This is a genomic window from Ensifer sp. YR511 (assembly GCF_900103045.1).
In the GTDB taxonomy this organism is placed as follows: Bacteria; Pseudomonadota; Alphaproteobacteria; order Rhizobiales; family Rhizobiaceae; genus Ensifer; species Ensifer adhaerens.
The window spans coordinates 169068-225716 of the sequence record NZ_FNGR01000008.1; the positions used below are offsets into that span (position 1 = coordinate 169068).

The 56649-nt window shown below is 63.1% G+C and carries 54 protein-coding genes and 1 pseudogene (2 of these 55 running past the window's edge); 34 read left to right on the forward strand and 21 right to left on the reverse strand.

The window, feature by feature from the left end:
* The 6 genes in view from BLU15_RS16775 to BLU15_RS16800 are tightly spaced (at most 10 nt apart) and all read left to right on the forward strand, a layout consistent with a single transcriptional unit that may run on beyond the window.
* Positions 1-3, forward strand: the final stretch of a protein-coding gene (locus BLU15_RS16775) for an IclR family transcriptional regulator (protein WP_089042919.1). Its footprint begins 780 nt before the window's first position; 3 of the gene's 783 nt are visible here — the last part of the coding sequence; the start codon falls outside the window, past its left edge; the stop codon is at positions 1-3.
* The gene (locus BLU15_RS16780) at positions 3-1256 is read left to right on the forward strand and encodes a Tm-1-like ATP-binding domain-containing protein (RefSeq protein ID WP_090296562.1); all 1254 of its coding nucleotides are present in this window, start codon (positions 3-5) and stop codon (positions 1254-1256) included. The genes BLU15_RS16775 and BLU15_RS16780 overlap by 1 nt, the downstream gene beginning before the upstream one ends.
* Positions 1253-1927: an HAD family hydrolase gene (locus BLU15_RS16785; protein WP_371589957.1), complete on the forward strand. Its 675-nt coding sequence runs from the start codon at positions 1253-1255 to the stop codon at positions 1925-1927. The genes BLU15_RS16780 and BLU15_RS16785 overlap by 4 nt, the downstream gene beginning before the upstream one ends.
* Before the next feature lie 2 nt (positions 1928-1929).
* Complete coding sequence (locus tag BLU15_RS16790) at positions 1930-3285, forward strand: aspartate aminotransferase family protein (RefSeq protein WP_090296565.1); 1356 nt, start codon at positions 1930-1932, stop codon at positions 3283-3285.
* A gap of 3 nt (positions 3286-3288) precedes the next feature.
* A complete protein-coding gene (locus tag BLU15_RS16795) occupies positions 3289-4572 on the forward strand; it encodes an aspartate aminotransferase family protein (RefSeq protein WP_090296567.1) in 1284 nt (427 codons plus the stop codon).
* A 10-nt stretch (positions 4573-4582) separates the two neighbouring features.
* On the forward strand, positions 4583-5590 hold the full coding sequence (locus tag BLU15_RS16800) for a phosphotransferase enzyme family protein (protein ID WP_090296678.1): 1008 nt from the start codon (positions 4583-4585) through the stop codon (positions 5588-5590).
* Between the two features lie 20 nt (positions 5591-5610).
* On the opposite strand, the gene hpaR is transcribed toward BLU15_RS16800, so the two are convergent.
* A complete protein-coding gene (gene hpaR, locus BLU15_RS16805) occupies positions 5611-6099 on the reverse strand; it encodes a homoprotocatechuate degradation operon regulator HpaR (protein WP_034787802.1) in 489 nt (162 codons plus the stop codon).
* 108 nt (positions 6100-6207) lie between these two features.
* On the opposite strand from hpaR, the gene BLU15_RS16810 reads away from it, so the two are divergent.
* The 14 genes from BLU15_RS16810 (at position 6208) to BLU15_RS16875 (ending at position 21010) form a co-directional block, all read left to right on the forward strand.
* Positions 6208-6600, forward strand: a complete 393-nt coding sequence (locus BLU15_RS16810) for a 5-carboxymethyl-2-hydroxymuconate Delta-isomerase (protein ID WP_034787798.1) — start codon at positions 6208-6210, stop codon at positions 6598-6600.
* 64 nt (positions 6601-6664) lie between these two features.
* Positions 6665-8182 (forward strand): 5-carboxymethyl-2-hydroxymuconate semialdehyde dehydrogenase, encoded by a 1518-nt coding sequence (hpaE, locus tag BLU15_RS16815; RefSeq protein ID WP_090296577.1) that lies wholly within the window; start codon positions 6665-6667, stop codon positions 8180-8182.
* Positions 8183-8216: 34 nt separating this feature from the next.
* Positions 8217-9197, forward strand: a complete 981-nt coding sequence (gene hpaD / locus BLU15_RS16820) for a 3,4-dihydroxyphenylacetate 2,3-dioxygenase (RefSeq protein ID WP_090296579.1) — start codon at positions 8217-8219, stop codon at positions 9195-9197.
* A gap of 50 nt (positions 9198-9247) precedes the next feature.
* Positions 9248-10684 carry a pyridoxal phosphate-dependent decarboxylase family protein gene (locus BLU15_RS16825; RefSeq protein ID WP_090296582.1) on the forward strand — a complete coding sequence of 479 codons (1437 nt, stop codon included), beginning with the start codon at positions 9248-9250 and terminating at the stop codon, positions 10682-10684.
* The gene (locus BLU15_RS16830) at positions 10681-11550 is read left to right on the forward strand and encodes a fumarylacetoacetate hydrolase family protein (protein WP_060517799.1); all 870 of its coding nucleotides are present in this window, start codon (positions 10681-10683) and stop codon (positions 11548-11550) included. Before BLU15_RS16825 ends, BLU15_RS16830 begins: the two co-directional genes overlap by 4 nt.
* A 3-nt stretch (positions 11551-11553) precedes the next feature.
* Positions 11554-12357, forward strand: coding sequence for a 2-oxo-hept-4-ene-1,7-dioate hydratase (gene hpaH, locus BLU15_RS16835; protein ID WP_090296585.1), 804 nt, complete (start codon positions 11554-11556; stop codon positions 12355-12357).
* 8 nt (positions 12358-12365) lie between these two features.
* On the forward strand, positions 12366-13172 hold the full coding sequence (gene hpaI / locus BLU15_RS16840) for a 4-hydroxy-2-oxoheptanedioate aldolase (RefSeq protein WP_060517795.1): 807 nt from the start codon (positions 12366-12368) through the stop codon (positions 13170-13172).
* Positions 13173-13306: 134 nt separating this feature from the next.
* On the forward strand, positions 13307-14539 hold the full coding sequence (gene pepT / locus BLU15_RS16845) for a peptidase T (protein WP_090296587.1): 1233 nt from the start codon (positions 13307-13309) through the stop codon (positions 14537-14539).
* 96 nt (positions 14540-14635) lie between these two features.
* A complete protein-coding gene (locus BLU15_RS16850) occupies positions 14636-15568 on the forward strand; it encodes a helix-turn-helix domain-containing protein (RefSeq protein WP_082584564.1) in 933 nt (310 codons plus the stop codon).
* Between the two features lie 227 nt (positions 15569-15795).
* Entirely contained in the window at positions 15796-17073 is a 1278-nt protein-coding gene (locus tag BLU15_RS16855; protein WP_082566294.1) for an ABC transporter substrate-binding protein, read from the forward strand.
* A 90-nt stretch (positions 17074-17163) separates the two neighbouring features.
* Positions 17164-18024 (forward strand): carbohydrate ABC transporter permease, encoded by an 861-nt coding sequence (locus BLU15_RS16860; RefSeq protein WP_090296590.1) that lies wholly within the window; start codon positions 17164-17166, stop codon positions 18022-18024.
* Positions 18024-18845, forward strand: a complete 822-nt coding sequence (locus BLU15_RS16865) for a carbohydrate ABC transporter permease (RefSeq protein WP_060517787.1) — start codon at positions 18024-18026, stop codon at positions 18843-18845. The genes BLU15_RS16860 and BLU15_RS16865 overlap by 1 nt, the downstream gene beginning before the upstream one ends.
* A gap of 32 nt (positions 18846-18877) precedes the next feature.
* Positions 18878-19924 carry an NAD(P)-dependent alcohol dehydrogenase gene (locus BLU15_RS16870; RefSeq protein WP_060529311.1) on the forward strand — a complete coding sequence of 349 codons (1047 nt, stop codon included), beginning with the start codon at positions 18878-18880 and terminating at the stop codon, positions 19922-19924.
* 3 nt (positions 19925-19927) lie between these two features.
* Complete coding sequence (locus tag BLU15_RS16875; protein ID WP_060643622.1) at positions 19928-21010, forward strand: ABC transporter ATP-binding protein; 1083 nt, start codon at positions 19928-19930, stop codon at positions 21008-21010.
* A 40-nt stretch (positions 21011-21050) separates the two neighbouring features.
* Here BLU15_RS16875 and BLU15_RS16880 read toward each other — a convergent pair whose 3' ends face one another.
* The gene (locus BLU15_RS16880; protein WP_226020780.1) at positions 21051-22358 is read right to left on the reverse strand and encodes a hypothetical protein; all 1308 of its coding nucleotides are present in this window, start codon (positions 22356-22358) and stop codon (positions 21051-21053) included.
* A 276-nt stretch (positions 22359-22634) separates the two neighbouring features.
* Between BLU15_RS16880 and BLU15_RS39530 the strand changes: the two genes are divergently transcribed.
* Positions 22635-23093, forward strand: coding sequence for a hypothetical protein (locus tag BLU15_RS39530; protein WP_034787769.1), 459 nt, complete (start codon positions 22635-22637; stop codon positions 23091-23093).
* 53 nt (positions 23094-23146) lie between these two features.
* On the opposite strand, the gene BLU15_RS16890 is transcribed toward BLU15_RS39530, so the two are convergent.
* Both BLU15_RS16890 and BLU15_RS16895 read right to left on the reverse strand, forming a co-directional pair.
* A complete protein-coding gene (locus BLU15_RS16890; RefSeq protein WP_034787767.1) occupies positions 23147-23788 on the reverse strand; it encodes a response regulator in 642 nt (213 codons plus the stop codon).
* 5 nt (positions 23789-23793) lie between these two features.
* The gene (locus BLU15_RS16895; RefSeq protein ID WP_034787765.1) at positions 23794-25179 is read right to left on the reverse strand and encodes a sensor histidine kinase; all 1386 of its coding nucleotides are present in this window, start codon (positions 25177-25179) and stop codon (positions 23794-23796) included.
* 278 nt (positions 25180-25457) lie between these two features.
* On the opposite strand from BLU15_RS16895, the gene BLU15_RS39535 reads away from it, so the two are divergent.
* The 7 genes and pseudogenes from BLU15_RS39535 to BLU15_RS16935 all read left to right on the forward strand — a co-directional run bounded on the left by BLU15_RS39535 (position 25458) and on the right by BLU15_RS16935 (position 31944).
* Positions 25458-26210 carry a hypothetical protein gene (locus tag BLU15_RS39535; RefSeq protein WP_176960302.1) on the forward strand — a complete coding sequence of 251 codons (753 nt, stop codon included), beginning with the start codon at positions 25458-25460 and terminating at the stop codon, positions 26208-26210.
* A 75-nt stretch (positions 26211-26285) separates the two neighbouring features.
* A complete protein-coding gene (locus BLU15_RS16910) occupies positions 26286-27053 on the forward strand; it encodes an EAL domain-containing protein (protein ID WP_060529308.1) in 768 nt (255 codons plus the stop codon).
* A gap of 355 nt (positions 27054-27408) precedes the next feature.
* A complete protein-coding gene (locus BLU15_RS16915) occupies positions 27409-27717 on the forward strand; it encodes a hypothetical protein (protein WP_051659110.1) in 309 nt (102 codons plus the stop codon).
* Positions 27718-27961: 244 nt separating this feature from the next.
* A pseudogene (locus tag BLU15_RS16920) lies at positions 27962-28340 on the forward strand (hypothetical protein).
* A gap of 66 nt (positions 28341-28406) precedes the next feature.
* The gene (locus tag BLU15_RS16925) at positions 28407-29081 is read left to right on the forward strand and encodes a response regulator transcription factor (protein WP_034787757.1); all 675 of its coding nucleotides are present in this window, start codon (positions 28407-28409) and stop codon (positions 29079-29081) included.
* A complete protein-coding gene (locus BLU15_RS16930; protein WP_090296593.1) occupies positions 29078-30547 on the forward strand; it encodes a sensor histidine kinase in 1470 nt (489 codons plus the stop codon). The genes BLU15_RS16925 and BLU15_RS16930 overlap by 4 nt, the downstream gene beginning before the upstream one ends.
* 143 nt (positions 30548-30690) lie before the next feature.
* Complete coding sequence (locus tag BLU15_RS16935) at positions 30691-31944, forward strand: adenylate/guanylate cyclase domain-containing protein (RefSeq protein WP_089042934.1); 1254 nt, start codon at positions 30691-30693, stop codon at positions 31942-31944.
* A 64-nt stretch (positions 31945-32008) separates the two neighbouring features.
* Here BLU15_RS16935 and hutC read toward each other — a convergent pair whose 3' ends face one another.
* Entirely contained in the window at positions 32009-32788 is a 780-nt protein-coding gene (hutC, locus tag BLU15_RS16940) for a histidine utilization repressor (protein ID WP_089043037.1), read from the reverse strand.
* A 140-nt stretch (positions 32789-32928) separates the two neighbouring features.
* Positions 32929-33120: a hypothetical protein gene (locus BLU15_RS16945; protein WP_087510694.1), complete on the reverse strand. Its 192-nt coding sequence runs from the start codon at positions 33118-33120 to the stop codon at positions 32929-32931.
* Between the two features lie 287 nt (positions 33121-33407).
* On the opposite strand from BLU15_RS16945, the gene repA reads away from it, so the two are divergent.
* From repA to BLU15_RS16965, 4 genes are all read left to right on the forward strand, one after another.
* Entirely contained in the window at positions 33408-34604 is a 1197-nt protein-coding gene (repA, locus tag BLU15_RS16950) for a plasmid partitioning protein RepA (protein ID WP_034787965.1), read from the forward strand.
* A 3-nt stretch (positions 34605-34607) separates the two neighbouring features.
* Positions 34608-35609 carry a plasmid partitioning protein RepB gene (gene repB / locus BLU15_RS16955; RefSeq protein WP_034787738.1) on the forward strand — a complete coding sequence of 334 codons (1002 nt, stop codon included), beginning with the start codon at positions 34608-34610 and terminating at the stop codon, positions 35607-35609.
* A 155-nt stretch (positions 35610-35764) separates the two neighbouring features.
* Entirely contained in the window at positions 35765-37033 is a 1269-nt protein-coding gene (repC, locus tag BLU15_RS16960) for a plasmid replication protein RepC (protein ID WP_090296596.1), read from the forward strand.
* A gap of 735 nt (positions 37034-37768) precedes the next feature.
* The gene (locus tag BLU15_RS16965; RefSeq protein ID WP_090296598.1) at positions 37769-38935 is read left to right on the forward strand and encodes an RHE_PE00001 family protein; all 1167 of its coding nucleotides are present in this window, start codon (positions 37769-37771) and stop codon (positions 38933-38935) included.
* A 43-nt stretch (positions 38936-38978) separates the two neighbouring features.
* Here the strand turns inward: BLU15_RS16965 and BLU15_RS16970 are convergent, their stop codons facing one another.
* The 9 genes from BLU15_RS16970 to BLU15_RS17010 all read right to left on the reverse strand — a co-directional run bounded on the left by BLU15_RS16970 (position 38979) and on the right by BLU15_RS17010 (position 48258).
* Positions 38979-39194, reverse strand: coding sequence for a hypothetical protein (locus BLU15_RS16970; RefSeq protein WP_034787730.1), 216 nt, complete (start codon positions 39192-39194; stop codon positions 38979-38981).
* 55 nt (positions 39195-39249) lie between these two features.
* Positions 39250-39948, reverse strand: coding sequence for a helix-turn-helix domain-containing protein (locus BLU15_RS16975; RefSeq protein WP_162727332.1), 699 nt, complete (start codon positions 39946-39948; stop codon positions 39250-39252).
* Between the two features lie 89 nt (positions 39949-40037).
* Positions 40038-40433: a hypothetical protein gene (locus tag BLU15_RS16980; RefSeq protein WP_034787727.1), complete on the reverse strand. Its 396-nt coding sequence runs from the start codon at positions 40431-40433 to the stop codon at positions 40038-40040.
* A gap of 180 nt (positions 40434-40613) precedes the next feature.
* Positions 40614-42119 (reverse strand): tripartite tricarboxylate transporter permease, encoded by a 1506-nt coding sequence (locus BLU15_RS16985; RefSeq protein ID WP_090296603.1) that lies wholly within the window; start codon positions 42117-42119, stop codon positions 40614-40616.
* Positions 42120-42129: 10 nt separating this feature from the next.
* Complete coding sequence (locus tag BLU15_RS16990) at positions 42130-42591, reverse strand: tripartite tricarboxylate transporter TctB family protein (RefSeq protein WP_034787711.1); 462 nt, start codon at positions 42589-42591, stop codon at positions 42130-42132.
* Positions 42592-42810: 219 nt separating this feature from the next.
* A complete protein-coding gene (locus tag BLU15_RS16995; protein ID WP_034787709.1) occupies positions 42811-43788 on the reverse strand; it encodes a tripartite tricarboxylate transporter substrate-binding protein in 978 nt (325 codons plus the stop codon).
* Positions 43789-44016: 228 nt separating this feature from the next.
* Positions 44017-44802: a pseudouridine synthase gene (locus BLU15_RS17000; protein WP_090296606.1), complete on the reverse strand. Its 786-nt coding sequence runs from the start codon at positions 44800-44802 to the stop codon at positions 44017-44019.
* Positions 44803-44879: 77 nt separating this feature from the next.
* Positions 44880-46442: a D-aminopeptidase gene (locus BLU15_RS17005; protein WP_090296609.1), complete on the reverse strand. Its 1563-nt coding sequence runs from the start codon at positions 46440-46442 to the stop codon at positions 44880-44882.
* A gap of 97 nt (positions 46443-46539) precedes the next feature.
* Entirely contained in the window at positions 46540-48258 is a 1719-nt protein-coding gene (locus tag BLU15_RS17010) for an ABC transporter ATP-binding protein (RefSeq protein WP_060517758.1), read from the reverse strand.
* A 335-nt stretch (positions 48259-48593) separates the two neighbouring features.
* On the opposite strand from BLU15_RS17010, the gene BLU15_RS17015 reads away from it, so the two are divergent.
* Positions 48594-48887 (forward strand): DUF6074 family protein, encoded by a 294-nt coding sequence (locus BLU15_RS17015; RefSeq protein ID WP_034787698.1) that lies wholly within the window; start codon positions 48594-48596, stop codon positions 48885-48887.
* 10 nt (positions 48888-48897) lie between these two features.
* On the opposite strand, the gene BLU15_RS17020 is transcribed toward BLU15_RS17015, so the two are convergent.
* From BLU15_RS17020 to BLU15_RS17030, 3 genes are all read right to left on the reverse strand, one after another.
* A complete protein-coding gene (locus BLU15_RS17020) occupies positions 48898-50118 on the reverse strand; it encodes an adenylate/guanylate cyclase domain-containing protein (protein WP_060517756.1) in 1221 nt (406 codons plus the stop codon).
* Positions 50119-50186: 68 nt separating this feature from the next.
* Positions 50187-52253 (reverse strand): 2Fe-2S iron-sulfur cluster-binding protein, encoded by a 2067-nt coding sequence (locus BLU15_RS17025; RefSeq protein WP_090296611.1) that lies wholly within the window; start codon positions 52251-52253, stop codon positions 50187-50189.
* A gap of 59 nt (positions 52254-52312) precedes the next feature.
* Complete coding sequence (locus BLU15_RS17030) at positions 52313-52924, reverse strand: glutathione S-transferase family protein (protein ID WP_034787691.1); 612 nt, start codon at positions 52922-52924, stop codon at positions 52313-52315.
* A 147-nt stretch (positions 52925-53071) separates the two neighbouring features.
* Between BLU15_RS17030 and BLU15_RS17035 the strand changes: the two genes are divergently transcribed.
* Positions 53072-53965: a LysR family transcriptional regulator gene (locus BLU15_RS17035; protein WP_034787688.1), complete on the forward strand. Its 894-nt coding sequence runs from the start codon at positions 53072-53074 to the stop codon at positions 53963-53965.
* Between the two features lie 10 nt (positions 53966-53975).
* Here the strand turns inward: BLU15_RS17035 and BLU15_RS17040 are convergent, their stop codons facing one another.
* From BLU15_RS17040 to BLU15_RS17050, 3 genes are all read right to left on the reverse strand, one after another.
* The gene (locus BLU15_RS17040) at positions 53976-54779 is read right to left on the reverse strand and encodes a LytR/AlgR family response regulator transcription factor (RefSeq protein ID WP_060604437.1); all 804 of its coding nucleotides are present in this window, start codon (positions 54777-54779) and stop codon (positions 53976-53978) included.
* Positions 54776-55864 carry a sensor histidine kinase gene (locus BLU15_RS17045; RefSeq protein ID WP_090296681.1) on the reverse strand — a complete coding sequence of 363 codons (1089 nt, stop codon included), beginning with the start codon at positions 55862-55864 and terminating at the stop codon, positions 54776-54778. The genes BLU15_RS17040 and BLU15_RS17045 overlap by 4 nt, the downstream gene beginning before the upstream one ends.
* A gap of 119 nt (positions 55865-55983) precedes the next feature.
* Positions 55984-56649 carry the 3' portion of a sensor histidine kinase gene (locus tag BLU15_RS17050; RefSeq protein ID WP_210187448.1) on the reverse strand. 429 nt of this gene lie beyond the right edge of the window, so the window shows 666 of its 1095 coding nt (coding positions 430-1095); its start codon lies beyond the right edge, outside the window — the gene reads right to left on this strand; it ends in the stop codon at positions 55984-55986.

Genomic DNA, 56649 nt, shown 5'->3' on the forward strand with positions numbered 1-56649 from the left:
TGATGAATGCAATGAACCGTCTCCCCAATATCCTGGTCGTGGGTACGGGAGACACCAAATGCGACGAACTCCAGTTCATGGCGTCCGTCATCCGCGAAGCCGGCGGACTGCCTGTGATGATGGATGTCAGCATTCTCGGCGACCCGCCCTATCAGCCTGAATACTCGCGCCACGACATTGCCGAAGCAGCCGGCGCCTCGATCGCGGCCATCGCATCCAGCGGCGACGAACACAGCGCCATGGCGCTGATGGCAACAGGTGCCGCCGCCCTTACCCGTTCGCTCTACGAGGCCGGCCAGGCCGATGGCGTCATCATTCTCGGCGGCTCCATGGGCACCGATCTGGCGCTCGACGTCACCGCGGCGCTACCACTCGGCGTGCCGAAATTCATCGTCTCGACGATTGCCTATTCGCACCTCTTGCCGCCCGAGCGCATCGCGCCTGATCTGATGATGATCCTCTGGGCTGGCGGGCTCTATGGTCTCAACGGCATCTGCCGCTCGGTGCTCTCCCAGGCCTGCGGCGCGGTCGTCGGTGCTGCGCGGTTCGGTACAAAGCCGGATGGATCGCGGCCGCTGATCGGCATGACCTCGCTGGGATCGAGCTGCCTCAAATACATGAAATGCCTGAAACCCGAACTCGAGCGCCGCGGCTACGACGTCGCCGTCTTCCATTCGACCGGCATGGGCGGGCGCGCTTTCGAGGCGATCGCGGCCGAGAAGGGTTTCACGGCCGTCTTCGACTTCTGCATCCAGGAGGTCAGCAACCACCATCACGGAACGGTCGTCACCTCAGGGCCGGACCGGCTTGAAAATGCCGGGCGAGCCGGCATCCCCCAGATCGTCGCGCCCGGCGCCGTCGACATGGTCGACCTGCCGGCTTGGCAGCCTGTTCCGCAAGCCTTCGCCGACCGCCCCTATCACGCCCACAACCGGCTGCTCGGCTCGGTCACCACGTCAGCCCATGGGCGGCGCGAGATCGCTCGCGTCATCGGCGGCAAACTGGCCGGCACCGGCGCCGAAGTCGCCTTCATCCTGCCGCTCAAGGGGATTCAGGAGTGGGATCAGCCCGACGAGCCGCTCTTCGAACCGGAGGCGCTCGACGCCTTCATCGACGAGATGCGCCGGTCGATCCCTTCAGGCGTCGCGCTGCATGAGGTCGACAGCCACATCAACGCCCCGGAATTCTCGAAAGCAGCACTTGCGATCTTCGACGACTGGGTGTCGCGCGGCATCGTGCCCGAGGGTCGGCCATGACGAAGAACATGACCGACAAGGCATTGATCCTCGACTTCGGCGGCGTCGTCACCCGAACGCTATTCGAGACCCACGATGTCACCGAGCGCGCACTTGGCCTTGCGCCGGGCACGCTCACGTGGCGCGGCCCCTTCGATCCGGCGACCGACCCGCTCTGGGCCGCCATGCAGCGGCGCGAGATCACCGAACGGGACTACTGGACGACACGCACGCGCGAGGTCGGACAGTTGCTCGACGAAGACTGGAGCGACATGAAGACCTTCGTGCAGCGGGCGCGCGGGGCCGAACCGGAGCTGGTGCTCAGGCCCGAGGCACGCGACGCGATCCTTGCCGCTCACAGGGCCGGTGTCCGGCTCGCCATCCTCTCCAACGAACTCGACCTCTTCTACGGCGTCGCGTTTCGCGAGCGTTTCCCGCTGATCGAGCTCTTCGAGATTATCGTCGACGCCACCTACACCAACATCCTGAAGCCCGATCCGCGCGCTTACGAACTGGTGCTGAGCCAGCTCAGTTTGCCGCGCGAAGCCTGCGTCTTCGTGGATGACCAGTTGAAGAACATCGAGGGTGCGCGGGCCGTCGGCCTGCCTCACGTCCATTTCGACGTCACCCGCCCCGCAGAAAGCTATGCCAGAGCGCTTCGGATGCTCGGCCTCGAACTGACAGGAGCATGAGTATGCGCGAAACCAACTTCCTCATCGAGAACAACGCCCGCCACCTCTGGCATCCGATGGCGCATCCGGCCGAGATGCAGGCGACGCCGCCGCGCATCATCAATGCCGGCGAGGGCGTCGAGATCGTCGACATTCACGGCAAGAAGGTGCTCGACGCGGTCGGCGGTCTCTGGAACGTCAATCTCGGCTATTCCTGTGAACCGGTGAAGGAGGCGATCCGCCGCCAGCTCGACGACCTGCCCTATTATTCGACCTTTCGCGGCACCACCAATTCGCCGCTGATCGAGCTGTCCTACGAGCTCGCTGAATGGTTCCGCGAGGACGGGCTGACGCGCTCGTTCTTCACCTCGGGGGGCTCGGATTCGGTCGAGACCTGCCTGCGTCTCGCCCGCCAATACCACAAGCTCAACGGCCAGCCGGAGCGCACCAAGTTCGTCGCCTTGAAGAAGGGCTATCACTGTACCCATTTCGGCGGCGCCTCGGTCAACGGCAATGCCAATTTCCGTCGCAACTACGAGCCGCTGCTGCCCGGCGTCTATCATCTGCCGGCGCCCTATACCTATCGCAACCCGTTCGACACGACCGACGGCGCTGTCATCGCCAAGTCGATCGCGCGACTCTTCGAGGACGAGATCGCCTTTCAGGGCGCCGACACCATCGCGGCGCTGATCATGGAGCCGGTGCTTGGCGCCGGCGGCGTGATCGTGCCGCACGAGACCTTCATGCCGCTGATGCGCGAGATCTGCGACCGCCACGGCATTCTGCTGATTGCCGACGAGGTGATCACCGCCTTCGGCCGCACCGGCGCCTGGACCGGCTCACGTCTCTGGGGCGTGAAGCCAGACTTCATGTCGACCGCGAAGGCGATCACCAATGGCTACTATCCCTTCGGCGCAGTGATGATCGCCGACAAGGTGGCCGAGGCTTTCGAAAGCAACAAGACGGCTGCCGGATCGATCGGCCATGGATACACCTACTCCGGCCATCCGGTCGGTGCTGCGGCAGCACTCGCAACGCTGAAGGAGACGCGCAAGCAGAACGTGGCGGCGAATGCGGGTGCCCGCGGCGAGGAACTCATCGCCGGTCTCGAAGCGCTGAAGGAGCGGCACGAACTGATCGGCGACGTGCGTGGTAAGGGTCTGATGTGCGCGCTCGAACTGGTCTCGGACCGCGCGAAGAAGACCGCTGCGGCGAAGGATGTGGTGCAGAAGGTCCAGGACGTGACCTATGACGCCGGCGTCATGGTGCGAACCTCGGGCGCCAATGTCATCCTCTCGCCGCCACTCGTCATCACCGCCGGCGATGTCGCCCGTATTCTGACGGCGCTGGACGCCGGCCTCACCGCCGCACGGGGATAAACCATGACAGGCAACGCGGATCTGATCGCGCGCCGCGAGCGGCTGCTCGGGCGCAACATGTCGCTGTTCTACGAGGAGCCGGTGCATCTGGTGCGCGGCGAAGGCGTCTGGCTCTTCGACGCCGATGGCCGCCGCTATCTCGACTGCTACAACAACGTGCCGCATGTCGGCCATTGCCATCCGCGGGTGACCGAGGCGATCGCCCGGCAGGCCTCAACCCTCAACACCCACACCCGCTATCTGCACGAAGGCATTCTCGACTATGTCGAGCGGCTGACCGCGACCTTCGACAAGAGCCTCGACGCGGCGATCCTCACCTGCACCGGCAGCGAGGCGAATGACGTGGCGCTGCGCATGGCTCAAGCCGTGACCGGCAAAACCGGGGTGATTGCCACCGACCACACCTATCACGGCAACACCGCGGCCGTGTCGCAGCTTTCGACCCGAATGCCGCCGGTCGGCGGCTTCGGCGGCCACGTGCGCCACGTGCCAGCACCCGACAGCTACCGACCGCTCGGCGGCGAGCCGGGTGACGCATTCGCTGCGGCCTTCACCGCCAAGGTCGAAGAAGCGATCGCCTCGCTTGAGCAGAGCCCGCACGGCTTCTCGGCGCTGATCATCGACCCCTTCTTCGCCAATGAGGGCTTTCCGGAGTTGCCATGGGAATTTCTCGACGGGGCTGTCGCCGCGGTCAGAAAAGCCGGCGGCCTCGTCATTGCCGACGAGGTCCAGCCGGGCTTCGGCCGTACCGGCGGCCATATGTGGGGACACCAGAAGGCCGGCATCGTGCCCGATATCGTCACGCTCGGAAAACCGATGGGCAATGGCCATCCGATCGGCGGCGTGATTGCCGGCGCCGACACGCTCAACGCCTTCCGCAAGGCGTTTCGCTACTTCAACACCTTCGGCGGCAACCCCGTATCCTGCGCTGCCGCCATGGCGGTGCTCGATGTGATCGAAAGTGAGAAGCTCATCGAGAACGCCGCTGCCGTGGGCGCTTACGCCAAGGCGGGTCTCGCGGGGCTTGCGGACAAACATGACGTGATCGGCGACATCAGGGGCAGCGGCCTGTTCTTCGGTGCGGAACTCGTCACCGATCGCAGCGAGAAAACACCGGCGAGCGGTCTCGCGACAAAGGTGATCAACGGCATGCGAGAGCGAGGCGTTCTGATGGGCAAGCTTGGTATCCACCAATGCACGACGAAGATCAGGCCGCCGATGCCGTTTACCCGCGAGAATGCCGACCTCATGCTGTCGATGCTCGACGACGTGCTTTCGGGTCTGTGAGCCGACGATGATGGCCGATCTGCCTCCGCAATTTCGCGCCGCGCTCGACGCGCGCGCCCGTCAGGCGCTCGCCCATTGGGGCGTCGCCGACCAACGGCCGGAACTGTTGAAGTATCGGGAAAACGCGGTGTTTCGCGTATGCCTCGCCGATGGTCGGTCGGCGGCGCTGCGGCTGCACCGCGCCGGCTATCACGGCGAAGCGGTCCTTCGCTCGGAACTGCAATGGATGGCAGCACTCGGCGATGGCGGTCTCGCGGTGCCGCGGCCGATCGCAACGGCGGACGGATGCCTGCTTGTTGCCCTGCCGGAAGATGAAGCGTTTGCCGCGCAGCACGCCGATATCATCGGCTGGATGGACGGACAGACGCTCGGCGAAAGCGGAAAGCCGCTGTCCCACACACCCGAAAAGCTCGGCGCGATCTTCTCGGCACTCGGCGCCACCATGGCCGAGATGCACAATCTCGCCGACCGCTGGACGTCGCCGGAGGGATTCTGGCGCCCCGCCTGGGATGCGGAAGGACTGCTCGGCGAGCGGCCGCTCTGGGGACGGTTCTGGGACTGCGACGGCTTGTCTTCGGCGCAGGTAAGAGCGCTTTTGGCGTTGCGCCATGGTCTCCGGCAGCGCCTGGCAACGCTACCGACTCCGGCGCAAGATTTTGGGCTGATCCATGCGGATCTGGTTCGGGAGAACGTGCTCGTCACCGCAAAAGGCGTGACCTTCATCGATTTCGACGATGCCGGCTACGGCTTTCGCCTGTTCGACATCGCGACCGCACTTCTGAAGAACCGGCGCGAGCCGGCATATGAGACGATCGAGGCTGCGCTGATCTCAGGCTATCGAAGCCGCCGTGCCCTGCCGGACGAAGCGCTTTCCTGCCTGCCGCTGTTTCTCGTGCTTCGCAGCCTCACCTATATCGGCTGGTTTGCCTCGCGGCCGGAGTTGCCCGGAACGCACGAGCGCGTCCTGCGTTATGCCGACGAGACGCTGGCGCTTGCCGAAGAAATAGGCTTCCGATGATCGGGGCGCTGTCGAAACACTCAATCGTTGAGGCTGGCAAGTTCGTCCAGCATATCGAGCAGGACCTCGACGCGCTCGTGGCCGTAGCGAGCTTCGAGCTCCTCGTAGATCGCGCGGCTTTCCGGGCTGACGTCGGCGATCACCCGCATGCCCTCGGGCGCGATCTCGAGCAGAACGCGCCGGCCGTCGTCGGCGTCCTTATGCTTGGTGATCAGGCCGCGCTCCTCGAGCGAGCGGATGATGCGCGTCAGGCTTGGCGCCAGGATGAAGGCCTTGTCGGCCATCTCGGACGCATCGACCCGGCCGGCTTCGGCGAGAATGCGGATCACCCGCCATTGTTGCTCGGTAATATCGTGACGCGCCAGCATCGGTCGAAAATGCGCCATGACGGCTTCGCGTGCGCGCAGAAGCGCGATCGGCAGCGAACGGCGCGTGTTGTGCGGCAAAAGGGCGTCGTGGCCCAGGTCGGTGGGAGGCTTTTCGCGGCTCATAGGCGTTCTATCGGACATTTTCTTTCGTTCTGCAATCGGCAGGCGCAGCTGCGGGAAACGGGCTGCTTGACACTGTCGGCAATTTCATTAACGTGTTAAATATATGAGAGCGCATCGGGAGGAAAGATGCCGCATCTGACAATCGAATATTCCGGTAACCTCGACACTCGCGTCGACTTTGCCAAGCTGTGCCGCACGGTGCACGCGACCATCCTCGGCACCGGCCTCTTCGAGCTTGGCGCCATCAGGGTGCGCACGATCCAGAGCCGCGACTATGCGATCGCCGACCTCCTGCCGGAAAACGGCTTCATCGACCTGTCCTTCCGCATCGGCCGCGGCCGCACGGAAGCGGAGAAGAAGGCGACCGGCGACGCGATTTTCAAGGCCGTCAGCGAAGAACTCTCGACGCTCTTCTCGACGCCGCATTTCGCCCTCAGCCTGGAGATCCGCGAGATCGATCCGGAGCTGAGCTGGAAGAAGAACGCCATTCACCCCAGGCTGCGCGCCTCCAACGGCTGAGCGCGGCCCTCCCACAAAAACACAGCAGTGCGCGGCGAAGTCTGCGCCAGCATCGGAGACCATCATGTCCAAGCTCGCCGAAAACCTCGCCAAGGCGGAACGCTATCTTGCCCGCTTCAGACGCGAAGGCGTGCTCAACCACATCAACGGTGAAGCCCTTCCCTCGCTTGATGGCGAGACTTTCGAGACCATCTCGCCCATCGACCTGAAACCGCTGGCGAAGATCGCGCGCGGCAGGGCTGCAGACATCGACCGCGCCGCCAAGGCCGCGAAAGCAGCCTTCGCCGAATGGGCGTCCATGCCCGGCGATACGCGCAAGAAGCTCCTGCATAAAATTGCCGATGCGATCGTCGCGCGCTCCGAGGAGATCGCCTTCGTCGAGTGCGTGGATACCGGACAATCGCTGAAGTTCATGGCCAAGGCGGCGCTGCGCGGTGCGGAAAACTTCCGCTTCTTTGCCGACCGGGCGCCGGAGGCACGCGACGGCAAGATGCTGCGCGGCAGCAACCAGATCAACATGACGACGCGCGTGCCGATCGGCCCAGTCGGCATCATCACGCCCTGGAACACGCCCTTCATGCTGTCGACCTGGAAGATCGCCCCGGCGCTCGCCGCCGGCTGCACGGTCGTCCACAAGCCGGCGGAGTTCTCGCCGCTGACCGCACGGCTGCTGGTGGAGATCGCCGAGGAGGCCGGGCTGCCGAAAGGTGTCTGGAACTTGGTCAACGGTTTCGGCGAAGACGCCGGCCGGGCGCTGACCGAACACCCCGATATCAAGGCGATCGGCTTCGTTGGTGAAAGCCGCACCGGCTCGATGATCATGAAGCAGGGTGCCGAGACACTGAAGCGCGTCCATTTCGAACTCGGCGGCAAGAACCCGGTGATCGTCTTTGCCGATGCCGATCTCGAACGCGCGGCCGACGCCGCCGTCTTCATGATCTATTCGCTGAACGGCGAACGCTGCACCTCGTCCTCGCGCCTTTTGGTCGAAGACGGCATCTATGACCGGTTCACCGCGCTCGTCGCCGAGAAGGCCAAGCGCATCAAGGTCGGTCATCCGCTTGACCCCGAGACCGTCGTCGGCCCGCTCATTCACCCCGTGCATGAGAAGAAGGTGCTCGACTATATCCGAATCGGCCGCGAGGAGGGTGCAACCATTGCTGCCGGCGGCGAGAAATTCGACGGTCCGGGCGGTGGCTGCTATGTGACCCCGACGCTCTTTACCGGCGCCAATAACCGCATGCGCATTGCCCAGGAAGAAATCTTCGGGCCGGTGCTGACGGCGATCCCGTTCAAGGACGAGGCGGAGGCGCTGGCGCTTGCCAACGACACGCAATACGGCCTGACCGGCTATCTCTGGACCTCCGACGTCACCCGCGCGTTCCGCTTCACCGATCATCTGGAGGCCGGGATGATCTGGGTGAACTCGGAGAATGTGCGCCACCTGCCGACGCCGTTCGGCGGCGTCAAGAGCTCGGGCATTGGCCGCGACGGCGGCGACTGGTCGTTCGATTTTTACATGGAAACCAAGAACATTGCCTTTGCCAGCTCGGCGCATGCGATCGCCAAGCTCGGCGGCTGAGCGCGCTGGCAAAAAAAATCTGGAGGAGACATCAATGCCCTTGCCGAAACCGAACCTCTACCCGCCCTTCAACATCGTGCGGCTGAGCCATGTGGAGCTCACCGTCACCGATCTCGCCAAATCACGCGCCTTCTATGTCGACGTGCTGGGTCTGCAGGTCACCGACGAGACGGCGGACACGATCTATCTGAGGGCCATGGAGGAACGCGGCCACCACTGCATCATTCTGAAGAAGGCGTCGAGCGCAGAGGCTCGCGACCTCGGCTTCAAGGTCTTTGGCGACGAGGATCTCGAAAAGGCCGCGCATTTCTTCAAAGCGAAAGAATTGCCTGTCGAGTGGATCGAACGCCCCTACCAGTCACGCACCTTTCGCACCCGTGACCCGCAGGGCATCCCGCTCGAATTCTATTCGAAGATGGACCGCCTGCCGCCAATCCACCAGAAATACGCGCTCTACCGCGGCGTCAAACCGCTGCGCATCGACCACTTCAACTGCTTCTCGCCCAATGTCGACGAAGCGGTCGCCTTCTACAACGAGATCGGCTTCCGGGTAACGGAATACACGGCCGACGAGGAGACGGGACGTCTCTGGGCCGCCTGGACCCATCGCAAGGGCGGCGTGCACGACATCGCCTTTACCAACGGCCGCGGCCCGCGCCTGCACCACACCGCCTTCTGGGTACCGACGCCGCTCAACATCATCGACCTGCTCGACCTGATGTCGACCTCCGGTTGGCTCGCCAATATCGAACGTGGCCCCGGCCGCCACGGCATTTCCAACGCCTTCTTCCTCTATGTCCGCGACCCTGATGGACACCGCATCGAGATCTACTGCTCCGACTACCAGACCGTCGATCCGGATCTGGAACCGATCAAGTGGGACCTGAAGGACCCGCAGCGCCAGACGCTCTGGGGCGCGCCGGCACCGAAATCCTGGTTTGAGGAAGGCAGCGCCTTTGCCGGTGCCGAGGCGAGGGACTCGATCCTGAAAGCCCAACCGATCGTCGCGCCGTGACGTTTGGCGAGTGGATCGGGTAAGGGCCTCGCATCGAACGGGAGTAGAAAATGGACGAAAAGAGTTTCACCGAATGGTCGCTGAAGGCGGCGAAATGGGGTGCGGACTATCGCGCCTCGCTGCGTGACCGCCCCGTGCGGGCGCAGACGGCACCGGGGGCAATTGCCGCCCAGATCCCGGTGCAGCCGCCGCGGACCGGCGAGGACATGCAGGCGATCTTCGAGGACTTCGAAAAGATTATCCTGCCGGGCATGACACATTGGCAGCATCCGCGTTTCTTCGCCTATTTCCCCGCCAACGCCGCCCCCGTCTCCGTCGTCGCCGAGTATCTCGTTACCGCCATGGCGGCGCAGTGCATGCTCTGGCAGACCTCGCCGGCGGCGACAGAGCTCGAAACCAAGGTGATCGACTGGCTGCGCCAGGCGATCGGACTGCCCGAGGGATTCTCTGGTGTGATCCAGGATTCGGCGTCCTCGGCGACACTCTCGGCCGTGCTTGTCATGCGCGAGAAGGCGCTCGGGTGGAACGGCAACAAGAAGGGCCTCGCCAGCCAGCAGCAGCTTCGCATCTATTCCTCCGATCAGGTTCACACCTCGATCGACCGGGCGATCTGGGTCTCGGGGATCGGCGAGGAGAACCTCGTGCGTATCCCGGCGAACGGGCCGCGGCGGGCGATGGACTGCCAGGCGCTCGAAGCGGCAATCCTCCGCGACAAGGCAGCAGGCCTCGTGCCGGCGGGCGTGATCGCCTGCACCGGAGGGACAAGCACGGGTGCCTGCGACGACATCGCCGAGGTTATACGGGTCGCCCATGCGCACGGCCTCTACGTCCATGTCGATGCCGCCTGGGCCGGTGCCGCGATGATCTGCGAGGAGTTTCGCGAACTCTGGGCCGGCGTCGAAAACGCTGACTCCGTCGTCTTCAATCCGCACAAGTGGCTGGGCGCGCAGTTCGACTGCTCGGCGCATTTCATCCGCAGTCCCGATGATCTGGTGAAGACGTTGGCGATCCAGCCGGAATATCTGAAGACACACGGCCGCGACGGTATCATCAATTATTCCGAATGGACGATCCCGCTCGGCCGGCGTTTCCGAGCTCTGAAACTTTGGTTCCTGCTGCGCTTCCATGGTCTCGAAGGCCTGCAGACGATGATCCGCAACCACGTGCGCTGGTCCCGGCAACTGGCGGAGCGGCTGGCCGAGCACCGGGAATTCGAGATCGTGACCGCACCGATGCTGTCGCTGTTTTCGTTCCGCCATCTGAGCGAAGGGGATCCGGACGCCCACACCATCGCTTTGGTCAACGCGATCAACGATGACGGCCGCATCTACCTGACCCAGACGCGCGTCGATGGTCGCGTGGCGATCCGTTTCCAGGCGGGCCAGTTCGACATGACGCAAGAGGATGCCGAGACGGCGTTCGAGGTCATTGTCGAGGTCGCCGCCGCGCTCGACGGACAACACGAAAAAACGAAGGCTTCCCGATGACACCTCCCCGTTTCGTCACCTTTTCGGCCGGAAACAGGCGGGGCTACGGCCTCGTTTCCGGCAATGGATTGATCGACCTTAGCACACGATATGGATCGACCTTTCCGACGCTGCGCGAGGTGATCGAAGCCGGTGCCCTTACCCGGCTTGCCGACGAAGCGGCCGGACTGCCGGCGGACATTTCGCTCGATGACATCCGCTATGAAATCCCGGTGCCGGCACCGGAAAAGATCATTTGCGTCGGCGTCAATTTTCCGGACCGCAATGAGGAATACAAGGACGGGCAGGCGGCGCCCGCCAACCCGTCGCTGTTCATCCGCTTCCCGCGCTCGTTTACCGGCCACAGTCAACCACTGATCCGCCCGCCGGAAAGTCCGCAGCTCGATTATGAAGGCGAGATCGTCATCGTCATCGGCAAGGGCGGTCGTCGTATCCCCGAGGCGACGGCGCTCGACCACGTCGCCGCGCTTTCGCTCTCAAACGAAGGCACGATCCGCGACTGGGTGCGCCATGCCAAGTTCAACGTCACCCAGGGCAAGAACTTCGACCGCACCGGCTCGATCGGTCCTTGGCTGGTGCCATTCACCGACGAGGCCCAGCTTGCCGACATCAAGCTGGAAACCCGCGTGAACGGCGAGGTTCGCCAGCAAGACCGCACCAGCCGGATGATCTTCTCCTTCCGCAAGATCATCAATTACGTCTCTACCTTCACGACGCTGGTGCCCGGCGACGTCATCGTCACCGGCACGCCGACTGGCGCCGGTGCCCGTTTCGATCCGCCAATCTGGCTGAAGCCTGGCGACATCGTCGAGGTCGAGGCCCAAGGCATCGGCACGCTCATCAACCCAGTTGCCGACGAGGCCTGACCCATGCTCGACAAGAACCAGATCGAGGCAGCCGCGACGGCACTCGACATCGCCGAACGCGAGCGCGTCCAGACCGGACTGCTGTCGCTCCAGCATCCCGACATGACCATGGACGACGCCTATGCGGTGCAGGCCGCCTGGGTGAAGAAGAAGATCGCCGCTGGACTCCGGGTGATCGGCTGGAAGATCGGCTTGACCTCGAAGGCGATGCAATATGCGCTCAACATCGACATCCCCGATTCCGGCGTGCTCTTCGATGACATGCTGTTTGAGGACGGCGCGCGCATTCCGGGCAATCGTTTCATTCAGCCGCGCATCGAGGCCGAGATCGCCTTCGTGATGAAGGCGCCGCTTTCCGGCCCCAATGTCACCGTCTTCGACGTGTTGAACGCCACCGATTACGTGACGCCGGCGCTCGAAATCCTCGATACGCGGATCCTGCGCGTCGATCCGGAAACGAAGAAGGCGCGCACGATCGTCGATACCATCTCCGACAACGCCGCCAATGCCGGCATCGTGCTTGGCGGAAGACAGATGCGGCCCGATGCGATCGACATGCGCTGGATGGGCGCGATCGTCTCGCGCAATGCCGAGGTCGAAGAGACAGGACTGGGCGCCGGCGTGCTCAACCACCCGGCCCGCGGCATCGCCTGGCTCGCCAATCGCCTGGCGCTCTACGGCGACCGTATCGAGGCCGGCCAGATCGTGCTTGCCGGCTCCTTCATCCGCCCGGTCGAGGCGCGCCATGGCGACACCATCGTCGCCGACTTCGGCCCGTCCGGCACCGTCAGCTGCTTCTTCGAATAGGACCGACCATGCCCGCTCCGCGCAATACGTTCAAACAGGCCCTCACTGACAAGCGCCCGCAGATCGGCCTCTGGCTGGCGCTCGCCAATCCCTATACGGCCGAGATCTGCGGCGGCGCCGGGTTCGACTGGCTGCTGCTTGACGCCGAGCATGCGCCGAACGACGTGCCGCTTCTGGCAGCACAGCTCCAGGCACTCGCCGCATCGCCAAGCCACGCCATCGTCCGGCCGCCGATCGGCGAGACCTGGATGATCAAGCAGATCCTCGACATCGGCGCGCAGACGCTGCTGGTGCCGATGGTTGAAAGCGACGAACAGGCCCGCGCCCTGGTGCGCGCCGTGCGTTATCCGCCCCATGGCGTGCGTGGAGTCGGTGCCGCCCTTGCCCGGGCATCGGCCTTCAACCGTATTCCCGACTATCTGCAGACCGCCAATGACGAGGTCTGCCTGCTCGTGCAGATCGAAAGCCGCGCCGGCCTTGCCGCCCTCGACGAGATCACGACCACCGACGGCGTCGACGGTGTCTTCATCGGCCCGGCCGATCTTGCCGCAGACATGGGCTTTCTCGGCAAGCCCGGTGCGCCGGAGGTACAGCAAGCAGTCGAGGCGGCGCTCCTTCGCATCCAGTCGCACGGCAAGGCGGCCGGTATCCTGACCTCCGATCAGGCCCTTGCCCGCCGCTACCTAGAACTCGGCGCGACCTTTGTGGCGGTCGGCAACGATGTCGGCCTGCTGGTCGGCGCCACGTCGAAGCTGGCAGCGGAGTTCAAGGGTACCAGAGGCGAGACCGAGACGACGGCTGGAAAAATCTACTGATCGGCATCGTCTGCGCCGCGACCGGAGGAGCCAGTCGGGCCACCACCAACCGCATGCGTTGGGCGGTCACGACTTTCCCTCGTCTCTGTCTGGGGGTATAGCGGTCTGACGCCCACCAGCATTGGATTCCCGCCATGACCGATACCGTTCTCGACCGCTTCCTTCGTTATGTCGTCATCGACACCCAGTCCGACGCCAAGTCGAAGACGCAGCCGTCGACGGAAAAGCAGAAGAACCTCGGTCGCGTGCTCGTCGAGGAACTGCTGACGATTGGCCTTGCCGACGCCCATCTCGATGAAAACGGCTACGTCTATGCCACCATTCCTTCGAACGTGGACAAGCCGGTGCCGGTCATCTGCTGGTGCTCGCACATGGACACGGCGCCGGATTTCACCGGCACGAACGTCAAGCCGCAGATCGTCAGCAACTACCAGGGCGGCGATATCCGGCTCACGGGAGATCCGCAGCAGGTGATCCGCGTCGCCGACCACCCGGTTCTCAACGACCAGATCGGCAATGACATCGTCACGACCGACGGCACGACTCTGCTCGGCGCCGACGACAAGGCCGGGCTTGCCGAGATCGTCGCGGCCGCTCAAGTTCTCGTCGACAATCCCGAAATCAAGCACGGCACGATCAAGCTGCTCTTCACCACCGACGAAGAGATCGGCCGCGGCGTCGACAAGGTCGACTTGAAGAAGCTTGGGGCCCAATTCTGCTATACGGTCGATGGCGAAACCGCCGGCCATATCGAGGACGAGACCTTTTCCGCCGATGGCGTCGAGATCGTCATTCATGGCGTCGCCATCCACCCGGGCTTTGCCAAGGACAAGATGGAGAACGCCATCAAGATCGCCGGCAACATCATTAGCCGGCTGCCGCGGGAGGTTTCGGCCGAGGGCACCGAGGGCCGCGACGGCTTCGTGCATCCGACCGGCGTGACCGGCTCGATGGACAGGGCGCAGCTCGGCCTCATCGTGCGCGACTTCGACGAGGCGGGCCTTGCCTCGAAGGAAGCCATGCTCGAAGGCATCGTCAAGGACGTGATGAAGGCCTATCCGGGCTCCACCTACAGTTTCGAGGTCAAGCAGCAGTACCGCAACATGAAGGCCATCCTCGACCGCCATCCGGAGATCGTCGAAAACGCCATCGAGGCGATCCGCCGGGCCGGCATGCAGCCGGTGCGCGGCAGCATCCGCGGCGGCACCGACGGTTCGCGGCTCTCCTTCATGGGTCTGCCTTCGGCCAACCTCTTCGCCGGCGGCCACGCCTTCCATTCGCCGCTCGAATGGGTCAGCCGCCAGGACATGGAGCGCAGCGTAAAGACGCTGGTCGAGCTCGCCAAGATCTGGGCCGAACGCGCCTGACATAGTCCGGAAAACGGGGCGGCTTGGGTGCAATAGCCAGCCGCTCCTTCTCCAAAGGAGACGACCGATCGACACGACGCGAAGGAGGGTCAGGCGATGAGTACGGCGCGGGGCCCAAAACGCGCGCCGGCAAAGCCCGCTTCGCTGGCAACCAACCCGCCGACCTTCGAGCACATCGTCACCGGCGTCAACGAGACGTTCCTATGGCGTCTCGACAACTATCCCTGGGAACGGAACGTCTGGAACTTCCATCCGGAGATCGAAATCCATCTCATCCGCAAGGCCTCGGGCCTTGCCTTCGTCGGTGATCATATCGGCCAGTTCGGTCCGGGTTATCTCACCGTCATCGGCAGCAACCTGCCGCATGACTGGGTAACGGTTACCGAACCCGATGAGATTATCGAAGGCCGTGACATCGTCATGCAGTTCCACCCGGATCGCATGCGCGAGATCACCGACGCCCTACCGGAATTTGCCGAGCTTGAGGCCTTCTTCGCCCGCGCCGAGCGCGGCCTGGTGTTTCATGGCGAAGCCCGCGCCAAGGGCGCCGATCTGATCGAACGTATGGGCAGCCTGAAAGGGCTCTCGCGCTTCTCGCTGTTCATCCAGCTGCTCGATCTGCTGGTCAACACCGAAGAATACGAGTTGCTCTCCTCGCCGGAATTCGCGCCAGAACTCGACCAACAATCGCTTGACGTGCTGCGCGGCGCTCTGGCCTTCATCTACGAGAACATCGCCACCGACATTCATCTTGCCGATCTTGCCCGGCAGGCCGGCATGAGCGAAACGGCCTTTTCCCGTTTCTTCAAGAAGAATACCGGCAACACCTTTACCGACCACGTCAACAAGCTGCGCATCTGGCAGGCGTGCAAGCTGCTTGCCGAAACCGACGTCCCGATCACCGACATCTGCTTCGAGGTCGGCTACCTCAACATCTCCAATTTCAATCGCACCTTCCTGCGCCAGCACAAGATGACGCCTTCGGCCTACAGGCGGCTGACAGGCCAGCGTCGTACTTCCCGTTCTTAGGCGCGTTTCACCCACCCAGGCGATGAATCCTTGCGTTTGCTGCGCTGCAAACGGCTGGCATCTGGAAGTTTTCTGCAAGAAAGTACAGAATTGCCGCATCGCGCACGCTAGTTCGGCAGAGCGTAAGGCCTATCATCGAACCCAGCGAAACGGTTCGCTATGAGGAAAACGCACTGGATCTGAGGAGTATCCGGCGCGCATCGCAGACCTGGGGAGGTCTTTTCACAATGAAAAAAGCCAAAACGCTCGTTTCGAGCATCGCCTTCGCATGCCTTCTTTCCACAGGCCTGACGACTGTTGCGGTCGCTGCCGAATGCTCCGGCACGATCAAGGTGCTCGCCCAGCCGCGCGACGGCCTGACGCTGCTCGAAGACTACAAGTCCGAATTCGAGAAGCTCTCGGGCGGCGCATCCTTTGAGATCGACTATCTCAACGAAAACGACCGCCGCGCCAAGACCAAGGCGGACGCCTCGACCATCGGCAAGTACAACGTCTATTACATCGACGAGGCAAATGTGGCGCTATTTGCGTCGGCCGGCTGGGTCGCGCCGCTGATGGACTATTATCCTGATGACTACGACTACGCCGATTTCGATCCGGGCCGCCAGAAGGTCGCGACCTATGACGGCAAGGTCTGGTTTGCGCCGGTCACTGGCGGCGGGGACCTCATGGTCTACCGCAAGGACTTGCTCGAGGCGGCCGGCATTACGCCGCCGAAGACGCTCGACGAATATGTTGCCGCAGTGAAGAAGCTCAATCAGCCCGACCAGGGTATCTACGGCACAGCCCTTCGCGGCCAGCGCGGCTCGGGCGCCAATGTCTGGCGCTGGATGCCCTTCTTCAAGGGCTTCGGCGGCAACTGGTTCGACGGCAAGACGCCGGTCTTTGACGGCGAACAGGCGGTCAAGGCGACCGAGACCTATCTCGAACTCTTCAAGTACTCGGCACCGGGCAGCCAGACCGGCGGCTGGGACGAGGCGGTTGGTGCTTTTACCTCCGGCCAGGTGGCGATGCTGATCGAATCCACCCCGCTCGTCGGCATGGCGATCGATCCGAAGTCCTCGAAGGTGGCCGGCAAGGTCGGCTACCTGCCGCCTCCGGCACCGTTGACGGGCGGCGGCTACGGCCATGGTCTGGCAATCGGCATGAAGGCCAACAAGGATGAGGCCTCCAAGGCCTGCGCCGGTCTGTTCGTAGCTTGGGCGACCTCGAAGGAAAACGAGGCCCGGCGGCTCGAAGCCGGACAGTTCAGCGAACTCAATCGCACCAGCATCATGACCAGCCCGAAATTCGCCGAGCTCTACGGCCCCGATCTCGGCCAGGCGCTTGCTGATACCGGCAAGGTCACCGCCGTCAACTTCTGGCAGAACCCGCAATGGCCTGATCTTGGCGACCGCTGGGGCATCATCCTCGAGGAGCTGATCACCGGAACGCGCACCGACATCAAGGAAGGCCTCGACGAACTCGACGGCTTCGCCAAAGACCTGGTTGCCCGCAGCCAGTAAGCCGGTTCCTCCCAAGGGCCATCGGCCGGCAAAGCCGCCGGTGGCCCGCACCATCGGGGGCGTTCAAAGCCCAGCCGTAGGACTGATCACATGAAGCAGAAAAACAGCCTGCCGGCGGTGTTCCTCACCCCGGCCATGGGCATCCTTGCCGTTCTCGCCCTCGTGCCGACGGCCTATGCGATCTACATATCGTCCCAAAACCGGGAACTCAGCCGTCCGGACGGCAGCTTCGTCGGTTTCGCCAACTATATCGACCTTTTCTCGGACCGCCGCTTCATCAATGCGATCGGCGTCTCCCTGACCTGGGAAGCCGTGACCGTCGGTATAACGCTCGCCATCGCCGTCGGCCTTGGCATCCTGCTGTTCGAATGCGTCTCGCCGCGCACGCGCAACCTGCTGGCGCTCCTGTTTCTGGTACCGGTGATCCTGCCACGCGTTTCGGCCGCCTTCGTCTGGAAGTTCGCCTTCCATCCGCTCTATGGCATCGCCACCTATCCCTACAAGGCAATCACCGGTCAGCCACTCGATCTCCTGTCCAATCCGGCGACTGCACTTGCGACAGTCGCATTGGTCGATGTCTGGCAATGGGGCCTGTTCTTCGCCGTCATCGTGCTGAAGCTCCTGGAAACGCTGCCGCCCCAGCCATTCGAAGCGGCACGGCTGGACCACGCCCGCACCTGGGAGATTTACGCCTTCATCGCGCTGCCGATGCTGACGGCGCCGCTGATCTCGCTTGCCTTCGTCAAGATGATCGAGTCGCTGCGCGCCTTCGACCTGATCTACGTAATGACCCGCGGCGGCCCCGGCATCGCGACCGAAACGCTCGACATGTACGCCTTCTCGCAAGGCTTCATCGAGTCCGGCCGGATTTCCTACGCCTCCAGCATGGCGGTTCTGATGATGATCGCCACCTCGATCGCCTTCACCTTCATCTGGAAGAGGGTTCAGTGATGACCGCCCACGCCCTTGGCCGCTTCATTGGCCGGCTCATCCTTGCCGCCGCCGCCTTCTCTGCCGTGTTTCCAATGTTCTGGACCGCGCTCAATGCCTTCAAGAACCGGGTCGACATCGTGACACCGACCCCGCTCTTCTTCTTCGAGCCGACGCTCGACAACTTCGCCTATGTGCTCGGCCGCGAAAGCGTCTTTGCCGGCCTCGTCAATTCGCTGCTGATATCGGGCGCTGCGGTGCTGATCGGTGCCGCTCTCGGCCTGCCCGCCGCCTATGCGATCGCGCGCTATCCCAACCGCTGGTCCCGCGACATTCAGTTCTTCGTTCTGTCGCTGCGCTTCCTGCCGCCGGTCGCGATCGCCATTCCGCTGATGGTGATCTGGCTCGATTTCGGCCTCTATGACACCCGCCTGTCGATGATCGTCACCTATTCGCTGCTGACGCTCGCGACCATCATCTGGCTGAGCGTCCCGGCCTTTGCGCGGGTGCCGAAGGAAGTCGAGGAGGCTGCCCGCGTCGATGGCTACGGTCCTTATGCGATCTTCTTCCTTATCGCGCTGCCGATTGCCCTTCGGTCGCTGATCGGAGCTGTCGCCTTTGCCTTCGTGCTCGTCTGGAACGAATTCCTGATTGCGCTGATGCTGACGACGTCCGACGCCAAGACGTTGCCGATCGTCGCCTCGGAGCTGACGCAACTCGGTCGCGACGTGCCCTGGGGCATCCTCAACGCCTCCGTCGTGCTGCTCTCCATCCCGCCGCTGCTCTTCATCGGGGTTCTAAGTGGCATGCTCAACAGCGCCTTCAAGCGCAAGACCCAATGAATCCCAAGACTGGAAAAACAAGGAAATCCTTCATGCAAGCGTTGGTCCTCGAGCAAAAAGGCAAGCTCGCAATCCGGGAGATCGATCTCCCGCTGGAACTTGGTCCCGATGATGTCAAGATCGCCATCGACACGGTCGGCGTCTGCGGCAGCGACGTGCACTACTACACCCACGGCGCCATCGGCCCCTATGTGGTGCGCGAACCGATGGTGCTCGGTCATGAGGCGGCCGGCACCGTCGTCGCGGTCGGAAGCAATGTCGAAACGCTCGACGTCGGCGACCGGGTCTGCATGGAGCCGGGTGTTCCAGAACTGACCTCCCGGGCTTCCAAGCTCGGCATCTACAATGTCGATCCCAAGGTGCGGTTCTGGGCAACGCCGCCGGTTCATGGCGTGCTCGCTCCCTTCGCAGTCCATCCCGCCGCCTTCACCTACAAGCTTCCCGACAACATCTCCTTTGCCGAAGGCGCGATGGTCGAACCGTTCGCCATCGGCATGCAGGCAGCCGCCCGCGCGCGGATTGCACCGGGCGATGTCGCCGCGGTGATCGGCTGCGGGCCGATCGGCATCATGGTGGCGCTCGCAGCCCTTGCCGGTGGCTGCAGCCGTGTCTTCATCTCCGATTTCAGCGCGGAGAAGCTGGCGATCGCCGCTCAGTATCCGGGCATCATCCCGGTCAACATCGCCGAGCGGCCTTTTGCCGATGTCATCGCCGCGGAAACCGGCGGCTGGGGCGCCGATCTCGTCTTCGAGGCGAGCGGCAGCGCCAAGGCCTTTTCCGGGATATTCGATCTGGTCCGCCCGGGCGGTGCCGTGGTTCTGGTGGGCCTGCCGGTCGAACCGGTACAATTCGACGTTCCGGGCGCAATCTCCAAGGAAGTCCGGATCGAAACGGTGTTTCGTTACGCCAACATCTTCGACCGCGCCCTGCAATTGATCGCGTCCGGCAAGGTCGATCTGAAGCCGCTGATCACTGAAACCTTCCGCTTCGAAGACAGCATCAGGGCATTCGAGCGGGCCGCATCCGCCCGACCGACTGATATCAAACTACAGATCCACATGGACAGTGGGAAGGATTGAGCCATGGCGAACATCGTCTGCTCCAATGTCGACAAGCAATACGGCGCCGTTGATGTCATCAAGGATTTCAACCTCGATGTCGCCGATCATGAATTCATCGTGTTTCTCGGTCCATCCGGCTGCGGCAAGTCCACGCTGCTGCGCATGATTGCCGGTCTCGAAGACATATCCGGCGGCATCGTCTCGATCGGCGGGCGGGCGGTCAACGACCTGCCGCCTCGCGACCGCGGCGTTGCCATGGTCTTCCAGAACTATGCGCTCTACCCACACATGACGATCTACGACAACATCGCTTTCGGACTGAAGCGCATGAAGGTGCCGAAGGCGGAGATCGATACGCGGATTCGCGCTGTTTCGGGAACGCTCGGCCTCGAGCCCTATCTCGCCCGCAAGCCGACCGAGCTGTCCGGCGGGCAGCAGCAGCGCGTCGCTATCGCCCGCGCGATGATCAAGACGCCGCGGGTCTTCCTCTTTGACGAGCCGCTCTCCAATCTCGACGCGAAGCTGCGCAATCACATGCGGGTCGAGATCGCCCGGCTGCACCAGAAGCTGAAGACCACGACGATCTATGTGACCCACGACCAGTTGGAGGCGATGACACTTGCCGACCGGATCGTCCTGATGAAGGGTGGCGCGATCGAGCAGGTCGGAACGCCCGCCGAGATATACGAACGCCCGCGCACGCTCTTCGTCGCCGGCTTTATCGGCACACCCAACATGAATTTCATCGACGTGACGGCCGAAAAGACCGAAGGCAGCTGGCTGTTGCGCAGTGCGGGCGGCAGCTTCGCGATCTCGGACGACAGGTTCACGCTTCGCCATGGCCAGACGCTGGTGCTGGGCATACGTCCCGCCGACCTGGCGCCGGCGGAAAGCGGGCTCAATCGTGTCGAGGGCATCGCCGACCTGGTCGAGTTTCATGGTAACGACGCGCTCGTGACCTTTCTGTTTGCCGGCAAGGAAATTGGCGCACTGGTCAAGGCCAGCGGCTGCCCCAGGCCGGGGGAAGCGGTATCCTTCACAATCGAGCCAAACGGCTTGCACCTGTTCGACCGGGAGAGCGGTCTCTCGGTGCTGAGTACGTGAGCGGCAAGCAACAGCCCTGCCCCGACAGGACTGTTTGCCTTCAGGCCGCGTTGGCGAATGAGGCGGCCGGGAGCGGCCCGGCCGTCATCATCGTAAAATCGAAGGGCGCGCGAACGTCGGCATCGAGCACGTATTGGCGGTGCACACGCAGGAAGTCGCGCTTGATCCGGCCATAGCGCTCCGGTGACAGCATATGCTTGAGCCGGATGAAAACGATGGGCGGCTGAGGCGCATCGCCGTGTCCGGCAAGCGCCACCACCTGGCATCTGTAGAAATTGATCGCGTCGGTCAGGCACTGGACGTCGAACCAGAAGATATCCTTCACCCGGGCGATGGCGCCGACGCGCGCGCGCAACACTTCGGCTGAGCGCAGCAGCGCACACTGCAGGATCGCGCCGCCGAGCGTGACGAAGACGATGCGTTTTCCGGCAAAGAGGCCTGGCTCCCGCTCCACCAGGGCGCCGATCACCTGGGTGGCGATGCTGGAGCCCATGCTGTGAGAGCTGATGACGTACTCGTCGGCCGGTTCGTTGAGCGCGGCCCGCACGGATGCCAGGCTGTCTTCAACCCATTGCTTTAAATATGGTTTTTCCAGACGCGCAACGGCAACCGCCAGCTCCCAGTCAGAAAAGAGATGCAGGGTATGCCACCGCTCCGACCAGGGGAGAAACAGCTTGAAAAAGACCAGGTAGGCGACGATCGCGCTCAGGACGAGAAGCGATGATTCAAGCGCAAGCCAGTAGGGGGCGGTGCCGATCAACACGCTCCCCGCGACGCCAATTGCCACCAGCAGGAACGGAAAGAGAAAGAACAGGCCGAACCGCCAGGCATGCCGGAAGTAGCCGAATGCGCCGCCTTCCCAGACGACTCGCAGGGCGCTCAGGTAGCCCGCGACCATTCGATGCAGCGTGCCCCGGCCATTCAGGCGTCGGACGATCTCGTCGTGATCGAAGATGTAGACGCGGCTGGCCGTCTGCCAGTCGGCGCCCTGGCTATCCACGTCGAAATAGCGGCCGGGTCCCTCGCTCTCCACCTGCCCGACCTGAACATCGAAATCCTGAAGTCTCGCCGTCTTGACCGCCGATCGCTTGTAGCGCGCCTGATGCTTGACGGCATCCAGCGGCTCGAAGCCCGGAAAATGCAGCACGATGCGTTTCTTGACGTGCCCGGTCGATTTGTCGTGTGACAAGTGTTGATCTTTCAAAAGGCGCAAAACGCCCGCCCCCGGGCCTCCGAAGAGGCGCAGGAGCGGGCGCTCGATGAGCGCCGGGTGGTCCCAGCCTGCCGGAGACGTCAACGATCTCGGTGTCGAGAATATGGCCAAATGAAACGATGCAACGGCGTGCATGACAATTTCAATCGCGCCATCGCCTGACTACCCGTCACGCCACGGTCGCTGCTCGGCAAGAGCGCAGGCCACAGCCGCCAAACGACGACGCATTGAACCCGACTTTGGTCCTAAGGGAATCCGACGATTGTCCGGCCGTCGCCGGGGAAAGGTCTGGGAAAGCGTAACCAGCGCAGACGCGCGTTGACTGGCCATGCCGGCCATGAGCAAAGTCGAGCTTGCCGGTATCCGCCGGAGCGTGCCCACCCTGTGCCGCGACATCGCCAGAGGACTGAAATGCCCAATCGCCGGATTTTTCTTGCTGCATTCTTCTGGCCCGCAGTCCTGTTGGTGACGACCCTTCCCTACAAGCTCGATCTGACCCGCGCAGGTCTGTCGATGACCGAGACGGTCGCCCTCGCCAAGAACGGCAATAGTGGCGGCGGCAACGGCGGTGGAAATAGTGGTGGTAATGGCGGAGGGAACGGGAACGGCGGCGGCAATAACGGCAATGGCGGTGGCAACGGCAATGGAAACGGGAATTCCAACGAAAACCGTTCCGGCGGAAACTCCAAGGCCTCCCGTGCAAATGAAGACGCCACCGACGATGGCGAAACCGGTATCCGTCACAAGGGCGGCATAACCGAGCAAGTCAGGAAGGGGCGCTACATCATGAAGGATGCCCGCGGACGGACGATCATCAACCGGCGCGCGACATCAGCCGACAAGCAGCGCATGGAGACCCTGGCGCATTAGCACGCGCCGCCGATCAGCGTCGGCGGTGCGACGGTATCGGTCGGTCTCAGAGACTAAAGCTCGCGCGCGTCGCGCAGAACCATTGCCGCTTCGGTGCGGTTGGCGACCCCCAGCTTCGTCATGATCTGCGTCATGTGATGCTTCACGGTCTTTTCCTGCAGGTCCAGCTCGATGGCAACATGCTTGTTGCTCATGCCGGCCGCTACCAGGTGCAGAACCTCTTTCTCGCGGGGCGTCAGGGTTGCGACCAGACCGGATTTTCCAGGCTGAGCCGGGCCCTTCGTCGACAAAAGCTTGGCCGACAGGGTCGGCGCCACGTAACGCTCGCCCGAAGCGACAGTGCGAATGACCTCGGCGAGCGCCGAGGCGCCGACGCCCTTCAGCACATAGCCGGTGGCACCCCGGTCGAGCGCCGTGGTCACGTCATCTCCGTCTTCGGAAACCGTGAGCATGATGATCTTCTGCGACGGAGCGACCTCCAGGATCGCCGGTATCGCCTCCAGCCCGCCGCCCGGCATGGAGATATCCATGAGCATCACATCCGGTCCGAGGCTTTGCGCGATCCCGGTCGCGTCGTCCTTCGAACTGCCCTCGGCGACGATCTCAAACCCCTCGATCTCCGACAGGCTCCGGGTCACGCCTTCGCGAAACAGAGGGTGGTCGTCGACCACGGCAACGCGTATCCTTGACGTCATGATTGTCAGATCTCCTTGACGCTTGTCGTCATGCGAACGGTGGTGCCGGTCGGCTCGATGATGAGCTCAAACGTTCCGCCGAGACTTTCGATCCGTTCGCGCAGGCCGGCAAGACCAAGACTTGTGGGCGGAACTTTGTCCGGATCAAATCCGGGTCCGCCGTCGGCGACCTCGATGGTGACACGGTCGCCGACTGTTCGTTGCGATACCTGCTGCCTCACGCCGCCGGCATGCCGGTAGCCGTTGTTGAGGGTTTCCTGCACGAAGCGGTAGATGCAGATCTTTGCCGCCTGCGACAGACGGTCCGGCGGATCGGCCAGGGCGAGCTCGACCGCCGCCCCTGTGCGCTGCTGATGGGCCTTCACGCAACGCTGCAGGATCTCTGCCAGTCCGGCCGTCTCGATCTGCGGCAGGACCAGGCCGCCGCAGATTGTGCGGATCTCCTGCATCGCCTCGTCGAGGCTCGCCTTGATCGCGCCGATCTCGCGCGCACGGGTGGCCGCCGGCGTCGCGTCGCGCTTCAAGGTCTCGCTGCCCAGTCTTAGCGAAGCATAGGCGACGAGTTGGGCGGGGCCATCATGCAGGTCCGCGCCGATGCGCCTCAGATAGCTTTCGTTCAATGCGGTGGCGCGCTGCGACGCGCGCTGCAGCCGGCCGCGCAACGTTTCGTTCTGCGCCAGCGATGCCGAAAGCTCGTCGACGCGCTGGGCGAGCGCATGCCGCTGGCTCTCGATCGTCTTGCTGCCCCGAAGCACGATCGCCGACAGCACGACGAAGAAGGCAAGCGTGAAGGCTGCGACCGCCAACCAGGTGTGTGCACGCGCCTGATTGAGGCTTTGTTCGAAATCATTGGCCACCTCGTGAAATTCCGACACGGCCACCACCTGGCCGGACCAGGGTTGGAGCACCGGATTGTAGATGGCAAGCGCCGGCTCGGCCGTGGCCCTGTCCGCCGTCCCATCCCCGGCCTGGTCGAAGCGGGCGACCATTTTGCCTGAAAATGCCGTCTGAAGTTCCTCGCTTGGCTCCACCTTGGTGCCGACGGCCGCCTGGTCACTCGAATAGAGAAGCGTGCCATCGGCACGCCAAAGGCGGAACGAGAGGAGGCGTTCGCCGAGCGCGCCCTGGCCAAGGGTCTCGTCCAGCGCACGGGCAACCGTTTCGTCGAGCACTTCATTCGTCTGCATATCGGGCAGCAACGGCGCGATCACGCTGTCGACGTAAAGCGCCGTCGTTGCGGCGGAATTCCGGGTGACTGCGTCTTCGATCCTGTTCGATACGAAGGCGCCGACCAGAACCATCGCACAAGCGGCGACCGCTCCTCCGATCAGCAGGAACTGGGTGGCTAGAGATTGAGAATTCCAGCGGGTGATAAGCTGTTGGACGCGCACCAGGTCTCTCGGATCGGGCCGCCGGCTCGTGCGGCGCGACGATTGTAGCAAGGCCGCGCCAACCTAACCACTCTCATGACAGGGTCAATGGCGCAGCCATCGCGACCGAACTGTTCGGACCTTTGATGCTGCGGAATAGGACCTAGGTCCTAGGCGAAAAGGCAATGGTCGGGGGCCGATGGCGCCGTCTCAGAGGCGCAGATATCGTCTTCACATCGAACGTCGTGTCTCGATCCGTAAGCAAATGAGAACGACCAGTTGGAAATGAGGAGATTTCTATGCCTGTGACGAAGCTGATCGCCCGGAGCATCATGGCGCTGACGCTGGCAGTCGCGCCAATGGCTGCCGGTTCCCTGAGCCTGATCGATTCCGCCTACGCCAAAGGCGGCAATGGCGGCGGTGGTGGCAATGGTGGCGGCGGCGGTAACGGCGGGGGCAACGGTGGTGGCAATGGCGGGAGCCACGGTGGCGGTTCCGGCCACAGCAAATCCGACACTTCCCGCGGAAGCAAGGAAACGAGCACTGGCAAGTCCAGTGGAAAATCGCAGCACAAATCCGGGACCTCCGGCAGCAAGACCAAGGCGACCAAGGCAGCCAAATCGGCAAAAGCCGAGAAACCCGCCAAATCGGTCGTGGTTGCATCGGACCCGGTGGTCGATCCGGTAGTCGATCCCGTTGTGGCGCCCGGGTCTAAGCGAGGGTTCAACTCGCTCAACCGCAACTACCACGCCTATCTCAATTCAAACGATCCGAAGATGGCGGCCGTTTCCGCTTACGCAATCGCCTATGCGCAGTTCGAGGCGGAAAATGGCGTCGACGCCATCCCAGCCGATCCTGCGCTGAGCGACGAAGCGCTGCGCCAGGCGCTAGCGGGCTTCACCAAGGATGGCGTGGTAACCGACGACATGGTCGACGAAGCCAAGGGGATTCTCGGGGTCGGCCCCGCCGTTGGCAAGATCGACGAAATCCGCGGCACGCTGCCGCCGCAGACGGTGGTTGTTGTCGAACCGGAGCCGGAGACCGCCCAATAACGAGGAACTGGCCACCGGCTCACTTGGTGAGCCGGTGGCTGCATCCGGACCCGCGTCCAAGCCAATGGAGTTTAAATGTTTGACCGTGTTGTGGAAATCTTCGACCACGCAGCAAAAGAAGGGCGCGTCGGGTTTTCACTTCAACACGTCAATGCCGTCGCCGATGTCGGCACCGTGCTCTATTCGGAGTGTCTGGGAAGGATCATCCGACCCGACGGCGAGGTCATGACCGCCAGCGAGTTCATACGCTATCTGGAGGCGGCCGGCCGCATTGCTGCGCTGGACAGGCACATGCTCACGCTCGCCTTCGACTGGTTGGCGCATCATCCAACCGGCGACCTCGGCTGCAACATCTCGGTCGGAAGCATCTGCGATGAACGTAACCGGACGCTGCTCCTGGATCTGCTGTCGACCCATCGGGGGCTGGCATCGCGCCTCGTGCTCGAACTCGCCGAAAGCCTGCCGATCTCAGCGCTCCCGACGGCCGGGTGTTTCGTTCGAAGCGTACGAGAGCTTGGATATCGGGTCGCCGTCGATGACTTCGGAACGGGATTTTCGACGCCGGAGGCACTTTTGTCCCTGCCCGTCGACATCGTGAAGATCGACGGCTTCTTCCTGCGGCTCGGACGTCCCGACGCGGAGCGGTTCCTTCTGCACATGGTGGGTCTGGCGTCCTGCGTCGCTCCCGTCGTTGTGGTCGAAGGTGTTGAAACTTATGCACAATTTGAGGCCGCGCAAGGCGCCGGGGCAACGCACGTGCAAGGGTTCCTGCTCTCCGAACCGACCCTCAGCCCGCTGTTTGGCGGCGAGTTGCGTCCAGCTCAAACCGCGATGCTCTGCTAGCGTCGCGCGCAATCATCCAAGCGCACTGCACTCCCTCCCCTTATGCTTTTCTGATCTTCCCATCCCATCTTCCCAGGCGAAATCCTATGCCGATCCGCGCGATAGAAGCAGCGGGCGGCAATGTGCCTGTAGGTCGTTTTGCCTCAGGCATGCTGCCATGCTGGTGCCGCTTTTGGATGGCTTGAGACGTGCCGCGCCGCAACACCCGGTGCCGCAGCATTCACCTTTCCTGTGATCGGCCGGATTTGCGTTGGCGGCAACCCACCCGGCTTCGGACGCGAAAGCAACAGAACAGCGCAGACGCTTGCCAGTACCGGCATGTCCGGTTCCGAAGGCGTCACAGACGAGCAAGACTATGAAATTCACAAACGGGTTCAAACTCTCCTCCAGAGCCAGCCGCCGTCTGCCGACGGAATATTTCATGCTGGTGGATGTCGCGTTCGAGGGCGACGTTATCGGCTCTCTGGGCAGTTGTCCGATACGGGAATCCGTGCGCGACGGAGAGGGCCTTGTCTATCGTTTCGTCGGCGTGGCACCGCGCCTGGTGAGCGGCGGCTTTGATGTACTGGCACTTCGCACGGGCGAGTGGATCGTCAAGCCGGGCCTGGTTTACGCGGCTGATCCCAAGGTAGCGCAAACACGTGACACAGACCGCGCTGCCTAGGAAGTATGCAGCGCTTCTTCGGCAGTAACGACATCCGTTGCCCCCGCCACCGGCTTCGTCGGCGCAGCTTTCGCCAGCTTTGCGCCGGCCCTGCAATGCCCCTGTAATCTTGGCCCTTTAGCTCCCGGTCAGCCGTCGCATCGCTCCGGATCGCAGTCGTTCCGGACGGGCGGCACGTCAACGACAACTGCTGGCTTCGCGCGTCCCGTGGACGACTGGCGCTGCAGGAAAACCGGGATCCGTCATGCTCTCCATTAAGGGGTTTTGCACCCTCGCCTGCTTCGCCGCCACCGCCGCCCTGCTGGCCGGCTGTGCATCCGATACGATGAAGACCTATATCGGCCAGCCGGTCGAATCCGTCATCATCGACTATGGTCCGCCCACCAATGTTCTCGATCTCGGCTGGAACGAGCGCGCCTATCAGGCGCAAGATCTCAACGAATGTCGTCTCCGGCACATCCAGCGGCGAAATCAGGGACACCCGGCGCGGAATGCGCTACGAGGAGTATTCGACGCCGGGCTATGTCGAGGAACAGGAGTGCTTCTATAGCTTCTACGCCCGGATGCAGCACGGCCGCTGGTACATCACCAACTTCCGCCAGCCGAAGCTGGAATGCGAGTGACGCCTCGGGCAGTCGACGTGACGGATCAGCGACCCGCATAGATGCGGGCACAGAAGGGAAAGTGGCATGCGCATCTTGCTGCTGGAAGACGAGCCGGAGATGGCCTCGGCCCTCAAGGCTGCCCTGGCGCGGCGCCAGGTGATCGTCGATCATGTCTCGACGCTCGCCGACGCCGAGGCCGTTGCCGAACTCTGGCCCTATGACGTGGTCGTGCTTGACCGCCGGGTGCCGGATGGCGAGGGGCTGGATCTTATCCCGAAGCTCAGAAGCCTTGGCGTCGAGGCGCCGATCCTGATGCTGACGGCATTGGGATCGATCAACGACCGGGTCAGCGGGCTCGATGCCGGTGCCGACGATTATCTTTCCAAGCCTTTTGCCGTCGAGGAACTGATGGCGCGGCTGCGCGCGCTTGCGCGCCGTCCGGTCACGCTCAAATCGGAGCAGACCAAGGTCGGGCGGCTCATCTACGACTTCCGCCACCGGGAGGCCGCCGTCGACGACAAGCCTCTCGACCTCCTGCGCCGGGAACGGCTTGCGCTCGAAGCGCTGATGCGGCGGCCCGGCCGAACCGTGCTCAGGGCGACGCTGGAAGAATCGGTCTACGCCATGGAAGACGAGATCGAATCCAACGCGCTCGACTCCCATCTTTCGCGCCTGCGCCGCAAGCTAGACGACGTCGGCGCCGGCGTCGAAATCCGGGCGATCCGCAATCTCGGCTATCTCCTGCGCGCGACGACATGATCAAGGTTCGTCCGCGCTCGCTGCAATGGGTCCTCGTCCGTCGGCTGATCCTCCTGCAGGCGGCCACGTTGTTCGTCTTCATCGGCCTGCTTTTCCTGGGCGTGTTCATCGCCCAGCCACGGTTGCTCGTCGACAACGAAGCCGCCTTGGATGTGCTCGACCGCGCCGTCGGTCGCGACGCGAACGGCGTGCTGGCCGTGCACGAGACCGAGGACCTGCGCGAGCTTCGCCAGTCCTATCCCAATCTCTGGTACATCGTCCGCGACGCCGCCGGCCAGGTCGTGCGCTACGGAAACGTCCCTGCCCCCTATGAAGAAGCCGGCGGCGACCTGCTGCAACGGGTGGAGGGGGCGAAATTGCTTTTCGAAGAAGGCGGCACGCTTCCGGACGCTGTCCTCCACAATGTCGAGACCGAAGCCGGCCGGGTCCAGATCCTCGCCGCGACCGTTTCCTCCCGCCGCGACAATGAGCCGTTGGACGTGCAGATCAGCATCAATGTCGATATGGCGCGCGACCTCGACGGCAGGACGGCGTGGATGGAGGTCATGCCGACGCTCGTGCTTGTTGTGCTCTGCTTCCTTTTGCCGATCGTCTTGGTCATGGGCGTCTCCACTCTGCTGACGACGCCGGCCGTCGTGCGCCGTTCGCTCGCGAGCCTCGTCTCGACCGCCGACCAGGCAGGGCGCATCGACATCGACAACCGCGCCGTGCAGCTCGAAACCGAGGAAGTGCCGACCGAAATCGCCCCTTTGGTGCGGGCCTTCAACCGGGCCCTGGCGCGACTGGGAGAGGGATACGACCAGCGCAACCGCTTCCTGACCGATGCGGCCCATGAATTGCGCACCCCGATCGCGATCCTGCGGACCCGCGCCGAGCTTCTGCAGGAAGACCCCGAAACCACCCGCCTGAGGCTCGATATCGAGCGCCTGTCGCATCTCGCCCAGCAGCTTCTCGACCGGCAAGTCCTCGAACATGCCGGCGGCCCGCTCGAGGTGGTCGACCTCGTTTCTCTCGGGAGGGTCATGGCAGCGGACTTCGCACCGCTTGCGTTCGAAGCCGGCTACGAGCTGGCATTCGAAGCCGAAGCGCCGGGCGCCCTGGTCAGCGCGCGGCCGCGGCAGATCGAGCAGGCTGTCGCCAACCTTCTGCGCAACGCCATCGAACATGGCGGCGGTGCCGGCACGATCACCGTTCTGGTCGATGCCGCCGGCGGGCTCGAAATCCACGACGAAGGCCCCGGCATTCCGGTAGAGGAGCGCGATCGCGTCTTCGAACCTTTCTATCGCTTGCGTCCGCGCTCCACCGGCGCCGGGCTGGGGCTCAATCTCGCGCGTGAGATCGCCCGGCTCCACGGCGGCCGTATCGACATTCTCACCGGTCCATGGCGTGGCACGCGGGTGCGCCTGCACTTGCCGCTGATCGACGGAAGCCGGCCTGCGGCCGCGCCGGCACGCCCGATCGTCTGACAGAAGCGGCGGCATGCCGCCCCAGATTTCTCAAAAGCTTTTCAGGTTGCCCCTTATCAAGGCGGTGCCGATGCTCCACATTTGCTGCGATACATCGTTCGGCTTACGCGGCTTCACCCGCTTGAGCGCCATGGAGAACAGCAATGCAGACCCCATCTGAGGCCCCCTCGCCTTCACCCGAGGATGGCAGCTTTCCGGCTCGACGCCAAGGCGTGCTCGACTGGCTGATCATCGAAACGCGCAACGAGCGCTTCATCGACAATATCCTTGTCGAGTTGGGCGAACGGCTGCAGGGCGCCGGTATTCCGGTTGCGCGCGCCACGTTGCACTTCCGCATCAACCATCCGCAATGGCTCGGCGCTCGCATCCTGTGGCGCAAGGGGCTGGCCGAGGGCGAAATCGATCTCTACGACTATGGCACCCAGAACACCGCTCTCTACCTCAACAGCCCGCTCTACGTGATCAATAACGGTGGCACCGAGGTTCGAACCAACCTCGAGGACTTGACGGAAGAGCAGGAACAGAGCTCGCTCTATGTTGACCTCAGGGCCGAGGGCCTGACCGAATACATCGCCTGGCCGCTTGAGCACACGCTCGGCAAACGCCACATCGTCACCTTTGCCAGCGACCGGAAGGGCGGCTTCGAAGACGAACATCTGGCCTTTCTCGCGAAGATCGTGCCGGCGCTGGCGCTGGTTAGTGAAATCAGGCTGAAGAACCGTTTCGTCCGAACGCTGCTCGAAACCTATGTCGGCCCGCACGCGAGCGAACAGATCCTTGCCGGCGCCACCACACGGGGCAGCGGCGTCACCGTCGGTGCCGCCATCCTGATCTGCGACCTGCGCAATTTCACAAAGCTTTCCGATCTCTGGCCGCGCGACGACGTGATCGAACTGCTGAACGCCTATTTCGACGCCATGTCGGAACCGATCGAGCGCCATGGCGGCGAGATCCTCAAATTCATGGGTGACGGGCTGCTGGCAATCTTTCCGCTAAGCAACCCCGACGCCGCGGAGAATCTGCTCCAGGCGATCCGGGAGGCGGAGGCAGCCATCGCCGTCCTGAACCAGGACAACCTCTCGAAAGGTCGCGAGCCGCTCGGCTACGGCATCGGCGTGCATGTCGGCGACGTGATGTATGGCAATATCGGCTCGCGCCGCCGGCTCGACTTCACCGTCATCGGCCCCGCCGTCAACATCGCCTCAAGGCTTGAGAGCCTGACCAAGGAAACCAAACGCCCGGTGCTGTTGTCGCGCGCCTTCGTCGAGCTGGCCGGCTGCGCCTCGAGCATGGAGCATCTCGGCGCCTACCCGGTCAGGGGCATCGGTGAACCCATCGAGGTCTTCGCTTTTTCCGGCAACGAACCGGCACCGAAGCTGCGCCTCGCCGCAGGATAATCGGCGCGGAAGCGCCGATCGAGGGCCTGCTTCATCGGTTGCCCGCGGACAACCGATCCTTCGACTAGCCGATGGGGCTGGGCGCGAACTGCGCAACGAGTTCGTGGCGGTCGCCGGGATAGGTGAGCCGCACATGCGTGACCGGCGCCCGTCCGCTCCAGGTCCGCCGCTCGATGACGAGGCAGGCTGTGCCGGTGGCGATATCGAGCGCCTGCGCTGCCGATTTGCTGGCCGCCACGGCACGAATGCGGTGTTCGGCCGTGCTCCACGGTACCTTGCCGAGCAGCCACGAACCGGGCGCCGCGGTCTCGAATGTTTCCTCTTCGGCCTCCGGAACCGCAGAAAGGCTGATCAACCGCTCCTCGAAGCAAAAGGGACGCGAGCCGGCAAAATGCCGGCACGTTACATCCAGCAGCTTGCCCGAGCTCGGGAGATCCAGGCGTTCACGATCCCGGCCTTCGACCTTGCGCACTTTTCGCTCATCCACGCGGAAGCTGTAATCGAGCCCCAGCGACTGGACTTCGAGTTTAACGTCGTGGATCTCCATGACGGCGGACTGGACCTGCGGAAAGGTAACGTAGCTTCCCGACTTGCGCCGCCGCTCGATCAGCCCGCGTTTGACGAGTTCGGTTAGGGCCTTGTTCACCGTCATGCGCGAGCAGTCGTATTGCTCGGTCAGTTCGTGCTCGAACGGGATGCGGTGTCCGGGTGGCCACTCCCCGGAAAGAATGCGCCCTTCGACGTCACCGAGGATGCGCTGGTGCAGCGATAGCACCTGCCCCTGATTGTCGGCCGCATCGCCAGGCGGGTCACTTGAAACGGATCGATCTTGCTTGGTGTCCATGACAGCGAACTTAATCAATTCGCCGCCGCGAAACAGCCCTTCCCTCGCCGATTTGCGCTTTTCCACGGCGGCTGAAACGGCTCTCGCCGTTGACAGCTGTCAACGCTTGGGCGGCGCAGTTCGGCGCCACGCCTCACTCCTCAGTAAAGGAGGTGCCACGGCGTCAGGAACGCGCGCGCCCATTCCTGATTACGATCGGACTCTTCGCACGCCGCCTTGTCGAGCGTCGTCGAGGCGACATCCACTTCCGCCTGCCGCTTTGCCTTCATCGCCTTCGGCAAAGGCGGGGGCGGCTCAAGATAGCCAAGGGTCATTCCACCGAGATAGAACATCAGGAAGCTCCATGCATCCAATCGCCAACTTAACACAATCCTGACACAATCAGACCTGCTGTCAATAGTCTATTAAATCTATGCTCTAATTGGAGATGCGCGAACGTGCCCGAAGGGAAGTTGTCCGCGGACAACTCGACCGCTTCACAAGCTCGCTTTCCACCGCAAGGGCAGCACCTCCGCCAAAACGCTATGCATTTGTAAAACCGCGCCGAATCGGAGCATAGTGCATCTGCGCATATTGTCCGGATATGACGATTTTTGCGCAGTTTTCGGGGATATCAATGTTGCAGCAAAAAATTCAAAGCCAGGACGCACAGGAGCATCTGCCGACGCTTCTGGCTGCCGACGCTTTGGAACTTGCCCATCAGCTGCAGCAGCACCAAAAGAAAATCTTTCCCCCGCAAGCGCAAAAGCAGATGCGTCTCTTCAGCCCTGCCGAAGCGGCAGCCTTCATCGGAATCGGCGAAGGCTATCTGAGGCAGGTGGCCTCAGAGGGCCACGGCCCAGCGCCCTTGTCAAACGGTCGGCGCATGTATGCCGTTTCCGACATCGAACGCATTCGCCGCGTTCTCGACGATGGCGGCAAGTCGGGCAAATATGTCCCGCACCGGCGCGGCGATGAAAAGCTGCAGGTCCTGTCTGTGATGAACTTCAAGGGCGGGTCGGCTAAGACGACGACCTCAGCCCACCTCGCCCAATATCTGGCACTTCGCGGCTACCGCACGCTCGCGATCGATCTCGATCCGCAGGCTTCGCTTTCCGCCCTCTTCGGCCATCAACCGGAGTTGGATGTCGGAGAAGGCGAGACGCTTTACGGCGCGATCCGCTATGACGCCCCGCGGTCGATCGCCGATATCGTGCGGTCAACCTACACCGCCAATCTGCATCTCATTCCCGGCAATCTCGAACTCATGGAATTCGAGCACGAAACGCCGAAGGCGATGATGACGGGCGGGGCTGCAGAAACCCTTTTCTTCGCCCGCATCGGCGATGTGCTCGCCGATATCGAGAGCTTCTACGACATCGTCGTCATCGATTGCCCCCCGCAGCTCGGCTTCCTCACCATGTCGGCGCTCTGTGCCGCAACGTCCGTCCTGATCACCGTGCATCCGCAGATGCTCGACGTCATGTCGATGTCGCAGTTCCTGTCGATGACGAGTGAGTTGATGAGCGTCGTCGAAAAAGCCGGTGGCCGCACCAGCTATGACTGGATGCGCTATCTCGGAACACGGTTTGAGCCGAACGACGGCCCTCAAAGCCAGATGACCGGTTTCATGCGCGCCATTTTCGGCAATCGCATGCTGCAGAACGCCATGGTGAAGTCGACAGCTATCTCCGACGCCGGCGTAACGAAGCAAACGCTTTATGAAGTCGAGCGCTCGCAGTTTGTCCGCGGCACCTACGACCGCGCAATGGACTCTCTCAACCTCGTCAATGGCGAGATCGAGGACCTGGTCCGCAAGGTCTGGGGGAGGAAGTAATCCATGGCCCGTAAGAACCTGATCGGGATATCGGAGGAACGCGTCGACGATGCCAACGGCGCACCGGGCAACGACCGCCCGATCGCCGGGCTGATGGCCGGTGCCCGCCCCCCGACTGCTGTCGGTGGCATCACCCGGTCGCTGTCGAACATCACGCAGAAGGTCGAACGCGCCCAGGAGCTCGAGCGGCAACTTGCCGAAGGGCAAGCGGTCGTCGAACTCGATCCGGCGCTCATCGACGCATCCTTCATCGTCGATCGCCTCGGGATTGCGGCCGACGCGCAACTGAGCCTCGCTGAACAGATGCGAGAGCACGGACAACAGGTGCCCATCCTGGTCCGGCCGCATCCAACCATCGAGGGGCGATACCAGGTCGCCTACGGCCATCGCCGCCTGGCTGCTGCCCGCGACATCGGTAGCAGTGTTCGTGCGGTCGTTCGCAATCTCAATGACGAGCAATTGGTCGTCTCGCAGGGACAGGAAAACAACACCCGTTCCGACCTCTCCTTCATCGAGCGCTCGCTCTTTGGCAGCCGCCTTGAGGATCGCGGGTTTTCGCGTGAGATCATCATGTCGGCGCTGGGTGTCGACAAAGCCGCCCTGTCGAAGATGATTTCTGTTGTTCGCCGGCTACCGATTGCGCTGGTCGAGGCCATCGGACCGGCACCATCGATCGGACGGCGCCGTTGGTTTGAACTCGCTGAGCTTCTCGCACAAGATGGCAAGCCGGAGGCCGCAGCCGCCTTCACGCAAAGCCGAGAATTCCAGAAGGCCGGCAGCGATCAGCGTTTCGACGCCTTGTGCACTTTCTTAAGCGCCTCCAGGGCGCGTGCCCGGCCTATCCCATGGCTGGCGCCAGACAACACAACCCCGGTGCGTATCCGTGAAACGGACGTCGAGACGACGCTTGCCTTCAACAGCAAGACGGCACCAGGCTTTGCAGATTTCGTGAGGCAGAGGCTCAAATCTCTGTACCTCGAATATCAAGAGGAAACAGGAGACTAACTGAGCAAAAGAAAAAGGCTTCCGAACGACTAGCGCTGCGGAAACCCTTCTCTCGTGTAGCAACTAGAGAATCCCATTTCCGCGAATCGGTGTCAAGAGTTTTCAACGTCGTTTCGGCGAACGGATTTCTTTTGCCTTGGAAAAGGTGAAGAAGAATGGATCGTGGGATTGTCACGACGCCCTTCGGGCGGCGGTCGATGACGCTTGGGATGTTGGCATACCAACTTTCCAGCGCTCCGGCCGTCGACGACGGGAGCGTCGACAAGTGGAAATTGTTTCGAACGGTGTGTGCCGCCAAGACAAGCCTTGGGGTTTCCGACCGTTCGCTTGCGGTGCTGAACGCACTGCTGTCCTTTTACCCAAAGAGCGAACTCGACCCGGCCGCCGGCCTCGTCGTGTTTCCGTCGAATGCGCAGCTTTCGCTCCGTACGCACGGCATGGCCGAGACGACGCTGAGGCGGCATCTGACGGCGCTTGTCGAGGCTGGGCTCATCCTCAGGCGCGACAGTCCCAATGGCAAGCGTTACGCCCGACGTGACCGCAAGGGCGCGATCGGCCAGGCCTTTGGCTTCGATCTCGCACCGATGCTTGCACGGGCGTCCGAGTTCGCAGCGGAAGCGGCACGGCTGGAAGCGGATCGTCGCTACCTGCAGGTGATGCGCGAACGTCTGAGCCTTTGCCGGCGCGACGTCGTCAAGTTCGTCGAGCTCCTGCGCCAGTCCGATGTCCTCCAAGCGGAAGAAGCGGAAACGCAGTGCCAGGCGGTCTACACGGCACTGTCGCGCAAGCCGCTGATCACCGAAGTGGAGCGCGCCCTCGCCGTTTTGTCGGCACTCCGCGACAATCTGACTAATTACCTGGAAAACTTGCTGAAAACGCAGAATACGGCTGCCAATGAACGCCAGTATGAGCGGCACATACAGAGTTCAGAATCCGATTATCAATCTGAATCTGAAAACGCTTGTGAAAGACCTGAAGCGGCATTTTCGGATCTGGCTGGCACCAAGACGTCATGCACTGCGGATGATGATACCGTTGCAGGCAGTGCAAAGTCGCCCGGCCTTTCTCGCCTTCACGATCATATCGGCGCGCTGCCGGTGGTGCTGAAAGCCTGCCCGCAGATCCGTGACTATGGACCAGCGGGGCGAATTGGTAACTGGCGGGACATGTTCCTAGCCGCAACCGTTGTCAGGACGATGCTCGGCGTCAGCCCGGAGGCCTACGACGAGGCGTGCACGGTGCTTGGTCCCGAAACGACGGCAACGGTACTCGCCTGCCTTCTTGAACGGTCCGAGCACATTCATTCGGCCGGGGGCTATCTGCGGGACCTGACGCGCCGCGCGAGAAACCAGACATTCACCGTGTCGGCGATGCTGTCGGCGCGCTTGCGAGCCCAAGCCGGAGTGGTCGCCGTGAGCGGATGAACAGCGACAGGGGGCATGAGCGTCTCCTCTCGCGGAAACGCTTTGGCTTGTCTGTGACGTTGAAATGCGGGACACTGTAAGTGCAGGGATTCGTTGACATCTCTACGTTATTCTTACGTCTGAGATTGTTTTCAGACTCTGGCCACCCATCAGAAAACATTGCTGTTTCTCCTTCTTTTGGAAAGGAAGGAGCGGTTCAGTTCCGTTGCGCGGACTCAGCGTACAAGACTTCGAATTTCTCGATCTCGAGCCGAATGATTGAGCGTCCTCCCTTGTTAGAGCCCGTTCTAGCGGCAGAATCCGTTCAGGTGGCGAACTCGCGGGCTGTTGCCAGCTGGCAACAGGTTACTGGTTTAAAGCCGAGCGCCCTCCCCCCAAAAAGCTGGGTCGCGAAAGGGTAAACTAAAGCGACAAAGCACCAAGCATAGTTGGATCTCACTGCCGCGTGATTGCGAACACGGCATGGCTGGGGGAAACAGCGAGTATGGTACTCAACTCACTGACCGGGTTTGGCGTTGATAGACGAGACATCAACACGGTTGACAGCTGTCAACACATTGGCGTGCGCCGAGACACATGCAAGTCCTGTTTGAATAGAAATATTCGCCGTCGTCGTTTGCGAAATCAGGTGGCGCAGCTTGCCGGTCTTCAAGCGGTGGAGAAAGCGTCTCCTGCCTGTGGGGGAAGTGATTCTCGTGCTACGTTCCACATCCGCAGGAACCGTTTATTCTCAAAATGCGATACCAGTCTCCCGATCCCTACCATCCAACGCTGATCCCGCTGATGATTTCGGCGGAAGACGCCTTGGCGCGGCTCGATGAGCGCACGAACCGTCATGTCGTCGAAGACGGGTACCGCGAGCGCGGGCATTTCTTCGATGCGACTGCAGCACTTTGGGTGGCCGGCGAACTCGTTCATGTCGAGGATCTTGTGCTGCACGATGCGCACATGGACGCCCGAGCGCCGACCCACGAGTTGACCATCGCCCATTCGGTCCTGAAAGTCCGCCGCCGCATCTGGCTCGGCGAGCCTGGTTGGGCCCTTTCTGCCCAGGGGCTTGCAACACTCAGCGGCGAACAAAGCCCGGCCCCGGAGCTCCATATCCCTTCACTTGCGCCGGCCGAAACACGTCAGGCGGCGGGTGTCGATCGTGAGCCGGAGCGTGGCGAGCCGGAGGACGACGGCGACAGCAATCCGATGGCGGCCGAATTCGCGGCCATCGACGCCGCCATCGCTCGCTCGCAACGCCTGCTCGATGCGCATGACCAGGACACGCTGGAAGTCGCAGAACGGACGGCGTTAGCGACAGCCCGCGAGCCGATGGGACAGCTCGGCCTGCTCTTCGACGAAGAGTGGGATGAGGAAGCGCGTCTTGACGAATGGCGCCAGATGGTGGCAGCGGCAGATCAGCTGCCGCCCTGTCTTGGAGCCGCCTTGCTCTTCGATGCCTGGGAGCGGAGGGAGCCTCTGCGCCGTCAGCATTGGCTGGGGTCATTGTTGGTCGGTGCTTACCTGCGCTCCAGAGGCAAGGTCACCTCGCACCTGCTGTCGTTCAACACCGGGCTAAAGACCATCCGCTATGAGCGACGGAGGTCCAAGGACGCACTGACCCGCTGGAGCGCCTTTCTGGAGGCGATGACGGTGACGGCGGATCTCGGTCTCAAGGAACTCGACCGGCTGTCGCTTGCGAAGACCCAGATGGAAATGCGCATTCGCGATCGTCGTTCCAACAGCAGTCTGCCGGCCTTGATCGACCTGGTTCTGTCGCGGCCGATCGTATCGGCAGCTTTGGTCGCCAAGCATGTCGGGGTGACGCCGCGCGGCGCGCTGAACCTCGTTCGCGAGCTTGGCATCCGCGAGATGACCGGCCGCGGGCGTTACCGCGGCTGGGGCGTGCTTTGAACCGGCGGCAGCGCGGAAAGCTTGCCGCCGGGCCGTATCGGCGTCAGCCCATCGTGATCACGATCAACAGAACGAAGATCACCGGCACCAGCGTCAATGCCGGAATGATGATCGCCGGGTAACCGAAGGCGACGATGGCGAGCAGCCAGAGCAGCGCGCAGTTGATCAGAAACAGCACCTTGGCCGTCTGTGAACCTTGCACGGCCTCCTTGAGCATCCAGCCGAACACCGGCACGTGGTAGACAAGTCTCGCAATCATGGTTTTTCCTTCGCGTGGGTGGCCGCATTGGGGGGACAGGCGGCGCGGGTTTTATTCAAGGGCGTGTCGTCTCGCCGGTCTGTTGTCGGGTGAAGCCTGCGGTCGCTTCGAGGCGTTCGGGATCGAGGACACGCATTGTCTTCGGGTGGCTGAAGTCGATCAGGCCCTCGCGCTTGAAACGGTTGAGACAGCGGCTGACCGTTTCGACGGTAAGGCCAAGCCAATCCGCAAGGTCGGCGCGGGTGAGATGGAGATGAAAGCTCAACCGGGCAGGGGCGCCGTTACGGCCGGTCCGATTGAACAGGCGCGATAGTTCCACCAGCGCACTGGCGACTTTCTCGCTGGCGGTCTTGCGACCAAGCAGCGTGGCATGGATCTGCATGCGGTGAAGCGTCGTCTTCAACTCGCTGGCGACGGCCGGATTGGTGGCGTTGAGATCCGCGTCACCCAGAGGCTCGATGCGCGCGATACTCAGCGTTTCGGCGGTGGCGATGTTGCGGCCGTCGATAGTGAAGCCGAAGAGCCGGCCCGGTCCGAGCACGTCGGTGATCTGGCGGCGACCGTCGTTGAGAAGTTGCGAAAGCACGACGCAGCCGTCAACGACACGGTAGAGCGCGCGGTTGCGTCCGCCCTCATAGAGCAGGGTCAGGTTTTCGCCGACGACACGACTACGCGAGGCCGGGCGAGGCGGCCTTATCGAGGACGCGCGAGGGGGAGCCGCTGGCGCGGCAGTGGTGATCAGGGTTTCTGGCATGAAAAACGTCCGCATGACCGACGCAAGGAGGCGTGATGCCCCGATGCCGACGGGCGTCGAAGGAGGATGTTGACAGCTGTCAACGGAGGTCAAAGCCGGATGACGACCTGTGGCGGGCCTCGCGGACGGGCATTGGGTGCGTGAACTTGTGGCACCGGTCGAACTGCCGCAACCCGGATCGCAGGTGTGCGGTTTGCCTCCAGGCGCTCGCTGAGAGAACCGTCCGGCGGCGTCAGCAGCGCCCAGAAGAACCGACAGGCGCTGCAAACATGTTTATGGCCGGGCTGGTCTTTGCCGTCTTCACCCAAACCGGTCTGGCAAAAATCGGGCAGGGACCCGTCGGGCAGGGCATAGAGCGCCAGTTCGGCCGCCGGCAGGCGAGTGGCCAGGGCAGGGCCGAGATGGGCAAAACCAAGCAGGAACAGCGCCGCGGCGCAAAGCATGCGCACGGCATTGTTCCATCTGATCTTCTCGCGACGTGTCATCGCCCCGGCTCGTTCCTGTTTCGATGGGGCAGAGATTGGCGACCGGCTTGATAAAGCTCAATGTGGCAAACCGCGCAGGGGCAGAATGCCGCAGCCAGAAGAACGCCGCGCCTCCGATTGGGGCGCGGCGATTAACCTATTGAATTATATTGTTATTGTTGCGAAATTGGCGGGCAGGGATCAATCCTCCTCGACAAAAACCTCGTGGCGCTTGGCCTTCACACTCGGCAGGAACACGACGACGAGCACCAGGGCTGCGATCAGAAGCAGGATGGCGCTGATCGGTCGAGTGACGAATGTCGTCGGGTCTCCGCGCGACAGGATCATGGCGCGGCGGAGGTTTTCTTCGAGCAGCGGTCCGAGCACGAAGCCGAGCAGCAGCGGAGCGGGTTCGCAACGCACCTTCAACAGCAGGTAGCCGACGAGGCCGAAGAAGGCGACGGCATAGAGGTCGTAGACATTGGAGTTGACGCTGTAGACCCCGATCGAGCAGAACGCCATGATGATCGGGAAGAGCACGTAATAGGGGATCTTCAGCAGCTTCACCCAGAGCCCGATCAACGGCAGATTCAGGACCACGAGCATCAGATTGCCGATCCACATCGAGGCGATGATGCCCCAGAAGAGGGCGGGCTGTTCGCTTGCGACGTTCGGACCGGGCACGATGCCCTGGATGATCATCGCGCCGATCATCAGCGCCATCACCGGATTGGCGGGAATGCCGAGGGTGAGCAGCGGAATGAACGAGGTCTGCGCGCCCGCATTGTTGGCGCTTTCCGGACCGGCGACGCCGGCAATCGCACCGTGGCCGAACTCTTCGGGGTGGTCCGAGACGCGCTTCTCCACGGTGTAGGAAGCGAAGGCCGCAAGGATTGCGCCGCCACCGGGCAGAATGCCGAGCGCCGAACCGATGATGGTGCCGCGCACGACCGGCGCGAACATGCGCTTGAAGTCGTCCCTGGTCGGCATCAGGTCGGTGACTTTGGCCATCAGCACCTCGCGGGTGCGTTCGTTTTCAAGGTTGCGCAGGATCTCGGCGATGCCGAAGACACCGACGGCGAGCGCTACGAAGTTCAGGCCGTCGGCATATTCCCGGATGCCGAGGGTAAAGCGCGGTGTTCCGGAATAGATATCGGTGCCGACGAGGCCGAGCAGGAGGCCGAGGGCGACCATGGCCAGCGCCTTGACGATCGACCCGTGCGCGAGTGCGATCGAGGAGACGAGGCCGACGATCATCAACGAGAAGTACTCGGCAGCGCCGAACTTCAGGGCGATTTCGGTCAGGGGCGGCGCGAAGACCGCGACGAGGAAGGTCGAGACGGTGCCGGCAAAGAATGAGCCGAGGGCAGCGATTGCCAGGGCGGCGCCGGCCCGACCTTTACGGGCCATCTGGTATCCGTCGATCGCGGTGACGGCTGACGACGATTCGCCCGGCATGTTGATCAGGATCGCCGTGGTCGAGCCGCCATACTGCGCGCCGTAATAGATGCCGGCGAGCATGATCAGCGAGGAGACCGGCTCAAGTTGGAAGGTGATCGGCAGGAGCATGGCGATGGTCGCCGTTGCGCCGATGCCCGGAAGGACCCCGATCAGGGTGCCGAGAAGCACGCCGATGAGGCAGAAGAGCAGGTTGGCGGGGGAACCGGCGGTTACAAAGCCGAGCGCGAGATTGTTGAAAAGTTCCATTGCGCGTCTCCTAGAATTGGACCCAGGGGCCGAAGCGCTGGAAGGGCAGGCCGAGACCATAGCTGAACACGGCGACGGAGAAGGCCGTCAGCGCTGCGGAGAGCGCCAAAGCCATAAGCGGCGTCATGCGGCCGGAGGCAAAGCAGGCGATGAGTGCCGTGAAAAACAGTGCCGGGACGAAGCCGAGACCGCGGACCGTGAGGCCGAAGAAAACCGGCGCCGGCAAAATGAAGAGCATGCCACGCAGCGCAATCGCGCCGATCGGCTCCCCCTGGACGCGGGTGGACTGTACGAGGATCACGATGCCGAGGAGCGTCAGGATGATCGCGAGCACGAGGGGGAAATAGCCGGGCCCCATGCGGAAGGCTGTGCCGAGCTCGAGGTTGAAGGCCTGCCAGGCGAAGAACAGGCCGACCGCGGTCAGGATCCCGCCGCAGAGCGCATTGGTGCTATCGAAGGAGAGTGATTTCATCGTGTCCCCATTTGTTTTCGCGGGGTAGCCGGGCCGAGGCGTCGACGGCCCCCCGCATTGGCATTGCCGGCTCGCGCCGGGTTCGCACATTGGGCAACGTCGCGTTGACAGCTGTCAACCGCTGTTGACGGCGCCTGTCCGGACACCGTCGGGAACATGCCCATGTCAGAACCGCCGCGCCCCGAGATGGCTCGAGAGCGCGGCGCGATGAGCGGTGGATTAGTCGGCGTACTGGCCGGCCGCTTCGATCACCGGCTTCCAGCGGGCGATCTCGCCTTCGAGCTTGGTCTTCAGCGCGGCCGGGGTGGCGTCGGCGTCCGAAGACGGCTCGGTGCCGAGTTCGCCGAAGCGGGCAACCACGTTCGGATCCTTGAGCGCCACCTGCAGCGACTTCGACAGGCGTTCGGTCACTTCAGCCGGCGTACCCTTCGGCGCGTAGACGCCGTGCCAGATGCCAACCTGCAGGTTCGGCAGACCGCCTTCGGTGGTCGTCGGCAAGTCCGGGAAGACCTTCAGGCGTTCGGGCGAGGTGACGGCGTAAGCCTTGATCGTGCCGCCCTGAATCTGCTTGGTGGTGTTGGTCGTCTGGTCGCACATGATGTCGACCTGACCGCCGAGGAGATCGGTCATCGCCGGACCGGTGCCCTTGTAGGGAACGGTGGTCAGCGGCGTTTCGATGGCGCTCATGAACATCATGCCGCAGAGGTGCGAGGCGGCGCCGATGCCGGCGTTGGCGACGGTGACCGTGTCCTTGTTCGCCTTCACATATTCGACGAGACCCTTGAGGTCGGTCGGTTCGAGGTCCTTGCGCGCGACGATGGTCATCGGCACTTCGGTGACGAGGCCGACATATTCGAAGGCGTTCAGCGTGTCATAGGCGAGTTTGCGGTAGAGCGTCGCGCTGGTTGCCATGCCGATGTGATGGAGCAGCACGGTGTAGCCGTCCGGATCGGCCTGGGCGACGCGACCAGCGCCAAGCGTACCGCCGGCGCCGCCGACGTTCTCGACGATGATCTGCTGGCCGAGGTCCTTCGACATGGATTCAGCAACCAGGCGCGCAACCGTGTCCGTCGGGCCACCGGCGGAGAAGGGCACGACCATGGTGATCGAACGTTCGGGGTAGGTCTGTGCGTTGGCGGAAACGGCAAAAATGGAAAGGGCGGCAACGGCGCCGAGCAATGCGTTGAGGGTTTTCATCTTCTTCCTCCCGGATGAAATATGGCCAGCCGGCAAGGTTTCCTCCCACGCCGGTGCTGGATGCCCCCATTTGCGGACGCAATCTTAGCACAGACAACGGGCTGTCCGCACGATCCGACGCATTTGTCAGGAGCCTGGATCGGCTTTGGGTGGATTCGGAAACATGGCGGTGCTCGCGTGGGTGGATTTCCACCCATCGCGCGATTGGCTGCGCGCCGCGGGAAGGGCCTAGAGGTCGGTGCGCCGCTTCAGATCGGCGATTTCGTCGGCGGTGAGGTTACGCGCAGCACCCTTCGGCAAATCACCGAGAGCGATCGTCCCGATCGAAACCCGCAGCAGCCGCAGCACTTCGAAGCCGAGCGCATCGAGCATGCGGCGAATCTCGCGGTTTCGACCCTCTTCGAGTTCCACCTCGATCCACATGTTGCGGCCGCCCACCCTTAGGCGTTCGGCCCTGGCGGCCCGCAACATCTCGCCGCCTTCGTCGATGCCGGCGACCATTTGCGCAAGCTGCGCGTCGTCGATCTGCCCGGTCAGTTGCACGTGATAGACCTTGCCGACATGGGTTTCCGGATCGAGCAGCCGCTGCGCAAGCACCGTGTCGTTGGTGAACAGCAGAAGGCCCTCGCTCGCCTTGTCGAGGCGTCCGACCGGCGACAGATGGGTGGAGTCGATGTTCTTCAGGCAGTCGAAGACCGTCGGCCGGCCCTCCGGGTCATGCCTGGTCGTCACCAGCCCGCGCGGCTTGTTCAGCATCAGGTAGACCTTCTTTTCGGCAAGCACGGCCTTACCGTCGACGGCGAGACGGTCCTTGTCGACATCGACCCATGCGGTGAGGTCAGTTGCCTTGCGCCCGTTGATGCTGACGCGGCCTTCAAGCACCAGTTTCTCGGCCTGCGTGCGCGAGCAGTAACCAAGCTTGGAAAGGGCGCGGGCGACCGTCACGCGTTTTCCCGTATCGGCCGCGGGGCGGCGGCCGGTATCTCGGGCGGCTGTCGGTCGCTTCTGTTTCACGTTCTGGTCTTCCGGTTATGGTCATCTTGTGCCGCATGGTCCCGCCTGCGAGCATCGCCGGCGACGCGATCTCGACATCAGCCGATCTTGCTATAGTCGATCCGCCGGGCGAGCCAGCAGCCGATCGTCAGCCCCGTCACCTTGCCTTCTGCGTCACGCGAAACGACTACGGTCCAGTCTCCCGGTGCCGGCGCGTCCATCGAGCGTTTGCAGCGCAGCAGCCAGACATCTTCGGCGAGCGGCCGCAGGGCGTGCATGGCGCCTCTGCCAAGCGATCCGTCGAAACCACCATAGAAGACGCCGTTGGTGGAGACGATGTCGAGATCGGCATCGAGTTCTGCCGCATGGTAGCGGCCGGCGATATCAGGCTTTGCGGCGCCGGAGATGCGCGCGGCGTGAACCGTCAGGTTCTCACGCGGGCGCTCCATGTGTAGCGAGGCGCCTTCCACGCGAAGGGTAACGGCCGCTGACTGCGCGCTGCCATCCGGACCGACCGCAAGCGTTTCGGCACCCGTGGCGAAGTTCAGCGCGACGCGGGATTTGCCGGCGGGCCTGGTAACGAGTGCGAGGCCCGTTTCCGGATCCAGATAGCTGCCGGAGCCGTCGGCATCCCAGGTGCCTGTCGCGGGCTCGGCATCGCTGTGGCCAAGGGCGACCTTCATCAATGCGGTCGCCGCCGCATGGGCGTCGGCTTCATGGTTGAACATCACCACGACCGAAAGGCGCTCAGCGGGCGCGTAGAGCCTGCGGCTGCGGAAGCCGCGCAGCGCGCCGCCATGGCCGGTGATGGCGACGTCGCCGATCTTTTCATGCGCAAGGCCGAACCCATAATGGGCCGGGCGGCCATCGGCATAGGTCTGCGGTACGGACAGGCGGCGATAGAGACTGTTTTCGTCATTCCGCGTCCGGTCGATGAAGCATTCCCAGGCGAGCATATCGTCGAGCGAAGCGGAAACACCGGCATCGCCCGCCCAGTAGATGTTGTTGACCGCCTCGAAATAGCCAGCCGTCTCATTGCCCTCGTAGCCGACGATACCGTCGGGGGGCAGGCTCGTATCGGCGGTGAGGGCAGCGGTCTGCATGTCGGCCGGGCCGAACACGGAACGCTGATAGAGCTCGGCCATCGAGCGCCCGGTATGCGCTTCGATGAGGTCGGCGAGAATGCGGAAATTACCGTTCGAATAGGAGTAACGCGTGCCCGGCTCGAAATGGGTCGACCGCGCGGAGGAGAGCAGGGACCGTGCGTCCTCGCGGCGGAAGACGCCGTCGTGCCTGGCGCCTTGCAGCACGGTCAGCGCCCAGTAGTCGCGCAGCCCCGACTGGTTGTGACAGAGATGGGCCACGGTCGGGCGCTTGCCTTCGAGCAGAGGCAGGTAGGTGTCGAGCGCGCGGTCGAGCTTTGCCGGTTCGCCGACGGCGTCCAGAAGCACGGCGCAGGTCATCTGCTTGGTGATCGAGCAGATCGGTACGCGGGTTGTCGCCGTCATCGGCCTGCGGGCGGTCAGGTCGGCATAGCCCCAGCTGTGGCTGAGGATCACCTGACCATCCCGGACCACACCGGCGACGCCGCCGGGACCGGGATAGTGTTGGGGCAGGGCTTTTAGGGCGCGTTCGAGAGCGGAAAGTTCGGAAGTGGTCATGGCGCTGAAGAATCGGTCCGACGAAGGGCAGGGCGGTGTCTGCCTTCGTTCGTACCGTCCCCTCCCGGCACTTGCAATGCCGCGCCGACAGCTCTCCTCAGCCGGCGCCTGCCTGGGCGTGATAGAGGCGGCTGTAGGCGCCCTTGGCGGCCAGCAGCGTTGCATGCGGTCCCTGTTCGCGAATGCCGCTACCGTCGACCACGACGATGCGGTCGGCATCGCGGATCGTTGCCAGCCGGTGCGCGATGATCAGCGTCGTGCGCCCCTTGGAAAGCTCGGTAAGAGACTGCTGGATTGCTCTCTCGGTTTCCGTGTCGAGCGCCGAGGTGGCCTCGTCGAGAATGAGGATCGCCGGGTTTTTCAGGAACATGCGGGCGATCGCCAGTCGCTGTTTCTGTCCGCCGGAAAGCTTGACGCCGCGTTCGCCGATCACCGTGTCCATGCCGTCGGGCAGGGCCGCGATCATGCCGTCGAGCCGGGCGCGCCGCGCCGCTTCCAGGATGTCGGCTTCGTTTGCTCCGAGCCGGCCATAGGCGATGTTGTCGCGAATGGTGCCGGCAAAGAGGAAGACATCCTGCTGCACGATGCCGATCTGGCCGCGCAGCGACGACAAGGTGATGTCGCGGATATCTGTGCCGTCGACAGTGATTGCGCCTTCCATCACTTCGTAGAAGCGCGGCAGAAGCGAGCAGATCGTCGTCTTGCCGGCGCCCGACGGGCCGACGAAGGCGATCGTCTCGCCGGCGCGGATCGTGAGGTCGATATTCTGGATGATCGGCTTTTCGGCGCTGTAGCCGAAGGAGACGTTGCTGTAGGTGATGTCGCCCTTGAGATCAGCGACGTCGGTCGCACCGGGACGATCCTCGATATCGGGCTCGGTCTCCATCAGTTCGAGGAAGCGCTTGAAGCCGGCGATGCCCTTCGGATAGGTCTCGATCACCGAATTAATCTTCTCGACCGGCCGGAAGAAGACGCCGACCAGAAGCAGGAAGCTGACGAAGCCGCCATTGGTCAGCTCGCCCGTCAACACGAAGTAGCAGCCGGTAATCATCACGATCAGCTGCGTCAGCCGCATGCTCATGTAGCTCAGCGACGTGCTGGCCGCCATGATACGGTAGGCCTCAAGCTTGGTGCGGCGATAGTTCTGGTTGTCGGTCTCGAACAGGCTGCGCTCATGGGCCTCGTTGGCGAAGGCCTGGACCACGCGCATGCCACCGACATTCTCCTCGATACGGGCGTTGAAGTCTCCGATCCGGCCGTAGAGATTGCGAAAATTCCGGGTCATGCGCCCGCCGTAGCGGCTGGTTACCCAGGCGGTCAGTGGCACGACGGCGGCGGTAATCAGCGCCAGCTGCCAATGCACCATCAGCATCAGGATCAGCGCACCGATGAAGGTCATGACGGCAATGAACAGATCCTCCGGACCGTGATGCGCGACCTCGCCGATTTCTTCCAGATCCTTGGTGAGGCGGCCGACGAGGTGGCCGGTCTTCTGGTTGTCGAAGAACGAGAAAGAGAGCTTCTGCAGATGATCGAAGGCCATGCGCCGCATGTCCGTCTCGATATTGATGCCGAGCATGTGGCCCCAATAGGTGACGGTTGCCATCAGGCCGGTGTTGAGCAGGTAGACGATCAGCAGCCCCACGGAGGACAGCAGGATCAGTGTCCATTCCTGGCTCGGCAAGAGCTGGTCGACGAACAGCTTCACCGCAATCGGGAAGCCGAGTTCAAGCAGGCCTGATAGTACGGCGCAGGAAAAGTCGAGAATGAACAGGCCGCGATAGGGGCGGTAGAACGCGAAGAAACGCTTCAGCATGCACGTGCACTCACTGGGGGCGGGGGCGCCATGGGCGCTGATAGAAAGATGATTTTTAATGTCATGTTTTTGGATCGAAACCAACCCAGAAAAGCGTGAAAGCGTGTCGGCCACGTGACGCGACCGATGTCTCGTGCACCTGCGAGACGCAATCGGTTCACTTCGGCACCGGTGGGAAGGAAACGTTAACCATAGGCTTCGTAGAAATGGAATCAGCAGAGCAAATCGCCTTCGGTTGGGGACACCGGAAGCGGAGCCATTGCTCGATATCACTACGCGTAGGGCGTCTTTGTGCGTTCGCGTCAACGCACGAAGTCCAGGGGGCAAACGAGACGATGGCAAGCAATCAATCAGTGGAAGCCACGGAAACCAACACCATTGTTCCGTTTCCGGTGGTCAGGAGATTGCATGCCATTCGCAGTGCTGCCGCCGAGCTTGAAGATCTGCACGGTGCCGAAGCGCTGCAATTCTGGCGCCGCCGCTGCCGCGCTCTAGCGGATGAGCTCTTTGCCTGCGGATGTTCGGAAGACGAAGTGCGCCATCAGGTTCTGGTTTTTCAGGACGAGGTGCAGATCGAGCTGCAGCATCGCCACCTCTCGCGTCTTTCTGCAGGCGCGATGAGCCAGTAGCCGCTGCGTCTCAGGCCATCGGCAATTCCGGATCCCAGGTAAACAGCTCCTTGGCCCTCGCGATGCCGCGCAGCGCAAAGCGGCCGAGCGAGACTGCGTGGACCCGTTCATCCGGCGGGCAGGCTTCGACGAAATCAGACGACATGATCATGTGCCTCTCGACGGAACGGCACATCGAGGAAATGCGGCTCACCTCATTGACCGCCGGGCCGACCACGGTGAAATCGAGGCGGGTCTGGCTGCCGATATTGCCATAGAAAACTTCGCCGATATGGAGCCCGAGATAGACCTCGGTGGTCGGCTTGCCTTCGGCCTGCCGGCGGGTGTCGAGTTCCGCAAGCATGCGGCGCAGCTGCCGTTCGGCGCCGATTGCATTGGCGCAGGCGGTCCCCGGATCGTCGGCATTGAAGATCGCCAGAACACCGTCGCCGATCAGCTTCAGCACGCTGCCGCCATGGTCGTGAATGGCGGTGATCACGGTTCCTGAATAATCGTTGAGAAGCGGGATGATCTCGTCGGGTGCTGCGGTGTCGGAGATGCGCGTATAGCCGCGCAGGTCGGAAAACCACATGACCGTTTCGATGCGTTCGGCCGAACCGCGGGCAATGCTGCCCTTGACGACGCGCTGGCCGGCATCGGCGCCGAGATAGACGTCCGCAAGCGTGCTGATGATCCGCACGCATGAGCCTGCCTTCACCGCTAGCGCAAGCGTTGGCAGCAGGATACGGAGTGCTGCGATGTCATCCTCGCTGAAGCCACCGTCGTTCCGCGTCGTCCAATAGGAATAGAAACAGTCCATCTCGCCGACGCGGCCCTGGTCGGTGAAGTGGTGGATCATGCTGACGCAGTCGGTGTGGCCTTCGTCTTTCAGCTTGTCCAATATGTTGTAGGTGGTGCCCTCGTCGGAGGAAAGCCGGATGCGGCGCTCCGCGGTTCGGTCGCAAAGCATGTGGTAGAAGATCGAATTCTGCCAGTTCAGCAGCGCCTCGCCCGTGGTCGTCGAGCCGTATTGGATGACCTCCGGCGTGATCTCGCTTTCGTCGTTCCACTGGAACGCGCGCCCCTCGAATTCGGGATGCAACGTGTCGATCAATCCGAGCGCGCGGGCAAGGTCGAGACCGGCTGCCCGACATTGCTCGCAGAAGCCGGCAAACAGCTCCGGCTCGTCCAGTCCCTTCAGGCCCTGTTCTGAAAGCCAGAGCACGATATCGCGTAGCTGTTGGTCGTTCATGGCGCATCCCGCTCGGCCGAGGTCGACTGCCTGATGATGTGGTGCATCATCCATAGCCGAACCAGGGCTCAGAGCGAAAGATGCAGTTTGCCCGTTTCGCTCTCCGCCGGCACGGCGCAACAGATCAGCGCTTCGCCTTCGCCGACCGGGAAGGAGGGCTGCGAGGGGTAGGTCACCCTGCCCTCCAGCACCGGCGTTCGACAGGTGCCGCAACTGCCGTTGCGGCAGCCGTATTCCGGGTTCAGGCCACGCGCCTCCGCCAGATCAAGCAGCGTGCCTTCGCCCGGCTGCCAGCGCGCCTCCTTGCTCGACTTGGCAAAGACGACGTGAACCGGGGCGTTCGCCGCCGGTACCATCACCGGGGCAGAACCGCCGTCCGGCCTCCGGGTCAGCGACGACAGCCCGAAGGCCTCCGTATGGATGCGGGCATCGGCGATGTTGAGCGCCCGCAAGCCGTCATAGAGCGACTGGGTGAAGGCGGCCGGGCCGCAGAGATAGAAATCGTAGTCGTCGAAGGGCAGGGTGGCCTTGAGATGGGTGAGGTCGATGCGACCGGCAATGTCATAGTCCTGGTTTTCGATGGCCGTTGCCGGCTGGCTCAGCGCCCGCACCAGACGAATATTGCCCTCGCCTTCCGCGACCAGGTCGGCGATCTCCCGATCGAAGGCGCGCTCCTCCGGCGAGCGGGCCGCCTGAAAGACCCAGGTCGGGCGCGTGCGCCGCTTGCGGCGGCTTTCGGCGACAATGTGCTTGAGCATGGCAAGGATCGGCGTGATGCCGACGCCGGCGCCGATCAGCACGGCGGGCCGCCGCTCGGTTCCATCGATCGTGAAGCTGCCGGCAGGCGCCCGCGCCTCGATCCGGTCTCCAGGCTTCAGTCCGTGCAAGTGCCGGGAAGCCACGCCGTCCTTCTTGACGCTGATGCGGTAGAGACCATCCGTCGGTGCCGAGGACAGCGTATAGCTCCTGACGAGCGGTCTTTCGCCGTCTCCGACGTTGATGCGGATCGGCAGGTGCTGGCCGGCCTGGTGGGCCATGAGCCCGACGCCATCGTCCGGCGCGAGGTAGAGCGAGCGGATCGTCGTGCTCTCGTCCTCAACGCGGGCAATCCGGAACGGGCGCCACGCATCGGCAAGGGCCGCGGCGTCAAGCCGGACCTTCGCCTGATCCCAGTCGCCGGTGGAATTGAGGCTGGGAGACCAGCCGCCCTCCTCGAAGGCCCAACGAAGCGGCAGGCCGTCCTCGCGATAAATGACCTTCTCCGGCCGGAAGCGCCACAGGCGTTCGGCGCCCTGAAATGCCGCGACCTCTGGAGAAGACAGGATCACCTCGGCGCTGCCGGTCATCTGCAGCATGTCGCCGGTCGTAAAATCGACGAATAGCAGTCCTGCGCGCGGGTTGACCATGAAATTGCCGAGCGTGTTGAAGAACAGGTTTCCGGAGAAGTCCGGAATCGTCAGCACGCCGTCCTCGCCGATCTGTACGAAACCCGCCTTGCCGCCGCGATGCGAGACGTCGACCTGGCGCTCGCCGCTGTCGCGATCGACGTAGGACGCGACGAAGAAGGTGTCGGCCTTGGCGATGATGGCCCGGGCGCGGGCGTCGAGCACGCGACCATGCACCGGGCGCACCGAGGCCGGCTGGTGCGGGTCGCGAACGAAGGCGAACTGGCGAAGCTGGATATATTGCGGGCAGTTGCCGAAGCTCTGCCGGACGCGGAGCGTGAAGCCGTCGTCGGCATCGCGCCGGATCGCGCCGTTCAACCGGTTCCTGCGCCGGGTTTCGAGCTGGATGCCGAGCATGCCGATGGAGTGCGCGTCCTCCATGCCGGCATCGGCCGGATCATCCCTGTCACGCGGCAACCGTATATCGAGATTCCAGGCGTCCGGCGCCTGCATGAAGCCGGGGGCTGCCGCGCGCATCGTGGCCCAGACATCGCCGCTCGCGTCGACGGCCCCGAACATGGCGAAGGGCAGCATCGGGAAGAATTGCTGGTGCTGCTCCGGCATGAAGCTGCGCACGAAATTGCGCCCGGTCGCATCCATGCGCTCGGCGACGCCGAGGCTGCGCTGGATGGCGAGTTCGCCTTCGTGCCACGGCGAATCCGGCTTTTTCTGCTGTGCGTTGTCCGGCATGGTCGGGTGTCCCGGTTGGAAGGGGGCCGGGGCAGCGCTGCCGCCCCGGGGAGCTTGGATCAGGCGGCGAGGCCGACGGCGGTCTTCTCAAAGCCGACGAAGCCGGGCAGGCGCTCGATGCGCGAAAGCCAGGCACGAACATGGGCGTAGTCGGAAAGGTCGACATTGCCTTCCGGTGCTGCCGACACGTAGCTGTAGAGGGCGACGTCGGCGATGGTCGGCCTTGCGCCCACGAGGAAGTCGTGGCCGGCAAGCTCCGCATCGATCTGTGCAAGCACCCGGTGGGCCCTGGAGATAGCCCCTTCTGCATCCAGATTGGCGCCGAAGACCGTGACGAGACGCGCGGCTGCCGGACCAAAGGCGATGTCGCCAGCGGCAACCGAGAGCCATTTCTGCACCTTCGCCGCCGAGGCCGGATCTTCCGGCAGCCAGTCGATGCGGCCGAGCTTCTTGGCGAGGTAGACGAGGATGGCGTTGCTGTCGGCGATGACCGTGCCTTCGTCGTCGAGCACCGGAACCTGACCGAAGGGATTGAGCGCCAGGAATTCCGGCGCCTTGTGTGCCCGCGCCTTGAGGTCGACGTCGATCAGCTCGTGCGGCACGCCGAGCAGCGACAGGAAAAGCTGCGCCCTGTGCGAGTGGCCGGAGAGCGGATGGCGGTAGAGTTTCATGGGAGATGTCCTCGAAGAGCTTGAGAACCGTCACGGCCCTCCGGCGGTTCGGAATGAACCACCTTCGAGATCAATCTATGACTTTCCAATTTTCGGCAGTAGAATGCGATTTCGATAGTCTGATTTCCGAATTATGGAAGGATAAAAGTGGACCGTCTCGACGCCATGGGGGTTCTGATCGCCGTCATCGAAAACGGCAGCCTGTCGGCAGCCTCCCGGCACCTCAAGGTGCCGTTGGCCACGATCAGCCGGAAGGTTTCCGAGCTTGAAACGCATCTGGGCGCGCAACTCATCACCAGGACCAACCGCAGGATCCAGTTGACCGAGGCGGGCCGCGTCTATGTCGAGGCTGCCAAGGAGATCCTTGCCCGCGTCGAAGAGGCGGAACGGGTGGCAGCCGGCGAATACAGCACGATCAAGGGCGATCTGACGGTCTCTGCGCCCATCGTCTTCGGACGCCTGCATGTGCTTCCCGTCGTGGTCGATTTCCTCAAGGCCCATCCCGAGGTCGATATGCGGCTCGCCTTGGGCGACCGGTTCGCCAATCTCGTCGACGATCACATCGACGTGGCGCTGAGGATCGGCAACCTGCCCGACAGCAATCTCGTGGCGACGAAGATCGGCACGGTGCGCCGGGTGGTCTATGCAAGCCCCGATTATGTCGCGCGGCATGGCGTGCTCCGGCACCCGAGCGAACTTGCCGATCACGATTGCATCACCTTCGAAAACGTCACGGCCGCCCATGTCTGGCGTTTCCTCGACGGCGGGCGCGAGCTGGCCGCGCCGATCCGGTCGCGGCTTATCGTCAATACGGCGGAATCCGCCGTCGACGCGGCGATATCCGGTCTTGGATTGACGCGGGTGCTTTCCTATCAGGTGGCGCGCCAAGTGGCGGACGGCCTGCTCGTGCCGCTGCTGGAAGACTTTGAGCACCCGGCGCTGCCGGTCCAGCTCGTCTATCTTCCGCAGGGGCTGGTGCCGATGAAGCTCCGGGCCTTCGTCGACTTCGCCGCCCCGCGGCTGCGCGCGGTCCTGCGATAGTGGGCGGCGGCTAGTCCGGCTGGCTGCGTTCGCCGGTCGTCGGGCGGATGTGTCGGGCGTAGGTTCGGCCGACGCGGATCTCGCTGCCGTCGGAGAGAAGGGCGATGAGCGCGGCGAAGGGGGCCTGCTTCAGCCCCACGATACAGTCCCGGCGCACGATCGAGCTGCGATGCAGCCTGAGGAATTCTGCGGGATCGAGGCGACGCTCGAGCGAGGCGAGGCTTTCGTGGTGCAGATAGGACCGGCCCTCGACGTGAATGCGGACATAGTCGCGTTCCGCCTGAAAGCGCACGACCCGGTCGAGCGCGATCCGCACGAATTCTCCCCGGGCCTTGATCCAAAGGTCGCCGGTCTGGGTTTCGTGCTTGCGCAGCGCCTGGCGCAGCGCCGTCACGGTTTCGTTGAGTTCGAGCACCCGCTCGGCGCTCGTGCGCGCCGCGATTGCGATGCGGGCGCGCTCGATCGCCGTGCGCAGCCGGCTGGATTCGATCGGCTTGGTGACATAGTCGACCGCAGCAGCTTCGAAGGCGCGCAGCGCATAGTGGTCGAAGGCGGTCACGAAAACGACTGCGGGTGCGTGGTCGCCCAGCCGTTCCAGGACATCGAAGCCGGTGCCGCCCGGCATCTGGATGTCGAGCAGGATCGCATCCGGCGAAAGTTCGGCAACCATGGAGCAGGCTTGCTGCACGTTGCCGGCCGTTCCCACCACCTCAACGGCGGACATGGCGCCGAGCAGGCGCAGCAGGCGCCGCCGCGCCAGTGGCTCGTCTTCGATGACGAGGATTGAAAGCGGAACAGTCTGGATTTCATTCATGCAAGCCTCAGCGGCATTGTGATTGCAGCTCTGAAACGACCGGGCGTGACGAGACCCGAAACGCAGGCGCCGACGCCGGGAAAACGGGCCTGGACGCGATCGGCTACATTCTTGAGGCCGATCCCCGTGCCCGGCCTCCGCTCGGTTTCGGGAGTTGCCGCAATGTCGTTTTCGACGGAGATTTCCAGCGCATGGCCCACTTTGGCGGCGCTGATGACGATTTCCACCTGATCCGGCGAGCGGCTGACCCCGTGCTTGACGGCATTTTCGATCAGCGGCTGCAGGATGAGGCTTGGCACCAAGGCCTCCTCGAGACCGGTGTCGATGTCCATTCGGAGCCTCATGCGGTCGCAATAGCGCTCGCCCTCGATATGCAGGTAACGGGCCTGGAGCGCGAGTTCGTCGGCAAGCCGCACGTCGTGCAGCGGGTCAAGCTCCAGCGTCGTGCGCAGAAAGTTGGACAGCGACATCACCATGCGCGTCGCGGCAAGGGACTGCCCCTCCTCGATCAGGCCGGTGATGGAGTTCAGTGTGTTGAACAGGAAATGCGGGTTGACCTGGTAGCGCAGCGCTCGCATCTGTGCGGCGAGTGCCTCCTCGCGCGTGATCGCCAGGCGTCGCTCGCGCTCGCGCAGTTCGAAGCTGTAGAGCAATGCCACGAAGAAGAAGGACCAGCCGACGAAGGTCGCCATGCTGTAGACCAGCGTGTAGCCGATGCTGGTCCAATCGGGCGTGATCGGGTCGGGACGCACGATGAAAAGATAGAGAAGAAAGTCGACGCCGGTATTGGCGATCGCAGCCATCAGAGCGGTCGTAAAGCCGACGACGATCTTCAGCGCGATGTGTTGATGGCGGACGCCGAACATCGCAGCGGCGATGCCATAGGAAAAGACCATGCCGCAGGACATCAACAGGAGCTTGCCTGGCGCGGACATGATCGGGTCGATCCCGAGGATCGCCCAAAGAATGCTGCTGATCAGGAATTCCACGAACCAGTAGAGTAAACCGAGCCAGAGCGTCGCGCGCCGCACGCTGGCGATGTAAGCGCTCTCGTCCACCGATCTTGCGTCGTCCTCAGGTTTCATGGCCATTTTTATCCTTCAACCGGCCGCCGATGTCGATTGCCGTTCGTCGGCCAAATCGAGCGGTTTGCAGAAAGGCCCGGACTTTCGACTACCGGCCGTCGTTGGCCGGAGAGCGGCGATCAGACCAGCCGCAGCGGCATGGTGATCGCTGCCCGAAAACGGTGCGGTGCCACGAGGCCGGATATGAAGGCTCCGACCTCGGGGAACCGGGCCTTGATGCGGTCGGCGACATTCCTCAGTCCGGTGCCGGTCCCGGCAGGTTTATTCGCCGGGCGCGGCGGCTCGTTCGCCATGTCGTTTTCGACGGAAAGCTCCAGCGTCTCGCCTTGCCTTGCCGCCCGGATCACGATCTCGACCACGCCGATCGAACCGCCGACGCCGTGCTTGACCGCATTTTCGATCAATGGCTGAAGGATGAGGCTCGGGACCAGCGCCTGCTCCAGGCCCGGTGCAATGTCGAGCTTGACCCGCATGCGGTCGGAGAAGCGTTCGCCCTCGATGTTGAGATAGCCGAGCTGCAAGGCCAGCTCGTCGGCAAGGCAAACGTCCTGCATCGGATCCAGCTCGAGTGTCGTGCGCAGGAAGGAGGAGAGCGAGAGCACCATGCGGCGGGCGGTCGTCGATGCGCCCTCTTCGATCAGCCCGGCAATCGAGTTCAAGGTGTTGAACAGGAAGTGCGGATTGACCTGGTAGCGCAGCGCCCGCATCTGCGCCGTCAGCGCTTCCTCCCGTGTCACGGCAAGCCGGCGTTCCCGCTCGCGCAGTTCGTAATTGGCGAGAAGGGC

Bases quoted from the DNA above. Each gene is read 5' to 3' on its own strand.
- BLU15_RS16780 (WP_090296562.1), top strand. From the start codon at position 3: ATGAATGCAATGAACCGTCTCCCCAATATCCTGGTCGTGGGTACGGGA.
- BLU15_RS16785 (WP_371589957.1), top strand. From the start codon at position 1,253: ATGACGAAGAACATGACCGACAAGGCATTGATCCTCGACTTCGGCGGC.
- BLU15_RS16790 (WP_090296565.1), top strand. From the start codon at position 1,930: ATGCGCGAAACCAACTTCCTCATCGAGAACAACGCCCGCCACCTCTGG.
- BLU15_RS16795 (WP_090296567.1), top strand. From the start codon at position 3,289: ATGACAGGCAACGCGGATCTGATCGCGCGCCGCGAGCGGCTGCTCGGG.
- BLU15_RS16800 (WP_090296678.1), top strand. From the start codon at position 4,583: ATGGCCGATCTGCCTCCGCAATTTCGCGCCGCGCTCGACGCGCGCGCC.
- hpaR (WP_034787802.1), bottom strand. From the start codon at position 6,099: ATGTCCGATAGAACGCCTATGAGCCGCGAAAAGCCTCCCACCGACCTG.
- BLU15_RS16810 (WP_034787798.1), top strand. From the start codon at position 6,208: ATGCCGCATCTGACAATCGAATATTCCGGTAACCTCGACACTCGCGTC.
- hpaE (WP_090296577.1), top strand. From the start codon at position 6,665: ATGTCCAAGCTCGCCGAAAACCTCGCCAAGGCGGAACGCTATCTTGCC.
- hpaD (WP_090296579.1), top strand. From the start codon at position 8,217: ATGCCCTTGCCGAAACCGAACCTCTACCCGCCCTTCAACATCGTGCGG.
- BLU15_RS16825 (WP_090296582.1), top strand. From the start codon at position 9,248: ATGGACGAAAAGAGTTTCACCGAATGGTCGCTGAAGGCGGCGAAATGG.
- BLU15_RS16830 (WP_060517799.1), top strand. From the start codon at position 10,681: ATGACACCTCCCCGTTTCGTCACCTTTTCGGCCGGAAACAGGCGGGGC.
- hpaH (WP_090296585.1), top strand. From the start codon at position 11,554: ATGCTCGACAAGAACCAGATCGAGGCAGCCGCGACGGCACTCGACATC.
- hpaI (WP_060517795.1), top strand. From the start codon at position 12,366: ATGCCCGCTCCGCGCAATACGTTCAAACAGGCCCTCACTGACAAGCGC.
- pepT (WP_090296587.1), top strand. From the start codon at position 13,307: ATGACCGATACCGTTCTCGACCGCTTCCTTCGTTATGTCGTCATCGAC.
- BLU15_RS16850 (WP_082584564.1), top strand. From the start codon at position 14,636: ATGAGTACGGCGCGGGGCCCAAAACGCGCGCCGGCAAAGCCCGCTTCG.
- BLU15_RS16855 (WP_082566294.1), top strand. From the start codon at position 15,796: ATGAAAAAAGCCAAAACGCTCGTTTCGAGCATCGCCTTCGCATGCCTT.
- BLU15_RS16860 (WP_090296590.1), top strand. From the start codon at position 17,164: ATGAAGCAGAAAAACAGCCTGCCGGCGGTGTTCCTCACCCCGGCCATG.
- BLU15_RS16865 (WP_060517787.1), top strand. From the start codon at position 18,024: ATGACCGCCCACGCCCTTGGCCGCTTCATTGGCCGGCTCATCCTTGCC.
- BLU15_RS16870 (WP_060529311.1), top strand. From the start codon at position 18,878: ATGCAAGCGTTGGTCCTCGAGCAAAAAGGCAAGCTCGCAATCCGGGAG.
- BLU15_RS16875 (WP_060643622.1), top strand. From the start codon at position 19,928: ATGGCGAACATCGTCTGCTCCAATGTCGACAAGCAATACGGCGCCGTT.
- BLU15_RS16880 (WP_226020780.1), bottom strand. From the start codon at position 22,358: ATGCACGCCGTTGCATCGTTTCATTTGGCCATATTCTCGACACCGAGA.
- BLU15_RS39530 (WP_034787769.1), top strand. From the start codon at position 22,635: ATGCCCAATCGCCGGATTTTTCTTGCTGCATTCTTCTGGCCCGCAGTC.
- BLU15_RS16890 (WP_034787767.1), bottom strand. From the start codon at position 23,788: ATGACGTCAAGGATACGCGTTGCCGTGGTCGACGACCACCCTCTGTTT.
- BLU15_RS39535 (WP_176960302.1), top strand. From the start codon at position 25,458: ATGCCTGTGACGAAGCTGATCGCCCGGAGCATCATGGCGCTGACGCTG.
- BLU15_RS16910 (WP_060529308.1), top strand. From the start codon at position 26,286: ATGTTTGACCGTGTTGTGGAAATCTTCGACCACGCAGCAAAAGAAGGG.
- BLU15_RS16915 (WP_051659110.1), top strand. From the start codon at position 27,409: ATGAAATTCACAAACGGGTTCAAACTCTCCTCCAGAGCCAGCCGCCGT.
- BLU15_RS16925 (WP_034787757.1), top strand. From the start codon at position 28,407: ATGCGCATCTTGCTGCTGGAAGACGAGCCGGAGATGGCCTCGGCCCTC.
- BLU15_RS16930 (WP_090296593.1), top strand. From the start codon at position 29,078: ATGATCAAGGTTCGTCCGCGCTCGCTGCAATGGGTCCTCGTCCGTCGG.
- BLU15_RS16935 (WP_089042934.1), top strand. From the start codon at position 30,691: ATGCAGACCCCATCTGAGGCCCCCTCGCCTTCACCCGAGGATGGCAGC.
- hutC (WP_089043037.1), bottom strand. From the start codon at position 32,788: ATGGACACCAAGCAAGATCGATCCGTTTCAAGTGACCCGCCTGGCGAT.
- BLU15_RS16945 (WP_087510694.1), bottom strand. From the start codon at position 33,120: ATGTTCTATCTCGGTGGAATGACCCTTGGCTATCTTGAGCCGCCCCCG.
- repB (WP_034787738.1), top strand. From the start codon at position 34,608: ATGGCCCGTAAGAACCTGATCGGGATATCGGAGGAACGCGTCGACGAT.
- repC (WP_090296596.1), top strand. From the start codon at position 35,765: ATGGATCGTGGGATTGTCACGACGCCCTTCGGGCGGCGGTCGATGACG.
- BLU15_RS16965 (WP_090296598.1), top strand. From the start codon at position 37,769: ATGCGATACCAGTCTCCCGATCCCTACCATCCAACGCTGATCCCGCTG.
- BLU15_RS16970 (WP_034787730.1), bottom strand. From the start codon at position 39,194: ATGATTGCGAGACTTGTCTACCACGTGCCGGTGTTCGGCTGGATGCTC.
- BLU15_RS16975 (WP_162727332.1), bottom strand. From the start codon at position 39,948: ATGCCAGAAACCCTGATCACCACTGCCGCGCCAGCGGCTCCCCCTCGC.
- BLU15_RS16980 (WP_034787727.1), bottom strand. From the start codon at position 40,433: ATGACACGTCGCGAGAAGATCAGATGGAACAATGCCGTGCGCATGCTT.
- BLU15_RS16985 (WP_090296603.1), bottom strand. From the start codon at position 42,119: ATGGAACTTTTCAACAATCTCGCGCTCGGCTTTGTAACCGCCGGTTCC.
- BLU15_RS16990 (WP_034787711.1), bottom strand. From the start codon at position 42,591: ATGAAATCACTCTCCTTCGATAGCACCAATGCGCTCTGCGGCGGGATC.
- BLU15_RS16995 (WP_034787709.1), bottom strand. From the start codon at position 43,788: ATGAAAACCCTCAACGCATTGCTCGGCGCCGTTGCCGCCCTTTCCATT.
- BLU15_RS17005 (WP_090296609.1), bottom strand. From the start codon at position 46,442: ATGACCACTTCCGAACTTTCCGCTCTCGAACGCGCCCTAAAAGCCCTG.
- BLU15_RS17010 (WP_060517758.1), bottom strand. From the start codon at position 48,258: ATGCTGAAGCGTTTCTTCGCGTTCTACCGCCCCTATCGCGGCCTGTTC.
- BLU15_RS17015 (WP_034787698.1), top strand. From the start codon at position 48,594: ATGGCAAGCAATCAATCAGTGGAAGCCACGGAAACCAACACCATTGTT.
- BLU15_RS17020 (WP_060517756.1), bottom strand. From the start codon at position 50,118: ATGAACGACCAACAGCTACGCGATATCGTGCTCTGGCTTTCAGAACAG.
- BLU15_RS17025 (WP_090296611.1), bottom strand. From the start codon at position 52,253: ATGCCGGACAACGCACAGCAGAAAAAGCCGGATTCGCCGTGGCACGAA.
- BLU15_RS17030 (WP_034787691.1), bottom strand. From the start codon at position 52,924: ATGAAACTCTACCGCCATCCGCTCTCCGGCCACTCGCACAGGGCGCAG.
- BLU15_RS17040 (WP_060604437.1), bottom strand. From the start codon at position 54,779: ATGAATGAAATCCAGACTGTTCCGCTTTCAATCCTCGTCATCGAAGAC.
- BLU15_RS17045 (WP_090296681.1), bottom strand. From the start codon at position 55,864: ATGAAACCTGAGGACGACGCAAGATCGGTGGACGAGAGCGCTTACATC.